The sequence below is a fragment of the Rhizobium sp. Leaf453 genome, from assembly GCF_001425605.1.
Classification (GTDB): Bacteria; Pseudomonadota; Alphaproteobacteria; order Rhizobiales; family Rhizobiaceae; genus Pararhizobium.
This window is the reverse complement of record NZ_LMRG01000001.1, coordinates 220,470-278,140: the sequence shown is the minus strand read 5'-3', so window position 1 is coordinate 278,140 and position 57,671 is coordinate 220,470. Positions and strand designations below refer to the sequence as shown.

Annotated in this window: 46 protein-coding genes, 1 pseudogene and 1 riboswitch (2 of these 48 cut by a window edge); of the genes and pseudogenes, 25 read left to right on the top strand and 22 right to left on the bottom strand. The window is 60.7% G+C overall.

Going from position 1 to position 57,671, the window contains the following annotated elements; translation table 11 throughout:
* The 7 genes from ASG68_RS01380 to ASG68_RS01350 form a co-directional block, all read left to right on the top strand.
* Positions 1 to 849, top strand: partial view of a 3-phosphoshikimate 1-carboxyvinyltransferase gene (locus ASG68_RS01380; protein WP_062575862.1) — the 3' portion only. 426 nt of this gene lie to the left of the window's left edge; only the last 849 of its 1,275 coding nucleotides appear in the window; its start codon lies off the left edge, out of view; the stop codon is at positions 847 to 849.
* 38 nt (positions 850 to 887) lie between these two features.
* Positions 888 to 2,828: a DUF2207 domain-containing protein gene (locus ASG68_RS01375; protein WP_062575863.1), complete on the top strand. Its 1,941-nt coding sequence runs from the start codon at positions 888 to 890 to the stop codon at positions 2,826 to 2,828.
* Positions 2,829 to 3,007: 179 nt separating this feature from the next.
* Positions 3,008 to 4,624 (top strand): EAL domain-containing protein, encoded by a 1,617-nt coding sequence (locus ASG68_RS01370; protein ID WP_062575864.1) that lies wholly within the window; start codon positions 3,008 to 3,010, stop codon positions 4,622 to 4,624.
* Positions 4,625 to 4,689: 65 nt separating this feature from the next.
* Positions 4,690 to 6,804: a glycine--tRNA ligase subunit beta gene (gene glyS / locus ASG68_RS01365; protein WP_062575865.1), complete on the top strand. Its 2,115-nt coding sequence runs from the start codon at positions 4,690 to 4,692 to the stop codon at positions 6,802 to 6,804.
* Positions 6,805 to 6,952: 148 nt separating this feature from the next.
* A complete protein-coding gene (locus tag ASG68_RS01360) occupies positions 6,953 to 7,279 on the top strand; it encodes a type II toxin-antitoxin system RelE/ParE family toxin (protein WP_062575866.1) in 327 nt (108 codons plus the stop codon).
* Positions 7,280 to 7,281: 2 nt separating this feature from the next.
* A complete protein-coding gene (locus ASG68_RS01355) occupies positions 7,282 to 7,608 on the top strand; it encodes a DNA-binding protein (RefSeq protein WP_062575867.1) in 327 nt (108 codons plus the stop codon).
* A complete protein-coding gene (locus ASG68_RS01350; RefSeq protein WP_062575868.1) occupies positions 7,605 to 8,099 on the top strand; it encodes a DUF523 domain-containing protein in 495 nt (164 codons plus the stop codon). Before ASG68_RS01355 ends, ASG68_RS01350 begins: the two co-directional genes overlap by 4 nt.
* Positions 8,100 to 8,245: 146 nt before the next feature.
* Here ASG68_RS01350 and ASG68_RS01345 read toward each other — a convergent pair whose 3' ends face one another.
* From ASG68_RS01345 to ASG68_RS01330, 4 genes are all read right to left on the bottom strand, one after another.
* Entirely contained in the window at positions 8,246 to 8,776 is a 531-nt protein-coding gene (locus ASG68_RS01345; RefSeq protein ID WP_062575869.1) for a plant virulence effector HPE1-like domain-containing protein, read from the bottom strand.
* Positions 8,777 to 8,889: 113 nt separating this feature from the next.
* Positions 8,890 to 10,164, bottom strand: a complete 1,275-nt coding sequence (gene purD / locus ASG68_RS01340; RefSeq protein ID WP_062575870.1) for a phosphoribosylamine--glycine ligase — start codon at positions 10,162 to 10,164, stop codon at positions 8,890 to 8,892.
* Positions 10,165 to 10,261: 97 nt separating this feature from the next.
* Complete coding sequence (locus ASG68_RS01335) at positions 10,262 to 12,655, bottom strand: putative bifunctional diguanylate cyclase/phosphodiesterase (RefSeq protein ID WP_062575871.1); 2,394 nt, start codon at positions 12,653 to 12,655, stop codon at positions 10,262 to 10,264.
* Positions 12,652 to 13,695 carry a spermidine/putrescine ABC transporter substrate-binding protein gene (locus ASG68_RS01330; RefSeq protein ID WP_062575872.1) on the bottom strand — a complete coding sequence of 348 codons (1,044 nt, stop codon included), beginning with the start codon at positions 13,693 to 13,695 and terminating at the stop codon, positions 12,652 to 12,654. The genes ASG68_RS01335 and ASG68_RS01330 overlap by 4 nt, the downstream gene beginning before the upstream one ends.
* A 292-nt stretch (positions 13,696 to 13,987) precedes the next feature.
* On the opposite strand from ASG68_RS01330, the gene ASG68_RS01325 reads away from it, so the two are divergent.
* Complete coding sequence (locus tag ASG68_RS01325; protein WP_062575873.1) at positions 13,988 to 14,986, top strand: hypothetical protein; 999 nt, start codon at positions 13,988 to 13,990, stop codon at positions 14,984 to 14,986.
* A gap of 126 nt (positions 14,987 to 15,112) precedes the next feature.
* On the opposite strand, the gene ASG68_RS01320 is transcribed toward ASG68_RS01325, so the two are convergent.
* Entirely contained in the window at positions 15,113 to 16,312 is a 1,200-nt protein-coding gene (locus tag ASG68_RS01320; RefSeq protein ID WP_062575874.1) for an MFS transporter, read from the bottom strand.
* A gap of 111 nt (positions 16,313 to 16,423) precedes the next feature.
* Here ASG68_RS01320 and ASG68_RS01315 point away from each other — a divergent pair, with 111 nt between their 5' ends.
* The 4 genes from ASG68_RS01315 to ASG68_RS31050 all read left to right on the top strand — a co-directional run bounded on the left by ASG68_RS01315 (position 16,424) and on the right by ASG68_RS31050 (position 19,625).
* Positions 16,424 to 17,239, top strand: a complete 816-nt coding sequence (locus tag ASG68_RS01315) for an AraC family transcriptional regulator (protein WP_062575875.1) — start codon at positions 16,424 to 16,426, stop codon at positions 17,237 to 17,239.
* A 215-nt stretch (positions 17,240 to 17,454) separates the two neighbouring features.
* Positions 17,455 to 18,264: a MipA/OmpV family protein gene (locus ASG68_RS01310; RefSeq protein ID WP_062575876.1), complete on the top strand. Its 810-nt coding sequence runs from the start codon at positions 17,455 to 17,457 to the stop codon at positions 18,262 to 18,264.
* A 67-nt stretch (positions 18,265 to 18,331) separates the two neighbouring features.
* Entirely contained in the window at positions 18,332 to 19,291 is a 960-nt protein-coding gene (gene ubiA / locus ASG68_RS01305; protein ID WP_062575877.1) for a 4-hydroxybenzoate octaprenyltransferase, read from the top strand.
* Between the two features lie 145 nt (positions 19,292 to 19,436).
* On the top strand, positions 19,437 to 19,625 hold the full coding sequence (locus ASG68_RS31050; protein WP_156373782.1) for a hypothetical protein: 189 nt from the start codon (positions 19,437 to 19,439) through the stop codon (positions 19,623 to 19,625).
* Here ASG68_RS31050 and ASG68_RS01300 read toward each other — a convergent pair.
* Positions 19,609 to 20,175 (bottom strand): DUF6101 family protein, encoded by a 567-nt coding sequence (locus ASG68_RS01300; protein WP_062575879.1) that lies wholly within the window; start codon positions 20,173 to 20,175, stop codon positions 19,609 to 19,611. The genes ASG68_RS31050 and ASG68_RS01300 overlap by 17 nt on opposite strands.
* Before the next feature lie 338 nt (positions 20,176 to 20,513).
* Here ASG68_RS01300 and ASG68_RS01295 point away from each other — a divergent pair, with 338 nt between their 5' ends.
* Positions 20,514 to 22,814 (top strand): DUF1217 domain-containing protein, encoded by a 2,301-nt coding sequence (locus ASG68_RS01295; protein ID WP_062575880.1) that lies wholly within the window; start codon positions 20,514 to 20,516, stop codon positions 22,812 to 22,814.
* Between the two features lie 7 nt (positions 22,815 to 22,821).
* Here the strand turns inward: ASG68_RS01295 and ASG68_RS01290 are convergent, their stop codons facing one another.
* Together ASG68_RS01290 and ASG68_RS01285 are read right to left on the bottom strand one after the other, a co-directional pair.
* Positions 22,822 to 24,258, bottom strand: a complete 1,437-nt coding sequence (locus tag ASG68_RS01290; protein ID WP_062575881.1) for an FAD-binding oxidoreductase — start codon at positions 24,256 to 24,258, stop codon at positions 22,822 to 22,824.
* Positions 24,259 to 24,260: 2 nt separating this feature from the next.
* Positions 24,261 to 25,235, bottom strand: coding sequence for an L-threonylcarbamoyladenylate synthase (locus tag ASG68_RS01285; protein WP_062575882.1), 975 nt, complete (start codon positions 25,233 to 25,235; stop codon positions 24,261 to 24,263).
* 221 nt (positions 25,236 to 25,456) lie between these two features.
* Between ASG68_RS01285 and ASG68_RS01280 the strand changes: the two genes are divergently transcribed.
* A complete protein-coding gene (locus tag ASG68_RS01280) occupies positions 25,457 to 26,518 on the top strand; it encodes a diguanylate cyclase domain-containing protein (protein WP_062575883.1) in 1,062 nt (353 codons plus the stop codon).
* A 3-nt stretch (positions 26,519 to 26,521) separates the two neighbouring features.
* Here the strand turns inward: ASG68_RS01280 and ASG68_RS01275 are convergent, their stop codons facing one another.
* Positions 26,522 to 27,127, bottom strand: a complete 606-nt coding sequence (locus ASG68_RS01275; RefSeq protein ID WP_062609106.1) for a DUF6656 family protein — start codon at positions 27,125 to 27,127, stop codon at positions 26,522 to 26,524.
* A 355-nt stretch (positions 27,128 to 27,482) separates the two neighbouring features.
* Positions 27,483 to 27,681, top strand: a riboswitch (cobalamin riboswitch).
* 119 nt (positions 27,682 to 27,800) lie between these two features.
* Between ASG68_RS01275 and ASG68_RS01270 the strand changes: the two genes are divergently transcribed.
* Both ASG68_RS01270 and ASG68_RS01265 read left to right on the top strand, forming a co-directional pair.
* Positions 27,801 to 29,045 (top strand): aromatic ring-hydroxylating oxygenase subunit alpha, encoded by a 1,245-nt coding sequence (locus ASG68_RS01270; protein ID WP_062575885.1) that lies wholly within the window; start codon positions 27,801 to 27,803, stop codon positions 29,043 to 29,045.
* A gap of 1 nt (position 29,046) precedes the next feature.
* Positions 29,047 to 30,141 (top strand): hybrid-cluster NAD(P)-dependent oxidoreductase, encoded by a 1,095-nt coding sequence (locus ASG68_RS01265; protein WP_062575886.1) that lies wholly within the window; start codon positions 29,047 to 29,049, stop codon positions 30,139 to 30,141.
* 55 nt (positions 30,142 to 30,196) lie between these two features.
* On the opposite strand, the gene ASG68_RS01260 is transcribed toward ASG68_RS01265, so the two are convergent.
* Both ASG68_RS01260 and ASG68_RS01255 read right to left on the bottom strand, forming a co-directional pair.
* Entirely contained in the window at positions 30,197 to 31,867 is a 1,671-nt protein-coding gene (locus ASG68_RS01260) for a hypothetical protein (protein WP_062575887.1), read from the bottom strand.
* A gap of 150 nt (positions 31,868 to 32,017) precedes the next feature.
* Positions 32,018 to 32,989, bottom strand: coding sequence for a glycoside hydrolase family 25 protein (locus ASG68_RS01255; RefSeq protein ID WP_062576556.1), 972 nt, complete (start codon positions 32,987 to 32,989; stop codon positions 32,018 to 32,020).
* Positions 32,990 to 33,136: 147 nt separating this feature from the next.
* Between ASG68_RS01255 and ASG68_RS01250 the strand changes: the two genes are divergently transcribed.
* Positions 33,137 to 33,604, top strand: coding sequence for a BA14K family protein (locus tag ASG68_RS01250; protein WP_062602706.1), 468 nt, complete (start codon positions 33,137 to 33,139; stop codon positions 33,602 to 33,604).
* A 53-nt stretch (positions 33,605 to 33,657) separates the two neighbouring features.
* On the opposite strand, the gene ASG68_RS01245 is transcribed toward ASG68_RS01250, so the two are convergent.
* A complete protein-coding gene (locus ASG68_RS01245; protein ID WP_062575888.1) occupies positions 33,658 to 34,650 on the bottom strand; it encodes a transporter in 993 nt (330 codons plus the stop codon).
* 200 nt (positions 34,651 to 34,850) lie between these two features.
* On the opposite strand from ASG68_RS01245, the gene ASG68_RS01240 reads away from it, so the two are divergent.
* From ASG68_RS01240 to mcpU, 4 genes are all read left to right on the top strand, one after another.
* Positions 34,851 to 36,632: an acyl-CoA dehydrogenase gene (locus ASG68_RS01240; protein WP_062575889.1), complete on the top strand. Its 1,782-nt coding sequence runs from the start codon at positions 34,851 to 34,853 to the stop codon at positions 36,630 to 36,632.
* A gap of 19 nt (positions 36,633 to 36,651) precedes the next feature.
* A complete protein-coding gene (locus ASG68_RS01235; protein WP_062575890.1) occupies positions 36,652 to 37,404 on the top strand; it encodes a crotonase/enoyl-CoA hydratase family protein in 753 nt (250 codons plus the stop codon).
* Positions 37,405 to 37,727: 323 nt separating this feature from the next.
* Positions 37,728 to 38,825, top strand: a complete 1,098-nt coding sequence (locus tag ASG68_RS01230) for an alpha/beta hydrolase family esterase (RefSeq protein WP_062575891.1) — start codon at positions 37,728 to 37,730, stop codon at positions 38,823 to 38,825.
* 302 nt (positions 38,826 to 39,127) lie between these two features.
* A complete protein-coding gene (mcpU, locus tag ASG68_RS01225; RefSeq protein WP_244484070.1) occupies positions 39,128 to 41,209 on the top strand; it encodes a methyl-accepting chemotaxis protein McpU in 2,082 nt (693 codons plus the stop codon).
* 87 nt (positions 41,210 to 41,296) lie between these two features.
* On the opposite strand, the gene ASG68_RS01220 is transcribed toward mcpU, so the two are convergent.
* A complete protein-coding gene (locus ASG68_RS01220) occupies positions 41,297 to 42,547 on the bottom strand; it encodes a class I SAM-dependent RNA methyltransferase (protein WP_062575893.1) in 1,251 nt (416 codons plus the stop codon).
* A complete protein-coding gene (locus tag ASG68_RS01215; RefSeq protein ID WP_062575894.1) occupies positions 42,544 to 43,347 on the bottom strand; it encodes a TlyA family RNA methyltransferase in 804 nt (267 codons plus the stop codon). The genes ASG68_RS01220 and ASG68_RS01215 overlap by 4 nt, the downstream gene beginning before the upstream one ends.
* A 217-nt stretch (positions 43,348 to 43,564) precedes the next feature.
* Here ASG68_RS01215 and ASG68_RS01210 point away from each other — a divergent pair, with 217 nt between their 5' ends.
* The 3 genes and pseudogenes from ASG68_RS01210 to ASG68_RS32920 all read left to right on the top strand — a co-directional run bounded on the left by ASG68_RS01210 (position 43,565) and on the right by ASG68_RS32920 (position 47,814).
* Positions 43,565 to 45,388, top strand: coding sequence for a methyl-accepting chemotaxis protein (locus ASG68_RS01210; RefSeq protein WP_062575895.1), 1,824 nt, complete (start codon positions 43,565 to 43,567; stop codon positions 45,386 to 45,388).
* Between the two features lie 144 nt (positions 45,389 to 45,532).
* Positions 45,533 to 46,534 (top strand): DUF4424 domain-containing protein, encoded by a 1,002-nt coding sequence (locus tag ASG68_RS01205; RefSeq protein WP_062575896.1) that lies wholly within the window; start codon positions 45,533 to 45,535, stop codon positions 46,532 to 46,534.
* 133 nt (positions 46,535 to 46,667) lie between these two features.
* A pseudogene (locus tag ASG68_RS32920) lies at positions 46,668 to 47,814 on the top strand (OpgC family protein).
* Positions 47,815 to 47,825: 11 nt separating this feature from the next.
* Here ASG68_RS32920 and dxs read toward each other — a convergent pair.
* The 8 genes from dxs to ASG68_RS01155 all read right to left on the bottom strand — a co-directional run bounded on the left by dxs (position 47,826) and on the right by ASG68_RS01155 (position 56,413).
* Positions 47,826 to 49,739: a 1-deoxy-D-xylulose-5-phosphate synthase gene (gene dxs, locus ASG68_RS01190; protein ID WP_062575898.1), complete on the bottom strand. Its 1,914-nt coding sequence runs from the start codon at positions 49,737 to 49,739 to the stop codon at positions 47,826 to 47,828.
* A gap of 166 nt (positions 49,740 to 49,905) precedes the next feature.
* On the bottom strand, positions 49,906 to 50,829 hold the full coding sequence (locus tag ASG68_RS01185) for a pirin family protein (RefSeq protein ID WP_062575899.1): 924 nt from the start codon (positions 50,827 to 50,829) through the stop codon (positions 49,906 to 49,908).
* Between the two features lie 34 nt (positions 50,830 to 50,863).
* A complete protein-coding gene (locus ASG68_RS32700) occupies positions 50,864 to 53,023 on the bottom strand; it encodes a calcium-binding protein (RefSeq protein ID WP_062575900.1) in 2,160 nt (719 codons plus the stop codon).
* Positions 53,024 to 53,176: 153 nt separating this feature from the next.
* Entirely contained in the window at positions 53,177 to 53,428 is a 252-nt protein-coding gene (locus tag ASG68_RS01175; RefSeq protein ID WP_062575901.1) for an exodeoxyribonuclease VII small subunit, read from the bottom strand.
* A gap of 2 nt (positions 53,429 to 53,430) precedes the next feature.
* Positions 53,431 to 54,357, bottom strand: a complete 927-nt coding sequence (locus tag ASG68_RS01170) for a histone deacetylase family protein (protein WP_062575902.1) — start codon at positions 54,355 to 54,357, stop codon at positions 53,431 to 53,433.
* A 138-nt stretch (positions 54,358 to 54,495) separates the two neighbouring features.
* Positions 54,496 to 55,059 carry a biotin transporter BioY gene (locus ASG68_RS01165; protein WP_062575903.1) on the bottom strand — a complete coding sequence of 188 codons (564 nt, stop codon included), beginning with the start codon at positions 55,057 to 55,059 and terminating at the stop codon, positions 54,496 to 54,498.
* A 74-nt stretch (positions 55,060 to 55,133) separates the two neighbouring features.
* Entirely contained in the window at positions 55,134 to 55,739 is a 606-nt protein-coding gene (locus ASG68_RS01160; RefSeq protein ID WP_082478274.1) for an energy-coupling factor transporter transmembrane component T family protein, read from the bottom strand.
* Complete coding sequence (locus tag ASG68_RS01155) at positions 55,733 to 56,413, bottom strand: energy-coupling factor ABC transporter ATP-binding protein (RefSeq protein ID WP_062575904.1); 681 nt, start codon at positions 56,411 to 56,413, stop codon at positions 55,733 to 55,735. Before ASG68_RS01155 ends, ASG68_RS01160 begins: the two co-directional genes overlap by 7 nt.
* A gap of 113 nt (positions 56,414 to 56,526) precedes the next feature.
* On the opposite strand from ASG68_RS01155, the gene ASG68_RS01150 reads away from it, so the two are divergent.
* Positions 56,527 to 57,671 carry the 5' portion of a winged helix-turn-helix domain-containing protein gene (locus ASG68_RS01150; RefSeq protein ID WP_062575905.1) on the top strand. Its footprint extends 46 nt past the window's final position, so 1,145 of the gene's 1,191 nt are visible here — the first part of the coding sequence; its start codon is at positions 56,527 to 56,529; its stop codon lies off the right edge, out of view.

Here is a 57,671-nt window from a genome sequence, read left to right as displayed (position 1 = left end):
TCGGTCGAGGCTGCGACGGGTTGCCCGCCGGTCACGGTTGCCGGCACCGGTGATTTCGCGAGCGACCACGTCACGATTGATGCCGGCCTTTCCAGCCAGTATGTCTCGGCCCTTTTGATGGCGGCGGCCGGCGGCTCGCTTCCGGTCAATATCGAACTGGCGGGCGAGGAAATCGGTGCACGCGGTTATATCGACCTGACGGTTGCCGCCATGCGCGCCTTCGGCGCCGAGGTCACACAGGCAAGCCCCTCGGTCTGGCAGGTCGCGCCGACCGGCTATACGGCGACAGACTATCTCATCGAGCCGGACGCATCTGCCGCCACCTATCTCTGGGCGGCCGAAATGCTGACCGGAGGCAAGATCGATCTCGGTGTCGCGGCGGAAGCGTTTTCGCAGCCGGACGCCAAGGCGCATGAAGTGATCGCCAGCTTCCCGCACATGCCTGCCGTCATCGACGGCTCGCAGATGCAGGATGCCATCCCGACGCTCGCGGTTCTCGCCGCCTTCAACGAAACGCCGGTGCGCTTCGTTGGCATCGAAAACCTGCGCGTCAAGGAATGCGACCGAATCCGCGCACTTTCGACGGGCCTCACGAATATCCGTCCGGGTCTCGCCGTTGAAGAAGGCGATGACCTGCTGGTTGCCTCCGATCCGGCGCTGGCGGGCCAGACGCTGCCGGCCGATATCGACACCTTCGCCGATCACCGCATTGCCATGAGCTTTGCGCTGGCGGGCCTGAAGATCAACGGCATTACCATTCTCGATCCCGGTTGCGTCGCCAAGACCTATCCGCGCTATTGGGATGAACTCGCCTCGCTCGGCGTCGCCTTCACAGGCGACCGGCCTTAAGCAACAGCATCACGGAAGACCGGGGAGGGGACCACCGCATGAAACGCCTGGCAACGATACTCGGTTTCCTCCATCTCTTCCTCCTGCTGGCGGTCACCGCGCGGGCAGAGGAGGTCATCAAGACCTATCAATCCGCGATCATGATGGCGAAAAACGGCCTGCTGACGGTCAGCGAAACCATCACGGCCAATGTTGAGGGCAACCAGATCAAGCGCGGCATCTACCGCGACTTTCCGATGACATTCGTCGATGACAGCGGCCGCACCGTCCGGGTCGATTTCAACCTCGTGTCCGTCGAGCGTGACGGCGTCTCGGAGCCCTATCATACCGAAAGCATCGACGGCGGCATCCGTATCTATACCGGCGACAAGGATGTCTTCCTGCCCGACGGCGAACATACGTTCCGGATCACCTACGAGACCGGCCGCCAGATCCGTTATTTCGACGATCATGACGAGCTTTACTGGAATGTCACCGGCAATGGCTGGGTGTTTCCGATCGAGCAGGCCTCGGCCACCGTCACGCTGCCGCCGGGCGTAAAAGCCGAGGAGATGGCTGTGTTTACCGGCGGGCAGGGCTCGAAGGAGAAGAACGCCCGCTTTACCGAAATGGGCTCGCAACTGGTCTTTCTCACCACAAGCCCGCTTGGTGCCTATGAGGGGCTGACCATCGCCGTCAAGATGCCGAAGGGCAGCATCGATCCGCCCTCTGTTTCCCAGCAACGCAGTTGGTGGCTGCAGGACAACCTGCCGCCTATCCTGGCGATCACCGGCTTCGCGGTCGCGGCGCTCTATTATTCGCGCATGTGGCTGAAGGTCGGCCGCGATCCGGCGCGCGGTGTCGTCGTGCCGCGCTGGGATGCGCCCGACGGCATTTCGCCGGCACTGGTGAACTATATTGATAACAAGGGCTTTTCCGGAGAGGGATGGACGGCCCTGTCGGCGGCGGCGCTCAACCTGGCGGTCCAGGGCTATGTGGTGCTGGAGGATTTGAAAAACTCCCTCGTCATTACCAGGACGGCGAAGACCCAGCCAACATCACTGCCAACAGGCGAGGCCGCGCTTTTGTCCGCAGTCCAGAGTCGCGGCGGGAAATTGACGATCAACCGGGAGAACGGGCCGACCGTACAGCGCGTCGGCATGGACTTCCGCGGCGCCATGGAAAAGGAACACCGCAACAAGTATTACCACGCCAATACGGCCTATGTGGTTGGCGGCATCGCCCTGTCGGCGCTGTTCGTCGTGGCAGTTTTCGTCGCCGGCATTCTCAACGAGAGCACGGTCCTGCTGGTCCTGTTGCCGGTGTTGGCTTCCGTCTTCATTTCGCTTCTGTCTGTCAGTCTGGCAAAGCTGCTGAGACGTCGCGGCAGCCTGTTTGCCCGGATCGGTGCGATCATTGTCGTCACCTTCTTCGGCTTCTTCCTGATCGCCGCCGCCCTCAGCGCGCTGGCGGCCGTCATCAGCACGGCCCTGTCCAGCCATCAGGTGCCGCTGCTTTTGGGTATTGGCGGTATCGTGCTGGTCAATATCCTGTTCTTCTACCTGATGGGTGCGCCGACACCGCTCGGCTCCAAGATGATGGATGGCATCGACGGGTTGCGCCAATATCTGACACTGGCCGAAAAGGAGCGGATGAACATGGCCGGAGCGCCGGAAATGTCGCCGCAGCATTTCGAAAAACTGCTGCCCTATGCCGTTGCGCTCGGCGTCGAAAAGCCCTGGGCGGACACCTTTGATCGCTGGCTGCTTGCAGCGGCGGCGGGCGCTGCCGCTGCGGCCGCATACCAGCCGTCCTGGTATTCGGGCCAAGCCTTCCATTCGGGCTCTTTCGGCGATCATATGGGCGGCTTTGCCGGCTCGATGGCCAATACCATGACATCCTCGCTGCCGCCACCGCCCAAGAGTTCATCCTCGGGGTTCTCGTCCGGTGGCGGCTTTTCCGGCGGCGGTGGTGGTGGTGGTGGCGGCGGAGGCTGGTAGGATCATATCCAGCCTGGAAACTCAGGGCGCGCGCTTTCGGTAGACAACGATTCTTGCTGCTCCTTGGTATTGTGATTTTTTTGACGATTCATCTCGTTTTGAGGGTATTTGTAATTTCCTGACAACTCGAAAGCGTGTAAATTTCGCCAATTGCACCACCCCTTTTCGAGGAAGCCTGCTTGCGGCGAAAAAACATTCTGGCAATTGCGTTTGGACTGGCGATTTGCGCCGGAGCGCTGCCTTTGTTGGCTGCATTTTACATTTCGCGGGAACGCGCATTCAATCTTGAGCGGCAACACCTCGCCGACTATGCCGAATGGACGCTACAGCGTGGCGACCTGAACGTTTCGCGCGCTCGCACGGCACTCAATCTTCTTGCTTCCGAACACCGTCAGGCCTGCTCTGCCGACGATGTCGTTCGCCTGCAGCAGGTCACCACCGATACGCTATCGGTGGAAGAAATCGCCATAACCCATAACGGGCGCCTGATCTGCAATAGCTGGGGGCTTGCACGCGGCGAGGCCGTATTGACCGGAGAGGCCACCCTCTTGTCGGGCGGTTATGCTTTGCGTCTGCACGGCGGGGGCTTGTCGGTTCCCTCGAGTGATATGATCGTGATCAGCAAAGGAGATTATCACGCGCTGTTGAAGCGTGAGCGCTTGGTCGATGTCCTTCGCGACACACCGATGCTGCTGGGCATCGCCACTTTGAGTGGCCGGCTGATTGTCGTGTCCGGTGAAGCCGATCCAGGCCTTGTCGCGCGACTGGTTCGGGAAGAAATCACTGGCATCAACGACGGCAACGTATTCGCGTCGCGCCGAGGTAAGGATTTCGTCGCGTTTGCAATTTCCAGCCGGAGCGTCGTCGATTGGCGCACCGGCAGTGAACTCTGGACACTGATCCCGATTGGTGTGGGAATATCGCTGGCCTTGATCGCGCTGATCGTCTGGCTGTCACGACAGCGCCTTTCGCTTGCGGGCGAGCTTGCGACGGGAATTCGTCGGCAGGAGTTTCTCGCCTATTATCAGCCGATCATCGAACTCTCGACGGGCCGCTGTATCGGCGCCGAAGCCCTGATACGCTGGCAAAAACCGGATGGTACGTGGATAAGCCCTGATCTCTTCATACCGTTCGCCGAACAGAACGGCATGATCGGTCAAGTTACGGCGATCATGATCCGGAAGGTCATTTCGAACATGACGCAAGCGCTGACTGAACATCGCGACATGCACGTTGCGATCAACATTTCGCCGCAGGACGTGGAAACCGGTGAGTTCCTGACGCACATCAACGATGCCATTGAGGGGGTGAATGTGCAGCCTGAGCAAATCTGGCTGGAGGTGACGGAGCGTGGATTCGTACACGGCGACGTTGCTCGCGCCACGCTGGAGAAAGCGGGTAATGCCGGCCATGTGATCGCGATCGATGATTTCGGGACCGGATATTCCAGTCTGTCACAGCTGGAAAGCTTGCCCGTCACGGTGCTGAAGATCGACAAGTCATTCGTCGACGCCATCGGCCAGGATGCCGTGACGAGCGTGGTGACACCCCACATTATCGAGATGGCCCATAGCCTGAAACTCAAGATGGTTGCCGAAGGGATTGAAACGGCAGAACAGGAAAGGATGTTGCGTCAGTCCGGCGTGCAGTACGGGCAGGGTTGGCTCTACGCGAAAGCGCTTCCGTTCGAGGAATTCATGGCGTTCTATGAAAAGCGCAATGCCGCTACCCAGGACAATGAACTCGGTAGTGCGGAGTCCGGGGCATCGTCTGACTTTTCGCCATTGAATGGATGACTTTTACTGCCGGGCTTGCTAAGTCCCCCCGCAGTCCATCGATCCCACAGAAAAGCATTCCGTCCATGCCCGATCTTCTGCTTGAACTCCGCTCCGAGGAAATCCCGGCCCGTTTGCAGCGCAAGGCTGCCGGCGACCTGAAGAAGCTTCTGACCGATGCGCTGGTCGAGGCCGGTTTGACCTATGAGGGCGCACGGGAATACTGGACGCCGCGCCGCCTGACGCTGGATATCCGGGGGCTTAACGCCCGTTCCGCCGATGTGCGCGAGGATATCAAGGGGCCGGCGACGTCCGCGCCCGAACAGGCGATCCAGGGCTTTCTGCGCAAGGCGGGCCTTGCGTCGATCTCGCAGGCGCATGTTCACTCCGATCCGAAGAAGGGTGATTTCTACGTCGCCCATACCGTCAAGCCGGGCCGTCCGACCGAAGAGATCGTCGCCGACGTGATGCCCGGTATCATCCGCAATTTCCCTTGGCCGAAGCCGATGCGCTCGGGTGCCGCTTCCGCCCGGCCCGGCTCGCTGCGCTGGGTGCGGCCGCTGCAGTCGATCGTCTGTACCTTCGGTCCGGAAAACGAGGAAACGCAGGTCATTGCGTTCGAGGTCGATGGCATCGTCGCTTCCAATATTACCTATGGCCACCGGTTCCATGCGCCGGAAGCCATCACCGTTCGCCGCTTCGGCGATTACATCGAGAAGCTGGAAAAGGCCAAGGTCGTGCTCGACGGCGAGCGCCGCAAGGATATCATCCTGCATGACGCCCGCGACATCGCCTTTGCCAACGGGCTGGAACTGGTCGAGGACGAAGGCCTGCTGGAAGAGGTTTCGGGCCTCGTCGAATGGCCGCAGGTGCTGATGGGCGCCTTCGAGGAGGATTATCTGGCGATCCCGGCCGAAATCATCCGTCTGACCATCAAGACCAATCAGAAATGCTTCGTCACCCGCAGCCAAGGCGAGGAAGGCCTGTCGAACAAGTTTATCCTCGTTTCCAATATCGAGGCGATCGACGGCGGCAAGGAAATCGTCCACGGCAACGGCAAGGTCGTGCGCGCCCGCCTGTCCGACGCCAAGCATTTCTGGACCCGCGACCAGGGCAACCTGCCGGACCTCGAAACGCTTCAAGCCTCCGCCGCGAAATTCGACCTCGACCTGAAAAAGCCGCTCGACCAGCGCATGGCAAAGCTCGACGCGTTGAACGTGACATTCCATGCCAAGCTCGGCACGCAGGGAGAGCGCGTCGCCCGCATTCGCACGCTGGCCGCCGAACTCGCCAAGGTGACGGGCGCGGACGCGGCACTGGTGGACCGGGCTGTGGTACTTGCCAAGGCCGACCTGCGCACGGAAGCCGTCGGCGAATTTCCGGAACTGCAGGGCGTCATGGGCCGCAAGTATGCCCTGCTTCAGGGCGAAGATGCATCGGTCGCGGCCGCGATCGAGGATCACTGGAAGCCGAACGGCCCCTCCGACCGCCTGCCGGCCGATGCCGTTGGTTTGACTGTGGCACTAGCGGACAAGCTGGATACGCTGGTTGGCTTCTGGGCGATCGACGAGAAGCCGACGGGGTCGAAGGATCCGTATGCGCTGCGGCGTGCGGCGCTCGGCGTGATCCGCATGATGCTTGAGCGGAAGGTTCGGTTGTCGCTCTCGACGGTGGCTTCCGATCTTGACCTTCTCTCCTTTTTCCATGACCGCCTCAAGGTCTATCTGCGTGACCTCGGCGCCCGTCATGACCTGATCGACGCCGTGCTGACGCCAGAAGCCGACGACTTGCTGATGGTCGCCCGCCGCGTGGAGGCGCTCACTGCCTTCATCACCTCGGAAGAGGGCCTGAACCTGCTGGCAGGCACCAAACGCGCAACGCAGCTCTTGGCAGCCGAGGAAAAGAAGGGCACGCAGGTCGCCGCGACTGTCGATCCGGCGCTCCTCAAGCTCGACGCCGAAAAGGCGCTTTACGCTGCGGTGGCGCAGGCTTCGTCAGACGCCAGCAAGGCCATTGCGGGTGAGGATTTCCGCTCCGCCATGGAAGCGCTCTCGACACTGCGCGGGCCGGTCGACCAGTTCTTCGCCGATGTGCTCGTCAATGACGAGGACCCGGCCATCCGCGCCAACCGTCTCGCGCTGCTCGGCCAGATCCGCGCGGCAACGGGAACGGTGGCGGATTTCTCGAAGATTGCGGGGTGAGCATGTCGCGCAAAAGTGTGCTGCGGTTTTGCGAAAACGACATGCTGCAGAAAGACGCGAAAGTGTGGGAGCGCGTCTGAAAGACCGCGACGCGCTTTAGCATCATTCCGAGTAAGCTTGCTAAAAGTACCATATAGGTTACCATGAGATGCCGGAGCTGAAAGAGTATCTTGATGTAGATGGCTCCAGTCCCTTCGCGGAGTGGTTCAACGATCTCGATGCTCAGGCTGCTGCCCGTGTCGTTGTCGCGCTGAATCGTCTGCAGCGCGGCAATACGTCCAATGTCAAAGGCGTTGGCGGCGGGCTGCAGGAATTGAAGATCGATTATGGCCCCGGTTACAGGATCTATTTCGGGATAGTGGGCAATGTGCTGGTTATCCTGCTGGGCGGTGGCACGAAGAAGCGCCAGCAGCGCGACATGGACGATGCCCATGCGCGATGGCTGATTTACAAACGACGGAAAGCGGAGAAGTGATCATGACGCTGACACGGGATTTTCGCGAAACGATCAAGGCGCGTGCTGATCGCGATGATGCTTTCCGCTCCGCCTTGCTTTCCGAAGCGCTCGATTTGCTTTTGTCCGGTAATCTGGATGACGGAAAGGCCGTGCTGCGCGATTATATCAATGCGACAATCGGCTTTGAAGCATTGGCCGAAAGCGTCGGCATTCCCCCCAAGAGCCTGATGCGCATGTTCAGCGCCAAGGGAAATCCTCGCGCAGATAACCTGTTCAATGTGATTATGCATTTGCAGCGTGCGGCGGGCATCCGCGTTTCCGTGGAAGTGATCGAAGAGGCGGCATGACCGCCAAAATCCTCGTCAGCGCCTGCCTCATGGGTCATGCCGTCCGTTATGACGGGCAGGCCAAGCAGCTTGTTCACCCGGCGCTCGATCGATGGCGTGCGGAGGGGCGGTTGGTGACGATCTGTCCGGAAATGTCGGCGGGCATGCCGGTGCCGCGACTGCCGGCCGAAATCGAGGCGGGTCAGGATGGGGCTAAGGTTCTGTCCGGCGATGCGCGCGTTCTGGAGAGCGGCGGACGGGATGTGACGGCGGAGTTTCGGCAGGCGGCCGAGAACGCGCTGGCATTGGCGATTGAAACCGGTTGCGTCTATGCCCTCTTGATCGATGGCAGCCCATCCTGCGGTTCCGGTTTCATCTATGATGGCAGTTTTTCAGGAAGCCGCCATTCGGGCGAGGGCGTTACCGCAGCCCTTCTTCGGGCCAATGGCATCGAGGTCTTTTCGGACAGGCAGATCGAGGAACTGTCGTTGAGGATCGACGGGGCGGGCTGATATTCGTCTTGATCGGAAACGGTCAGGTGCAGGCAAAAAAAATTGCGCCCCCGCTTCTCTCGAGGGCGCAATTTCTCGCCTGGAGGCGAATGCCCGATTCAGCCGTAAACCACGACTGGTTAGGGCAGGGACTGTTGAGGTCGATATTATTTTAGCCGAAGTTCGAATTTTTCGAGATCAACTTCTTGTGAACGGCTGTCTTGCGGCGTGAGCGAAGCCATGCTGGCCATGGATGCGGTATCGAGCGCGCCGGTTTTCGCAGCGGTATCGATGACCGGCGTGGTGGTCGCCGCAGCCTCGGATTTCACCGGTTTTTCGGCGGTGGCAGCAGCCTGCACCGGCTGTGTCTGAGGCGTCGTCTTGGCCTCGGCGGCCTTGATCACATCTTCAGGCGCCTTGCTGATGAACACGACGGGCGAGCCCCCAAGCCAGGCTTCGGTGCGCACCACCTTCATCTCGCCGTTGATTTCCTTCAGTTCCGTCCGCTCGGTACCTTCAGCGATTTCCGGAACGACGTAAAGGTTCTTCTTGGCGACGACCGGCGCGGTGCAATCGGGACAGGAGAAATGTGCGACGCTGCCTTTGTCGGTGGGGGCTGCGGTGACGTTTTCGATGGAGGAAGCGCTGGCGACACCGGCGGAAGCCAGGCTGACAAATGTGAACAACAGGGCGCGCATCGGCATTCTCCTCTGAAATCGTCAGACGAAAATATCCGTTCTCCGTTACGTTCCCGTCAGGAGAATTGGTAAAGATTGAATGAGTTTTTCGTTTTTCGGGTAAATTCGGTGCTTCAGGCGGTCTTCTCGCGCGCCACGGCCTGCCAGCCGATGTCGCGGCGGCAGAAACCGTTGTCCCACACCACCTTGTCCAAGGTGGCATAAGCGGTGTCCTTGGCCGTGCTGACGGTACCGCCCATTGCGGTCACGTTCAGCACGCGGCCGCCGGTCGCGACCAGCTTTCCGTCTTTCAGGGCGGTGCCGGCGTGGAACACCTTGGTCGCCTCACCTTCCGATGGCAGGCTGACGATGGGCGTGTTCTTCTCGTACGAGCCGGGATAACCCTTGGATGCCATCACGACCGTCAAGGCCACATCGTCGCGCCACTCGGCACTCACCGAAGCAAGCGTGCCGGTTGCGGCGGCATGCAGGAGCGGCAGCAGATCGCTTTTCAGCCGCATCATCAGCACCTGGCATTCCGGATCGCCGAAGCGGACATTGTATTCGATCAGTTCCGGTCCCTTGGCAGTGATCATCAGTCCGGCAAACAGAACGCCGGTAAAGGGATGACCGCTATCGGCCATGCCGGCGATTGTCGGCTCGATAATCTCGCGCATGGTGCGTTCGACCATATCGGACGTCATCACCGGTGCCGGCGAATAGGCGCCCATGCCGCCGGTATTCGGGCCGGTGTCGCCATCGCCGACGCGCTTGTGATCCTGCGCGGAGGCGAGAGCCAGCGCAGTCTTGCCGTCGCACAGACAGAAGAAGCTTGCTTCCTCGCCATCAAGGAAGGCCTCGACCACGACCTCGGCACCGGCATCGCCAAAGGCGCCGGAAAAACAGTTGTCGACGGCCTCGAGCGCCTCGTCGAGCGTCATGGCGACGGTTACGCCCTTGCCGGCTGCCAGACCGTCGGCTTTGATGACGATTGGCGCTCCCTGTGCGCGGATATAATCCTTGGCGGGCTCGGCTGATGTGAAACGCTGATAGGCGCCGGTCGGGATATTGTATTTTGCACAGATATCCTTGGTGAAGCCCTTCGAGCCTTCAAGCTGGGCTGCAGCCGCAGAGGGACCGAAAACGGCGATGCCGCCGGCGCGCAATGTATCGGCAAGACCGGCAACCAACGGTGCCTCCGGGCCAACGACGACGAAATCGATTGCTTCGGCCTTGCAGAAGGCGAGAACGGCGTCGTTGTCTTCAGTGTTCAGGCTGACGATCGTCGCTTCTTCGGCGATGCCGGGATTGCCGGGAGCGGCATAGAGCGCCGTCAGCAGCGGCGATTGGGCAAGTTTCCATGCCAGCGCATGTTCGCGTCCGCCCGACCCGATCAAAAGAACTCTCATCGCCAACTCCCGCGCCCGCCGTGTTGAAAAGGCGGTTAAGGCGAGGGGGGCGTCAGGTCAAGGAGAAATCCGGAGTTTACCCCGCATTCCCGGTGGTTCAGAGCAGGCTGGAGGTTCCAATGCGACGCTGGCGTTCCTGAACCAGAACGCGGTCGCCGTCACGGCCGCTGATTTCGGCGGTACGTTTCAAGGCCCAGATGGCGAGATCCGACAGGGTCTGCGGCTTGCTGATCAGGTAGCCCTGGAAATGATCGCAGCCCGCCGCCGTCAGCATGGCGAGCTTTTCATTGGTATCGACACCTTCGCCGATCACCGCCATGTCCTGCGCGTGGCAAAGCGCGATCATGGCCTTCAGCGCCGGCAGCGATTCCTCATTGGTCAGGTTCTCCACCAGCGCCCGGTCGAGCTTGATCGTGTCGGCGGTGTATTCGATGATCTGCTGGACGGAGGTGTAGCCGGCACCGAAATCGTCGATCGAGATGCGGAAACCCTTTTCACGCAGGCTCTCAATGTTGCGATGCAGCTGGTCGCCGAGCTTGACCGCATAGGTTTCCGTCAACTCGATCTCGATCGTGCGCGGGTCAATGCGGTGTTTCTCCGCGCAACTGACAAAATAATCGCTGATCGACTTGGAGTGCAGTTCGGCCGAGGAGATGTTGATGGCGAGCACCGTATCCGGTCCGAACAGCGTCTTGAGGCGATTGTGTTCGGACATGGCGCGGTTGATCACCCACCAGTCGATCTTCGTAAACAAGCCATTGCTTTCAGCAATCGGCACGAACTCGTCCGGCGTCACATTGCCGAGCACCGGCGAAACCCAGCGCAGCAGCGCCTCGCAGCCCGTTACCTTGCCACCGGCATCGACGATTGGCATGTAGACGAGGTGGAACTGCTCGTCAGGATCGACCAGGCGCAACTCTTCCTGAATGTGGCGGACGCGGTCGCGCTTGTCCTGCAATGCGCGGGAGAAGCGGGAGGACCGGTTCTTGCCGTTGGTCTTGGCCTGGTACATCGCTGCATCGGCATTGGAGACCAGCTCGGCCAGATTGTTCGCATCCGTCGGGCAGATGGCGACGCCGATGCTGGCCGTGACCGGATAATGCTTGCCGCGCACTTCGAAGCCATTCGAGAAAAGACCGAGGATGGCGTTGCACGTCTCCCTGACCGTCCCGTCACGCGGCGTCGATTGCAGGAGGATCGCGAATTCATCGCCGGAGAGCCGGGCGAAAACGATGGGCGGCAGGGCACGGCGGACGACGATCGTGGCGACGGACGCTTCTATTCTCGTGGCAAGCGTCTTCAGAAGTTCATCGCCAACTTCGTGCCCATACTTGTCGTTGACGAATTTGAAGTTGTCGATGTCAATGAAGAGCAGACTGCAATGCCGGCCTTCGGTCATCACATCGTGGACGATCTCGGCTGCGAGCGCGTTGAAATGGCCGCGATTGCTGATACCCGTCAGCGTGTCGGTCCAAGAGGCGTGCTGAACCAGCTTCAGCGCGCGTTGCGATTGATCGTGCAACTGCTTGATATTGCCTGTCAATCGGCCGATTTCGCCGGCCGCTCCGGTTTCCCGTATGCCGTCGTTCGTCCCGTTCATCACCGCCGTCACCTGCAGATCGAGCGCGGAGATGGGATTGGTGATGAAACGGCGGATCAGCAGGATCAGCAGCCCGACGGAGACAAGGCTCATCACCAGTGCACCGAAGCCCAGAAGCAGCTTCAGCTTTCCCATATTGCCGGACTGGCGGTTTTCTGGCGCCGTCAGGGTGGCAAACAGCGACGGGGCAAGGCGCACGGATGCGGAAAGGTCTTCGCGCGCAACCAGAAGCGGCGCGGTGTCGAACTCTACCAATGTGCCATATTCGCTTTGCAGCGAGCGTTGCATGTCGAGAAACTGGGTCGGTTCGATCGCGACCTGGACGAGGAGCGCGCTCTTCTTGGCGCTCGGCAGGGGGCGGCTGAAGGTGACGGGGTCGATGAATTCGGAATAGACGATCAGCGGCCGCGTCTGCGTGTCGTGAAGATAGGCCCAGTCGCGGAGCTGGCTGCCACCGGTCAGCCGGCGCGCCAGCGAAAACTGCGCCTCGCCGATTTCGGCAAAGGGGTCGTCGCTGTTTTCGAAGTAATAGCCGGTCGACATGTCCGGATTGAGGATGGCGAAGGAGATGAATTTCTTCGGATCGTCCGAAAGCGAACGGATGCTCTGTTGCAGCCGTAGCCCCAGCGCATTGTTGCGATAGGCTTCGTCGGCTTCCGACACGAACAGACGCACCGCATTGCCTTCGAGGATCGAATAGAGGAAGCCGCGGCTCTGGGCGACTTCGTTGCGGAACAGGGCAGCGAAATGATCGAGTTGCTGCGACAGGCGCGCCCGCTCAAGCGCCAGCACGGAATGCCCCTGCGCAAAATAGACCGAGAATGCGGCAAGCAGATAGCCTGCCAGCACGACGGGGAAGATCAGCAGAAAAGCGCGTTTACCAAGCGTCACTGGAAATTCGCCATCGAGCTGATGATGCGCCGGCGGGTCTGGATCGACTGGACGGTCAGTTCCTTCTGGTATTGGCTTTTCGCGAGAATGTCGGCCGGCGTGTAGATTTCCGGATTGTCACGCATCTCGGCGGGAATGAGTTTCAGGGCCGCTTCGCTGGCCGTCGGCATGGTCAGGCTCTCGGCATTGGCGGCAGCGCTTTCCGCCGAGCCGATGTGGTTCAGCAGATCCAGGGCGAGCGCCTTGCGCGGCGAGGCGGATGTGACGGCCATGCAGTCGAGCCAGGAGAGCGTGCCTTCCTTCGGCACGGCGTAACGCCAGACGCCGGGCGTGCCGGCCTTGTCGTTTAGCACATGCTGGTCGCCGCTATAGGCGAGCGCCATGTAGATATTCTTGCCAGATTCTGGGTTCTGGATCGAGGTGATCACGTAGTCATAGGTGAGAACGAACGGCGCCTGCTTCTTCATCAGCTCGAAGGCGGCCTTCAGCGTTTCGTTGTCGTTGGCGTTGATCGACTTGCCGAGCAGGACCAGCGGCGCGATGAAGGCCTCGTTGTGATCATCGTACATGGCGATGTGCTTCTTCAGCTCAGGCGCCGGCGACATCAGATCGTTCCAGGAGGCGGGCGCAGTCTTCACCATGTCCGATCGATAGACGATGCCCATGGTGCCCCAGAGATAGGGCATGGCATAACCGGCACAGCGATCATTCCATTCCGGCTTGTAGTCCTTGAGCGACGGCACATTCTTGTCCGACAGCGGCTCGAGGATGCCGCGCTTGCCGAACAGATCGGCACCGTTCTCACCAACGACGGCGAGGTCGATATTGCTGTTGGGGTCGGACAGCACCTCGTCGCGTGCATCGCCGCTGTCATAGTAGATCTGGTTGACGGTAACGCCGGTCTTCTCCGCCCAGCGATCGAGGATCTTCTGGTCGATATAGGATTCCCAGATCAGCAGATTCAACGTCTCGGCATGCCCGGGCGCGGCGGAAAACGAAGCGCAAAGCGTGGCTGAAACGGCAAGAAATGCTGTGCGCATGAAAGTCACCCCGATAGTCCCCAGACGAACCTTAGCGCGCAATGCTTGATGAATACTTACAAGGGGATGGCGTCGTCATGGAGTTGACAGGCGACGATTTTTATCTGGGTGAAAATTGCACATTGATACAAAATATGCGTGCATCGATCCTTCTGCTGTGAGGGCGATGTGGGCCGATTGATCTGTGGTACGCACCTTGTAGGAATCATTCTTTACAACCAAACCATTGTGAAGCGGGCGCAGGGACGTGTAAGGACAATAGAATATTTCCAATGGGAGCTATATTCCGGACATGATGCCTCAATTGCAGACCAACGGCGGAACATTTTGGGGGCGCTACTGGACCGAGACGACGGTACTGAGGCGATATTTCGAGCAGGACGACAACCTGGCCATTCTGTCGTTCGGTTGCTCTACCGGTGAAGAGCTTTCCACCCTGCGGGCGCTCTTTCCGAACGCCAGGCTGTTCGGTTGTGATATTGACTGGCTGAACCTGCGGATGGCACGCAGCCTCATGGGTGCTGACGCTGTCATCTTCGACTCGACGGCAGAGCAGATTAGGCGCCACGGCCCTTACGATATTATCGTCTGCAATTCCGTATTGTTGAGCCCGACAGTCAAGGCGGGTGCAAAGCGATCCGCGATTTCACCTTCTCTTTGGCTTGATACCGTCAGCATGCTGGACGAGGCCCTCGTTCAGGGTGGTGTCCTTCAGGTCATCAACACCAACATTCCGTTTCGCATGCATCCTGTTGCGCGCAACTATAAGGTGTTGGACAGCCCGCTCATTTTAGGCCCGCATTTCGTCGATATCTTCAGTCTGGACGGGAATATCCTGTGTTCAGGAGTCACCGGGACCGGGCTCTCTTCCATTCTTAATCGCCACCTCGGCGAGGAGGCGTGGAGCGAGTTGGAGCCGGGCGACCTCCGGCACGTGCATTTCCGAAAGGGTAATGGAGAGATCGCTCCGGTCCTGAACGAAATCGTCCCCAATCGCACTGCGCAGCGATCCTGGGCATCCGGTTCGAGCACTTACAGGACGGCTCTTCCGACAGATCCCCGTCCTGCTTCTTATCTTGAAGTCGACGTGCAATGGGACACTGCCGGGACGACAGCGGTACGCCTAAAACGCGAGGTTCGCCGTGTCTGGTTCGATGGCACGGTCGCGGAGGCGTTCAATACCGAGGTCGATCTCATTGGCGATGACGCGGTGACTTATATCGAATTGGTAACCGGGCGCAGGTCCAGCCGGGCCGATGTCATTTCCCTGCGCAATGACGGCCGGAGATAGCACGCGGTATCTGGGTACATCTTTCGAATTTTAGCACGACAGTTGCCCCTGCTGCATGAATTCTACCGGTCATGGCAATCGGCTGCAGGATGAATGAGGGGCGCTGCGGCCCCTCTTTTCTCCATCTCAGCGGTGGCTCGGCAGCTTCGGCAGGAAGATGGTCAGCAGGCCGAGCAGCGGCATGTAGGAGCAGACGGTGTAGACGAATTCGATGCCGTTGCGATCAGCGAAGATGCCCAGCACCGCGGCGCCAATGCCGCCGAAGCCGAAGGCAAAGCCGAAGAACATGCCGGCGATCAGGCCGACGCGGCCGGGCACAAGCTCCTGCGCGAACACCACGATGGCGGAGAACGCAGACGAGAAGATGAAGCCGATCAGGATGACCAGAGCCGCTGTCCAGAACAGGTTGGCGTAGGGCAGCAGCAACGCGAACGGGATAACGCCGAGGATCGAGAACCAGATGACGAAGCGCGCGCCGAAACGGTCACCGATCGGCCCGCCGAAGATCACGCCGGCAGCCGAAGCGCCGAGGAACAGGAACAGCAGCAACTGCGCATCCTGAACGCCGAGGCCGAATTTCTCGATCGTGAAGAAAGTGAAATAGCTCGACAGGCTGGAGAGATAGGCGTTCTTCGTCGCCGTCAGGATAACGAGAACGATGAGCGTCCAGATGACCTGGTTGCGGGGCAGGGGCAGGGTGCGGCTGACGACCTTGCGGCCGGCCGAGCTGCGGCGATGGCGGGTGTACCAGACGCTGACCCAGGAGAGGACGACAAAGCCGGTCAGCGCGATGATCGAAAACCAGCTCAGGCTGCCCTGTCCGCGCGGAACGACGATGAAGGCGGCCAGCAACGGCCCGATCGCCGTGCCCGTATTGCCGCCGACCTGGAACAGCGACTGCGCCAGACCATGGCGGCCGCCGGAGGCCAGCCGGGCGATGCGCGATGCTTCCGGATGGAAGATGGCCGAGCCGATGCCGATCAGGCAGGCGCCGATGACGAGAACATAGAATTCATGGGCATGGGCAAGCGTGATCAGGCCTGCGCAGGTCGACAGCATGGCCGAAGGCAGCGAAAACGGCATGGGCCAGCGGTCGGTGACGACGCCGACTGCCGGCTGCAGCAGTGAGGCCGTGACCTGGAAGGCGAAGGTCAGGAGACCGACCTGAACGAAATCGAGCGCGTAGTTCGCCTTGAGCAGCGGATAGAGCGAGGTCAGCAGCGACTGCATGATATCGTTCATCATGTGGCAGAAGCTGACGGCGAGAATGACGGAAACTGCCGTCTTTTCCGCGCTGATGGGTGCGTTCGATGTAATACTGGCCATGGCCGGTGTTCCTTGCCCGTCGTTCACGTATTTTGGATATGCACCGTCTCTACAATGCTTGAACGTGGCCTGCTTTCGTGCTCTGGTCGCATTCTTTCGTGAGTGGGCCAAATGCGAACAATCGATCTCACCGGAACAAAGGTTCAGGACCCGGACGACCATTTTGCCAGCCTGTCCTGGATCGAAATGGCCAACGAGCCGGTGGTGGCGCTTGGGCGCATCTATCCCGCCGGCTTTCGGGTCCCGGCCCACAATCACAGCAAGGCGCAGCTCTGGTGTGCACGCAGTGGCGTGGTGCTGGTCAGCACCACGCGCGGGCGCTGGATGATTCCGCCCGGCCATGCGCTGCTCATTCCTGCCGGTTTGGAACATGCAACCGAGATGATCAGCGAGGTGCGCATGCATTCGATCTATGTCGCTTCGTCCATCGTCGATGCATTGGATCCGCGCGTGCTGGAGGTCACGACCCTCGCCGCCAGCCTGATCGAGGAACTGGTGACTTCCGATGAACGGCCGCAATCCGAGCGGCGTCAACTGCTGATCATGGAACTGTTGCTGGACGAAATCGGTCGGCTGTCCGAGCGCCCGCTCGGTCTACCATTCCCGGGAGATGAGCGGCTTGCCCGCCTGTGCCGGCATTTTCTGAAAGTTCCCGCGGCCAATGCAGGCATTGATGATTGGGCGCGGGAACTCGGCATGAGCCGCCGTTCGTTCACCCGGTTTTTCCGGGCCGAGACCGGCGTCAGCTTCGTCACCTGGCGGCAGCAGGCCTGCCTTTTTGCATCGCTTCCGCGCCTTGCGGCCGGCGAGCCGGTCACCAATGTCGCACTCGATGCGGGGTACGAGAATATCGCCGCCTTCACCACCATGTTTCGCCGCATGCTCGGCAGTTCGCCCAGCACCTATCTGAAATCCCGCGCCGCATAGGCTCGGAAAATGATGTTCGACCGTGGTGCCTAACTCCATGATTCACTTGAATATAAGCAATGTTTCATGGAAAAGAATCGCTGAAGACTTCTGGTTAACGAGATGGTAGTGAGGCGGGGCCTATAACGCGCCGAAACGACCCATGTCAGTTTGCCCTTTCGTTGCCGGGATCGCTGGCATCGGGCGTTTGAGGGCTTGTATCCGGAGTTGCCGCCTTGTTTCGACCGTCTGCTTTCCTTCTTTCCGCCGGGCTGATTCTGGCCGCTTCCTCGTCCGCGTCGGCGCAGGAGGGGCAGCATTTCTGGTCGGGCGACTGGTATCTGAAAGTCGGCGCCACCGGCTTTATCGGGCCGAAATATGATGGCGGTTCGGATCGGCTGTTCCAGGCTGCCCCGCTGATCTCGCTGGGCCGCGCGGGCAGCACCGTCCGATTTTCCTCGCGCAACGATAACCCTGCCTTCGCCTTCGTCGATCAGGGTGCGTTCCGCGCCGGTGTCGCCGGCAAGCTGATCTTCGAGCGCGACGAAGACACGTCCAACGATCTGAAGGGGCTCGACCCCGTTCGCTTCGGTGGTGAACTCGGTGGCTTCGCCGAGGTGTATCCGACAGACTGGCTGCGCATCCGCGCCGAACTGCGTCAGGGCATCCGCAGCCATCACGGCCTGGTCGCCGATGTTGCCGCCGATGGTTTCGTCGATGTCAGCGACAATGTCCGTCTGTCGGCCGGCCCGCGCCTTTCGGCCGCGACCAGCGATTATTTCGATGCCTATTACGGCGTCAGTTCTTCGGAGGCTGCAAAATCAGGCTATTCCAAATATACGCCGTCCGGCGGCATCGGCTCGGTCGGGGCAGGGGCTGCGATCACCTGGCAGGCGACCGAGAAGCTCGATACGAGCGCTTTCGTCGAATACAAGCGCCTGATGGGGCCGGCAGCGGATTCGAGCATCGTCAAGGAAGGCGGCAGCCGCAACCAGTTGCTGTTCGGTCTTGCCGCGACCTACCGCTTCGATTTCACGCTGGATTGATATCTTGCCGCAGGTGTGCTGCGCCTGATCGCTTGACCGCGCCTGCCGGCCGCTGCAAACAGGCGGCATGAGCAATAATCCAGCCGATTCCGGTCGCGTCTACGATGCGCCATCCAACAATTGGGTCTATCGCGTCCTGCCAAGGGCGCTCTGGCCCTATGCGCAACTGGCACGCTGGGACAGGCCGATCGGCTGGCAATTGTTGCTGCTGCCATGCCTCTGGTCGGCTGCGCTCGCGGCCAATGCAGCGGCGGCACTCGGAACCTTTTCCGCCAGCCGCTTCGTTCTGCACCTCGTCCTTTTCTTCATCGGCTCCGTCGCGATGCGCGGCGCGGGTTGCACCTACAATGACATTGTCGACCATGACATCGACATGGAAGTGGCGCGCACCCGCTCGCGGCCGCTACCCTCCGGCCGCGTGACCCGGTTTCAGGCCAAGGTCTTTATGGTGCTACAGGCGCTTGCCGGACTGATCGTGCTGCTGCAGTTCAACGGCTTCTCCATCGCGCTCGGCATCTTCTCGCTGGTTTTCGTGGCGATCTATCCGTTTGCCAAGCGCTTTACCGACTGGCCGCAATTCTTCCTCGGGCTCGCCTTTTCATGGGGCGCGCTGATGGGCTGGTCGGCGGAGTTCGGCAGTATTGGTGCGGCGGCGATCGTCCTCTACATGGCGGCGATCGCCTGGACGGTTGGTTACGACACCATCTATGCCTATCAGGACAAGGAAGATGACGAATTGATCGGCGTGCGTTCTACCGCGCGACGCTTCGGCGATCGCCCGAGGCCCTGGTTGTTTGGCCTGTATGGCCTGACGGTCTTTCTGCTCTTCGTCGCCTTTGCCTTCGCGGGCGCCGGTTTCCTAGCCTATGTCGGACTGCTGGTCGCAGCAGTCCTCTTGTTCTACCAGATCCTCGTGCTCGACATTCACGATGCCAAACAGTGCCTGGCACTGTTCAAGTTCAATGGCGTCGTCGGGCTGATCGTGTTTATCGGGCTGTGTGCCGCGCTTGCTGTAAGGCTGATATAAAAAACCCTCCGGCCGGGCCGGAGGGCAAGGGTCCACCGCAGCAAACCATCATGTTCAAGCCCAGCTCAAGTCCGTGTCGCGGCTCTTCTTCGTCCTAGTGAAGCGGGCGGAAATGGCGGCAAAAGCCGCGCGGATGAATGTGCGCATGGGTGTCTCCTTCTCGTTGCTGCACTGTGCCGAGCGCATATGGCATCAAGAAGGCGTCGCCGGTGTTTCCTGGGGAACGATGCAACCGGTTGAAAACAGAAACAAAAAACCGGCCGCAGGGGACGACCGGTCTTTTGCACTGGAGGAACTTTCGAAAAATGTGTCGAAAATCAGTTCCGGGCGATGATTTCCCGGCCATTGATTTTCATCACCACGCCGAGGCTGCCGGTGGAGCGGCGCATCAGGAAACGCGGACGGCGATCGTTGAAAAGCGAGTGGCGGCGGCGCGGCTTGATTTCGCGGGTGCGCACTTCGCCCAGATGGTCTTCCAGCGGCCGGGCGACGCCATCGGCTTCGACCATCAGCATCGGAATCCGGTAGGCTTCCGACCAGCTGCGCCAGTCGGCGGCGATATCGGCGAGATCATGAGCGACCAGCAGCGGGATGCACAGGTCCGGGTCATCATGGTGCAGTTCGAGGGTCACGGTCACTTCTCCATCTCCGTGGTCGATGGCGCGGGCCGCAACACCCTTGAAGGCGCGGGCGGGCAGGGCGATCGACAAGGGCAGGCCACTGGACGGCAGAACCTTGCGCATCACGGCGCCGCGCTCGTCCAGACTGATGGTGACATTGCTCGACTGTCCGCGCAAGGCGTAGCTAGCCTGCTGGGGGAAGCGTTTCGGATCCAGTCGCAGTGTGGTTTCGACCCAAGCCGGTTGAGAATTTGTCTTCAGCATTACAATCGCCCTTGTTTTCCTTGAGAGCCGGTTTCCGGTCTTCTCCTTGGGACTTTTCGTCCTCTGTGAGCTCAAGATAGGCGGGTCCCGTTTGAGACGACTTAAAAATCGCAGTTAAAAAACTTTGCATTTCCTGATGGTTAGCAAAAGCCAACGCGTCAGGGTTTCCCAAATGTGAAAAAAATAAGCGGCATTTCGCACATCCCCCATCCGTCTTCGGGAAAAGCCACGCACAAGGCAGGCCGTCCATCTTGGCCACGGTTATGACCGCAGGGTGCGGGATTGCGTCCGTTCGGATGGCGTTCCGTCAACAGTTTCAGGCGATCGGCAGAGCGGCGATGGTATCCACATATATCGACTATAATCTCATCACCCGCGACATGAAGACGAGCCTGCAGCGCACCTCCGAACAGGTGCTCGTTGCCCGAGAAAGCCAGTATTACAAGGAAAATATCGGCAAGGTCACGTCGATCGACGACTTCCTCGGCGACTACCGTCTCTACTCCTACGCCATGAAAGCGCATGGCCTGGAAGACATGACCTATGCCAAGGCTTTCATGCGCAAGGTGCTGGAAAGCGACCTGAGCGACGAGAGCAGCTACGCCAACATGCTGACGGACGAACGCTACCGCAATTTCGCGATGGCGTTCAGTTTCTCGCAGTCGACCGAAGTGGTTCAAAGCAACGCACAGGAAGACGACCTGATCGGTCTCTACAATCAGTCCATCGCCAATCAGGGTGATGCTGTCAGGGAAGATACGGTCTATTTTAACGCAGTGATGGACACGGTTACCACTGTCGACCAGCTCTGGCAGAACGAGCGGCTTAAGAATTACGTCCTCACCGCCTTCGGCTTCGATCCGAAATATATGGACTACACCCATTTCAAGGGTGTGGTGACCAGCGATGTCAGCGATTCCAGCAGCTATGTGAATGTAAAGGCGGCGGCCTACACCCAGGGCCTGCAGGACAAGATCACCGCTGTCCAGAACAGCGCCACCCCGGCGGAACTTGCCGACAGCACCAGCGCGGCCAGCAAGCTGATCGCGCAGTACCAGAGCCAGATCAACAACGCACCGGACTACACGCCGCTTGCGGCCGCCTTCAATTTCCAGAACGACGGAACGCTGGCGAGCGGCGACAAGGCCATGTCGGATGCGCAGAAGGCCGCGACGAACGAAGCCTATGTCTTCCAGCAGCCGCGTCTGTCGTCCTCGGCTGCGCAATTGAACCAACTCTATTACGATTCGACCATCGCGACGGTCGACAATGTCAGCGACATCACCGGCAACAGCCGGCTGTTCTCTTATCTGCGCGTCGCCTATGGCTTGCCGTCCGGCTTCCTGACGTCGACATTCGAAAACATCGTCACCAGTGATCTCAGCGACCCTGCAAGCTATGCCAATACGCAGGGCGGCGAATACAACGCCATCTACAAGGAACTGGCGGCCGCCTTCAATTTCGCGACGGACGGAACGGTGACTGCGGGCAATGCGCAGACGGCAGCCCAGATGGCGAAAACCGACGGCTTGTGGACCGCCCGCTATGACGACGCTGACGAGGCGGCCGATGAAGCGCTCATCAAATCCTACAAGACACTGATCAGCCTCGTGTCGGATGTCGATGGTCTGCTGGCCGATACGAAGATCATGAAGCTCGCTTTGACCGCTGTCGGTCTGGAGAACGAAGGTGATTCAGCCCGCAAGCTGAAGAAAGTCCTGACGAGCGACCTCACGGATCCGAAGAGCTACGTCTATACGCTGAAGGACGATCGCTACGTCGAACTGGCCAAGGCGTTCAACTTCAAAGCGGATGGAACGCTCGGAATACCGATGCTGGCCCAGTCGGAATCGGAAATCCTCAACACCGCCAAATCCTATGTCATCGAGAAAAGCCGCTTCGGGACGGAGGACGACAAGACCAAGGCGACGGAGGAATCGAAGTATTACAGTGCCGAGATCGAGAAGATCGAAACGCTGGATGACCTCCTGTCCAACCGGCGTCTCGTCGATTTCATCGTCGTTGCCGCAGGGCTCGATCCGGAAGAGGTGACGACCGACTATCTGCGCCAGATGTTCGAGTCGGACTTCAGCGACCCCAAGAGTTTCATCAATACCGAGCCGAACTCCGAGATCTACAAGCAGATCGTCTCATCCTACAATTTCGACGCTGAGGGAAACCTCGCCAAGCCGACACAGGGCATCCAGACGCGGCGCGGCCTGCTTGAGACGGAAGACCTCTATCTCAACCAGACACTGGAAGAGCAGAAGGGCGAGGACAATGCCGGCGTGCGTCTGGCGCTCTATTTCCGGCGCATGGCAGAGGACGTCAGCACCGCCTATGACATTCTGGCCGATACTGCGCTTCTGCAGGTCATCCAGACGACGTTCAGCATTCCCGAGGAAATGGCGAGCGCCGACGTCGATATCCAGTATGCCTATATCAACCGCGTTCTCGATATGGAGGACCTGCACGATCCGGAAAAGCTGGAGAAACTGCTGCAGCGGTTCACGGCTCTGTACGACATCGAAAACAATGTCGATGTTTCACCCGCCGAACTCGTCCTGTCGAACAACGGCCGCGGCGGCATCAGCGCCGATACGCTGATGAGCCTTTCGCAACTGAGGCTTGGCGGTTAATCGATGATTATCCGCGTGCCTTGAGCACCTTGTCGGGATTCATGATCCCGGCGGGGTCGAAGGCATGTTTGATCCGCTGCATCAGGTCGATCTCGATCGGCGCGCGCACCTCGGCCAGTTCGTCGCGCTTCAACTGGCCGATGCCATGTTCGGCCGAAATCGAGCCGTTGTAACGCAGCACGATGCCGTGAACGATGGCGTTCATTTCGCGCCAGCGGGCGATGAAAGCGTCCTTGTCGGCGCCGATCGGCTGCGAAATATTGTAGTGAATGTTGCCGTCGCCCATATGGCCGAACGAGCAGATGCGGGCGCCGGGAATGGCTTTGAGGACCGCCGCGTCGGCTTCCGCCATGAAGGCCGGAATGCTGGAGACCGGCACCGAGACATCGTGCTTGATAGAACCGCCTTCCGGCTTCTGCGCCGGCGACATGCTTTCGCGCATGTGCCAGAGACTTTTGCGCTGGGCTTCGTTGGCCGCGACAACCGCGTTTTCGATCAGTCCGCTTTCGAGTTCCGTTTCCAGGAGGGCCTGCATCATCCGCTCGGCGCTTTCTGCCGAGTCAGATGTTGAAACGTCGATCAGCGCATACCAGGCGTGAACCGTATCCATCGGATCGCGGACGCCGGGAATGTGCCGGGCTGTGAACTCGACGCCAAGACGCGGCATCAGTTCGAAGCCGGTCAGTGCCGGGCCGCAGAGGCTCGAGGCCTTGTCGATCAGGGTGAGCGCATCGGCAACGCTTTTCAGGCCGGCAAAGGCTACTTGATGACCGAGAGGCCGGGGAAACAGCTTGAGCACCGCGCCGGTGATGATGCCGAGCGTGCCTTCGGCGCCGATGAACAGGTCGCGCAGGTCGTAGCCGGTATTGTCCTTCTTCAGCCGCCGCAACCCATCCCAGACCTCGCCGGTTGGCAGCACGACCTCCAGACCGAGGCACAATTGCCGCATGTTGCCATAGGCAAGCACCGCCGTCCCGCCGGCATTGGTCGACAGGTTGCCGCCGATCCGGCAAGAGCCTTCCGAGCCCAGCGATAGCGGAAACAGCCGGTTATGCGCCTCCGCCGCCTTCTGGATATCCGCGAGGATGCAGCCGGCATCGGCAACGATGACATTGCCGACAGGGTCGATATCGCGAATGCGGTTCAGCCGCTCCAGCGACAGAACCACGTCGTTTTCACCGGTACGGGGAATCCCTCCGGCCACATGCCCGGTATTGCCACCCTGCGGCACGATCGGTGTGCTGGTGGCGGTCGCCATTTTCAGGATTGCGGAGACCTCCTCGACACTGCCGGGCCGCAGCACCAGCGGGCTCGTACCCTTGTAGAGCCCACGCGATTCCACGAGGTAAGGGGCGATGTCGCGTGTGTCCGTCAGCGCGTTGTTTTCGCCAACGATTGCGGCAAAACGCGCCATGAGATCGGAGGAGAGGGCGGTATTCGTCATCGCTATTCCCTTGGCGCAGCGGCCCGTTCGAGCCGGTCGAGGATCGCCTCGCCCAACCCCTCGTTCGGGATCGGTCCGAAGGCGATGGTCGCGGCATCCGAGGCGTCGGCCTGCTTCATATAGGCAAAGAGATTGGCGGCGGCTTCCCGCAGGTCGCCTGTCGGGCTGAGGTCGAGTACGAGGGTCGCCGTGTCCTCGCCCGGCAATGGTCGGCCGCCGAATTTTATCAACGCTTCGCCGGGCTGGACATCGGCAGCATCGAGCCGGACCGCGGCGCCCGGTGCGTAATGCGAGGCCAGCATGCCGGGCGCTTCGATCGCAGCGCCTGCTGTCTCCGGACGCAGCACAGTCTTGCCGGTCAGCTTCTCGATATCAGCGACATCGAGACCACCGGGCCGCAGCAGGCGAATCTCGTCGCCTTCCACCTTCACGATCGTCGATTCCAGCCCGATCTCGGCTGAGCCCGCGTCGAGGATCAGGCTGAGCCTGTCGCCGAGATCCGCCTCGACATGGGCTGCACTGGTCGGGCTGATCTTGCCGGACGTATTGGCGCTCGGCGCAGCCAGTGGTTTGCCGAAGCGTGCAATCACCGCGCGTGAAAAACCGTCGGGCATGCGCACGCCCAGCGTATCGAGACCGGCTGAGGCCAGCGAATGCACTTGGCTGTCGGCCTTCAGCGGCAGGATCAGCGTGAGGGGGCCTGGCCAGAAGGCCTCCGCGAGTTGGCGCGACACGGGATCAAAGGTGACATGCTGCTCGGCCATCTCGAAATCCGCGACATGGCAGATCAAAGGATTGAAACGGGGGCGACCCTTCATTTCGTAAATGCGGCTGATCGCATCCGGATTGGTTGCATCCGCCGCCAGTCCATAGACCGTCTCTGTGGGTATTGCGACAGGCTGACCAACTTCCAGCGTTTCGCAGGCCTGCGTCAATGCGCGATCCGGTTCCATGCGTGTATCGATGATCAGGGCCATATGCATTCCAAGGATCGGGGCCCACGGAAAAGGACAGGCGGGCGCAGGCGTTTCCTTTACAGGGCTTGGCCGGATATTGCCAAGTGCATTCGGAAATCGCTGTGTTCTGTCCCTGATCGCGACAGTGCCGATTAAGATTTCTTAAAATGCGACACCTTCGGTTAGCGCGACGGAAAGCTGTGCCTGATAGTTGTGCAAATCACCACATTACCGGAGCCATAATGGTCAACAAGAAATCCACGCCGAACGATCTCGCCCTTCGTATCGCAACGGCCATGCACCAGATGGGCATCGATGCCGCCCCCCGGAATTACGAGCTGGTCTACGAGGCCTATGCCGGCGCCAATCCGGATCTGGTGCGGGATTTCATTGCGCTCGGAAAATACAAGTCGCAGGCTGCACTGGATGAGTTGGGCCGCAAATATCTGCCGCATCATCACGAGGCGAGCGTACTGGCGCGTTCGACGACGATCGTGCGCGACGAGATGAGCAATTTCATGAACCTGCTCACCCGCGAGAAGACGGCGCTCGACGCTTATGGCCAGCTGATCGGCGAAGCGTCGAAGGCGCTTGTCGTATCCGACGAGGCAAGCCAGGCGGCGCTTGCCAATTCCATCCAGGCGCTGAAGCGGGCAACGGAGCACCAGGTGTCGCAGAATGCCGAGATGGAGCAGAGTGTCACCGCACAATCGACCGTGATTGCCGGCGTCCAGAAGGAACTTGCCGATTTCGAGGCAACGAAATTCTCGGATGCGGCGACCGGGCTGTCCAACCGGCGCGCGTTCAACAAGGCGCTTGCCAAGGTTTACGCCGATCCCGACATGCCGCTCGCCTGCGGCATCGCCCTTGCCGAACCCGATACCAGCCAGCGCCTCTCCGGCGAACAGGCCGCTGCCCTTGCCGATACACTGGCCCGGCACATCGGTAGCGTCATTCGCCAAGCCTTCCCGGCATCGGAGTTTGCGGCGCGTTTCGATGGCGCGCGTTTCGGTTTCCTGATCAATGCGAGCGAGGAGCGCGAAGTGGTGCGGATGATGGCGCTGCTGCGCTCGGGCCTGCGCGGCGTTCATTTCAAGCATCCGAAGACCGGCCGCAATCTTGGCAGCGTGACATTGTCCGTCGGCGTCTGCATGTCCGGTGATGCCGGCAATGCGTTCGACCTGGTCAACGCGGCTGAAAAGGCATTGGCCAGGGCGCAGGCCAAGGGCGGCGATCATACCGTCGTCCATGGCAATGGGCCGGAGGCGCCGGCTGGTCGCGATTGGCTGATCTACAAGCAGTAGGCTCTAAAGGCTGTTGATGATCCGGCGCAACTGCTCGTTGCGGGCGCCGAGCATCAGCACGTTCTTCAGGGCTTCCTTCGGATCGCGCGTGCGGAACAACAGGCCGTTCTGGTGGATGGCGCGGTTGATGCTGAGCTTGCGCGCCTCGGCATCCATCTCGGTCGCCACCGCGAAATACATCCGCGAATAGCCCATGTTGATCTTGTCGAAGAAGCGTTCGTCATCGCCGATTTCCGAGAAGAAGTTGGCGATATAGAAGGACCAGCGCACATCGTCGAACTTGGCGAATTTCGTGCGTGCCGCCGTCACGTGGCAATAGCCGAGATGCGGGCTGCCAGCGAGCGTGCGATGGAACAGTAGCTTTGGAAACTGAATCGACTGGTGAAAGCCGTTGATCCGTTCATGGGTGACATGACCAGCCGCTTCGAGCTTCTTGCCCGTGCGAGCGGCGACTTCATCATGGGTCAGGTAACGCTTTTCGCTCGCGTCCCAGCCAGCCTTGTTCCGGTTGATCCGCCCTGTTCGAAGAAATTCGGTGTAGATCGCAGCCTTTGGGGACTGGATCGGTTTCTTGACGGCTGCGGCGTCGAAATATCTCAGGTTTGACATTGGCCAGCACCAGAATCGCGGCGGCTTGCAGTGTGCATGCCGGGGTGGAAACTCTCCATGAGGGAAAACTACAGTGTGGAGGTTAACGTAATCTTTCCCGTTGTTAACCTTGTCCGATGGCGCGAGGCTTGCGTCGCAAGGCCGTAGAAGTTTCCCGGATGTCGCAAAGAGGCAGTCATTCGACGGCGCAGGCAAGCGTATGGTGGAAAACGCGCCATTTGCCGAAATTTCAGGCTATTTGTTTGTTTTTACTTATATAATAGGCAGTTTTGCAATTTACCAAAACAACTTTCACTGTGTCGTCATTCTGGAATTCGATGTCGCTAATCGACAGCTGTCCGGATATTTCATGGGGCTAGATAAAGACACTCAAGGTGCCGCCTTTATAGGGAGGGCGGAGAATTGGGAAGCCGGTCAGAATCCGGCGCTGCCCCCGCAACGGTGGTGGAGCGAAACCTCGGCAAAAGGCCACTGGAGAAATCCGGGAAGGCGCCGGGATAGTCCGAAAGGACGGCTCCAGAGCCCGGAAACCAGCCTTGTGACGAAATTGATGTTTTGGTTGCGGCGGGCAGCCGGAAGATGAACCATTGAAGTCACGCGCTCTCCAGGCGCGGGGGATGGTTCCTTCCTATTCGCCGTAACTCCTGAAAGAAGTGGCGAGAAGGAAAAGACCATGGATCTCCGCAGCGAAGTTCTCCGCAAATTGAAGACCCGGCGCGCCGGTCATAGCCTGGAGCAGGCCTTCTATACCGATCCCGATCTCTTCAAGCTCGATATGGCAGAGATCTGGTACAAGGACTGGCTGTTCATCGGCCATGATTGCGAAATCCCCAAGGCCGGCAATTATTTCACCGTACAGGTCGGCGAATATCCCGTTGTCATCGTTCGCGACCGCACCGGCACCGTCCGCGCGCTCCACAATTCCTGCCGTCACCGCGGTTCGCGCGTCTGCGCCGGCGCCAAGGGATCCTCCGCAAAGCTTGTCTGTCCGTATCATCAGTGGACCTATGAACTGGACGGCAAGCTTCTTTTCGCCCGCCAGATGGGCGAGGATTTCGACAAGAACCAGCATGGCCTGAAGCCCATCCATTGCGAGACCATCGGCGGCTACATCTTCATCTGCCTGGCTGACGAGGCGATGGACTTCCAGCCGGTTCGCGACATGGTTTCTTCCTATGTCACGCCGCATAACCTGAAGGACACCAAGGTCGCCTTCGAAAGCACGATTATCGAGAAGGGCAACTGGAAGCTCGTCTGGGAAAACAACCGCGAGTGCTATCACTGCGCTGCCAACCACCCGGAACTTTGCCGCACCTATCCGGAAGCCCCGACGGCTACCGGCGTGCAGGGTGCCAAGGATGATCCGGTCATTGCCGAGCACTGGGCAAAGTGCGAGGCCACCGGCCTGCCGAGTGAATTCCGTATGGACACTAGCGGACAGTTCCGCGTTGCCCGCATGCCGTTGATCCAGGATGCCGAAAGCTACACCATGTCGGGCAAGCGCGCCGTCAAGCGCCAGCTGTCTGATGATGTCAGCCAGAGCCAGATCGGCACGCTGCTGCTATTCCACTATCCCTCGACCTGGAACCATGTTCTGGGCGATCACGCCATCACCTTCCGTGTCCTGCCGCTCGGGCCGGAATTGACCCAGGTCACCACCAAGTGGCTGGTCCACAAGGATGCGGTCGAAGGCGTCGATTACAATCTCGAGGAACTGACGCATGTCTGGACCGAGACCAACGACCAGGATCGCCAGATCGTCGAGGAAAATGCCTTCGGCATCCGCTCGCCCGCCTATCAGCCCGGCCCCTATTCGCCGGAACATGAAGGCGGCGTGATGCAGTTCGTCGAATGGTACACCAACTTCATGCAGGACCGCCTGCACGGAGCGTCCACCCCTCTGGTTCGGGTCGCCTGACATGACGATTGTTTCATCCTTCCGTCACTTCGACGAACTACAGCCCTTCAACGACCGGCAGCAGCTTCTGGAATGCATTTCCGTGACCCACGAGGCGCCGGACGTGATGACCTTCGGCTTCAAGGCCGACAGGGATAGCTGGTTCCGGTATCTGCCGGGCCAGTTCGTCACGCTCGAACTGCCGGTGACGCCGGACGATCCGGTGATGCGGACCTATACGCTGTCCTCGACGCCTTCGCGGCCGTTCTCGATTGCCGTCACCGTCAAGGCGCAGGCGACGAGCATCGGCACGCGCTGGATGTTCGATCATCTGAAGCCGGGTATGAAGCTGAAGGCCTTCGGGCCGCTCGGCGACTTCTCCTTCGTTCGGCACACCGGGGAAAAGTACCTGTTTATCTCGGCCGGTTCCGGCATCACGCCGATGATGTCGATGACCCGCTGGATGGCCGATTGCGCCCCGCAATCGGACGTCACCTTCCTGTCCTGCGCCCGCCAGCCGGACGACCTCCTGTTTCGCGAGGAGCTGGAAAACATCGCGCGTAACATGCCCAAGCTCAATCTCGGCTTCATCGTGGAGACCCATGCGCCGCGCCACGGCTGGCACGGGCTGCGCGGCCGCATCGAAACCTCGAAACTGGCGCTGCTTTCGCCCGACTTCCGCGACCGCACGGTTTTCTGTTGCGGCCCGGAGCCGTTCATGAAGGGCGTGAAGTCGATGCTCGAAAGCGTCGGTTTCGACATGAACCGTTACCACGAGGAAAGCTTCCAGCCGGCGGCGGCACCCGCGGCAGAGGAACTGGCGATCCGCGACGGCGCTGGTCATGACGGCGCGACCGTCGCCACCATTACCTTCACCATGGCCGGCAAGGAAGCCAAGTGTCAGCCCGGCCAGACCATCCTGCAGACCGCGAGGGCAGCCGGCGTGCGCATCGGCGCCGCCTGCGAAGGCGGCCTCTGCGGCACCTGCCGTGTCATGAAGGTGGCCGGTGAGGTCGACATGCACCACAACGGCGGCATTCTCGACGACGAGATCGAGGAAGGCTACATCCTCGCCTGCTGTTCCCGCCCGATCGGCGACGTGCAGATCGAGGCGTAGCGGGTCGATTTTATATTGCCGCTAATGGAGGGCGGAGTTCCGAATTTAGCCTTCCTCAAAAAAAGAAGTCACCGGCGTCGAGAGCGGCGAGCTTGACGTTCTTCAAAAGAATACTGTCGCCGTTCAGCCCATCGATCAGCACGTCGCTGCCGACCTGCGTCATGTGGTTCTGGGCCAGGTCCTTGTAGTCGCTGATGCTGGCGAGGCCTGTCAGGTCGAGAATGTCGTGGCTGGAGCCTGTCGCGGCGAAATCGGTGATGGTGTCCTTGCCGTCCTTGGTGGCAAAGACGAACTGGTCGGCGCCGGTGCCACCCGTCAGGATATCGGCTCCACCATGGCCCCAGATTGTGTCGTTTCCGGCCTTGCCGTCGATCGTGTTTGCACCTGCGTTGCCGTGCAGCAGGTTCGCCTGCGCGTTGCCGATGGCGTTGATGTTCGCCGATCCGTTCAGCGTCAGGTTTTCGATATTGGTGGCAAGCGTGTAGGACACGCTGGATTTGACAAGATCGGTGCCGCCGCCGGTGGCTTCCGACAGCTTGATCGTGGCATCGGTGATCACATAGACATCATTGCCCGCTCCGCCGGAGACGGTGCCGTTGACCTTGCCGCCGGTGCCGTCGAAATAGTCGTTGCCGCCGCCAAGCCGGATCGTGCCGTTGATCGTGCCGCTGTTGAAGACGGAATCCACCGCATTGCTGCCGAGAAACGCCGTGCCGGCGGACTTGATCAGGCCGTTGTTATGGAGGCTCGACTTGGTGGCGTCGGAGAAGTCGATGGCCGCAAGTGTCGATAGCGTGCCGGTGATGGTGCCGTAATTGGTGACGGTTTCGCCGCTACCGGCCGCCTTGATGCCGCCACCCGCCGTGATCGTCTTGTTGTTGGTAACGATGGCGTCGTCGGCCGAGACCGAGATCGCATAGGCCGAGGATTTGATCAGGCCGTTATTGGTCACCTTGCCGTCATCGCCGGAAAGCACGATGGCGTCCTTGACGGCGGTGATCGTGCCGCTGTTGGTGATGATCGCGCTGGCGCCTTTCGCCTGGATGGCGATGCCTTTGCTGGAGGTGACCGCGCCGTCATTGGTGATCTTGACGGAGCTCCCCGAGGATACGATGGCAGTGCCGTAACCGATGGCCGTGCCGTGGTTGGTGAGCGTCGCGGCGGCACCAGTCGAGTATATTGCCGAAGATTTATCCGAACGTAGTTCGCCATTGTTGGTCAGGATGACTGACGCCCCGGAAATCTGGACGGCATTGGTCGCCGCATGGGTGGTGCCATGATTGGTGATGACGCTGCCAGCGCCGGAGACTGACATCCCGGCCGAGGCGGTCGATTCAATCAGGCCGCTGTTGACGATATGGGTCGCCTTGCCGGCGATACTGACCGCCGTGAGGCGGGCGTCGATCGTGCCCTGGTTTGTCAGTTCGAGGCTGCCGCTGCTGATCTTCAGGCCGTATTCCTGGCCGGAGATCCTGCCGGTGCTGCTGACGACGAATTCGCTCTTGCTATCAGCAACAGAGGTCGTGCCGAACTGGAACGCGTAGCTCGAGGCGGAGATGACTGTGCCGTTGATGTAGAAATCGCGCCCCGTGGCGATTCCGGTCGCGACGATCGCGGTCGTGGCCGTGCTCAGCGTCACGCCCTTGTTGATCACGAAAACGGTGTCTGCGGAAAGCACCGAGACGGGCGTCGTGCGGTTGCTGCTGATTACGATCTTGCTTGCCATCTGCTCATCATGTGCAGGAACTGATCTGTCGTCCCTAGACTCTTTTCCAGTCGAAAGAATGAATCCGGCCCAAGCCGCCCCGCAATTTCGAACGCCGTGGTAAATGCACGGTAACTCGGCAAAACTGTGGTGCCCACCTGATGCCGGTCCTTAGCGCAAACCCAGCGGAATTGAAACCTTGCCGATCGATCCCGTTACCGTCATGTCCACGCCAAGGCCGGCGGCAGCCTTCGCGTCTGCGGTGGCGATGAGCAGGGGTTTGTCCATCGGCTTTTCCGGAAGCAGTTCGCCCTTCGCCCATATGGCTTTGAGGGTCTTTGCGTCCACCGGTGCGACATTGACATCGATATCGTCAAGCGTGCCGGTGACCCGATAGGGACATCGCCGCTTGCCGCAATTGACTGCCGAGGAAAATTGCCAGAGCGCATAGTTGTCCCAGTTTCCCATCGGGAAGACGTTGCGGATGCCCGGCTTGTAACGCGCGTACCACAGGGGCAGGCGCGAGAGGATCGGGAAGCGGTCGCGATTGGCGGCGATGTATCGGGCCGTGGAATGGTTGGTGTAAAGCATTGGATAACGGCCGGTTCGCGTCTTGATATGCCCGGCGAAGATGGCGGCGTCCTCCAGCGACATGTATTTTTCCGCGTCGATGCCTTCGATGTCGAGCACCATCAGTTCGTCGTCGCGCGGCTCGGCATAGTCGAGGAAATGGTTGGCCTGATCGACGGGGTTGCCGGGGCGGGCGAGATGATAGGCGCCCCAGAGCAGCCCATTGGCACGGGCGATCATCCGTCGTGTCTGGTAGAGTTCGCGGCTGACCGCATATTTGCGCCACATCGTCTTGCAGTGGGCGACCGTATCGCCGCCATGATCGCCGGTGCAGGCAAAGCTTTCGGGCAGGCCGTCGGAGGCCTTGGAGATGAAGGCGGCGATCCGCCGGTCCGTCAGCATGGCCTCCCAGTCGATAATGTTCAGTTCATAGGCATCAATGACAAGGGCGTGGTTCGCCGCCTTCCACGGCATGAGATCACGGGCAATAGCCGCACTCGACACCAGCGCGGCGCCGAGAAGAACGGCGAAGCGGAAGAACCTGCGCAGACGTGGTTTGCGGCCCTTTTCCATGGGAAGAGGGTGGGCAAACATGGTTAACACATCGTTACCCTGCCGCTCGCTAGTTCTGATGACACTATCGTGAATGGAACAAACCAAACCAATCTGCGTTTTTTCGACATGACAATCATGTCGAATACGATGGAATGGAGGAACACCATGGGTGTTTTTGGATTTAAAGCAGCCACCTTGGCTCTGTCGGCAGCGCTGCTGGCGACGTCTTTCACGCCTTCGATGGCGTTCACGCAGATTCCCGTGCCGACCAAGGCCGAACGTCCGGTCGATGTTGTTGACGTGCAGTTTCGCCACCGCCGTGATGGTGACTGGGGCCGTCATGATAATAACTGGCGACGCGGTTATCATCGCCGCGACGGCTACTCCTACTATAATGGCCATCGCGGCTATAATTACCGCCGTTCGGGCTACCGGGAATATAACGGAATGTGGTTCCCGCTGGCGGCCTTTGCGACCGGTGCAATCATTGCCGGTTCCGTTGCCCAGCCCTCCGTGCGCTACGGCGGCAGCCATGTCGAATGGTGCTACAATCGCTATCGCAGCTATCGTGCCTACGACAATTCGTATCAGCCGAATTATGGCCCGCGTCGCGCCTGCAATTCCCCGTATTGATCTTCTCGATCAGCATCCTTCCAAGGCCGGAGATTTCTCCGGCCTTTTGCCGTTCAGAGAATGCCGATCCGCTTCAGGATCATCCAGGCGGCCCACATCGAAAGCACGATGAACAGGCCGGCAACCAGCGTTCCATGGACGCCATCGGCAAAGGGCAGGCTGGATGTGTTCATGCCGAAAAAGCCGGTGACCAGCGTCGGCGGAAGAAGAAATGCCGTCATCAGCGACAGGATGTAGAGGTGGCGATTGGTTTCGGAGGTCAGCTTGCTGTCGATTTCCTCGTGCAGAAGCCGGGCGCGTTCCTGCAGGGCAAAGACATCCCGATCGACAGCCTCGAGCCGGTCCGACAGGCGTTCGGCAACATCGATAAAGCCGGCAGGTACCTCGTCTTCTTCCGATGTTCCGGCACGGCGCAGCAGTGCCAGCAGCGTGCGCAGGTGGCGATGCAGGCGCACGGCGGTTCGCCGGAGTGGCGCAAGCCGCGGCTGGCTGTTATGGCCCGCCTCGCCATAGACGTCGTCCTCGATGACGTTCAGTTCTTCCGTCAGTTCCAGCACCAGGCTGATCAGGGTGCGCTGGAACTCTACCACCATCATTTCGAACAGGTCGATCGGCCGGGCGCAGCGGGCATTCTTTTCGACGGCCGATTTTACCCGGTCGATGCTGCGCAGCGGGTGCAAGCGGGTGGTGATGATCAGCTTTTCGGTGACGGCGAAATGCAGCCAGCCGATCGTTTTCGTCTCCGCATCGAACGTCCGTTCGAAATCGACCAGCGTGCCGTAGACCATGTCGTCGGAGATCGTCACGGCTGCCTGGGTGTCATGGCTGGTGAGCGTCGAGAGGGCGCTTGGCGGCAGTGTGGTGATGCGCTCGATCAGGGCCGGGGTACGGGCGTCGCTAAGCGCCAGATGCACCCAGAGCCAACCATCGCCTTCGAGAAGCGCGTCGATCGAGGAATCTGTAGCGATGCGCGTGCAGCGGTTTTCACCGGGCAGGAAACGATAGGCCCAGACGATTCCGGGTATTTCAGTGGAGATCAAGTTCATGCGGCATGGTCCTGGGAGGAAGCCAATCCTCGCTTTATTCGGCTTTCATGACAGTTTTGTTACGGCTTGGGGTTTGCGGTCAAGAAGGTGCAATCGAATATTGACGTTTACGTAAAAATCAATAATTTCTCCGCAAACGGGAAAGCCGCCGCTGGACGATGAAAGCCGAAAGGTGTCTTGTGGGGCGGGGAGGAGACACGATGTACAAGGCACCGGTGGACGAGATTCTGTTCACGCTCAAGCATGTGGCAGGTCTGGGCGAGGATCTCGCAGATGGTATCTACGGCGATCTCGACGCGGATCTCGTCGATGCGATCGTCGGCGAAGCCGGCCGTTTTGCCACCGAGGAAATTGCGCCGCTTGCCGATATCGGCGACCGCCAGGGCTCGAAACTCGTCGATGGCAAGGTCGTGACACCCGATGGTTGGCGCGATCTCTATCGCAATTGGGCCGCCGGCGGCTGGAACAGCCTGACCGCGCCGGAAGAGTTCGGTGGCCAGGCGCTGCCGCACATGCTGCACATCGCCGCGATGGAGCTTTGGAATGCCGGCTCGATGGCGTTTGCGCTGGCGCCGATGCTGACCATGGGCGCCGTCGATGCCCTGGAGAAGCACGGTTCCGATGCGCTGAAAGCCGTGTTCCTTGCAAAGATGATTTCCGGCGAATGGACCGGAACGATGAACCTGACGGAGCCGCATGCGGGCTCCGATCTCGGTGTGCTGAAGACACGTGCCGAACGCCGCGATGATGGCACATACCGGATTTTCGGCCAGAAGATCTTCATCACCTTCGGCGAACACGACATGACCGACAATATCGTTCATCTGGTGCTTGCCCGGCTGTCCGGCGCGCCGGAGGGAACGCGCGGCATCTCGCTGTTCCTCGTGCCGAAATTCCTCGTCAACGAAGACGGCTCGCTCGGCGCCCGTAACGATCTGTTCTGCCATTCTATCGAGCACAAGCTCGGGATCCATGCCTCGCCGACCTGCACGATGGTCTATGGCGACGGCCGCTTCGGCGATGAAAAGGGGGCGGTCGGTTATCTCGTCGGCGAGGAAAACCGCGGCCTCAACTGCATGTTCACGATGATGAACAACGCCCGGCTTGCCGTCGGCACGCAGGGTGTCGCGATGGCGGAAGCCGCGACCCAGCACGCGCTGAACTATGCCCGCGAACGCACCCAGGGCAAGGCACCGGGCTGGAAGGGCACGGGCATGAGCCCGATCATCGAGCATCCCGATATCGCCCGCTCGCTTCTGACCATGAAGGCGGTAACGCAGGGTGCCCGCGCCATCACCTTCGCCTGCGCCCGCGCCGTTGATCGTGCCCATGTCTCGGAGGGAGACGATGCGCGCCACTGGCAGGAACGCTCCAGCCTGCTGACCCCGATCGCAAAATCCTTCGGCACCGATGTAGGCGTCGATGTGGCGTCGCTCGGCATCCAAATCCATGGCGGCATGGGTTTCATCGAGGAGACGGGTGCTGCCCGCTATCTCCGCGACGCCCGCATCGCGCCGATCTACGAGGGTACCAACGGCATTCAGGCGATCGACCTGGTGACCCGCAAGCTGCCTCTCTCCGACGGCGCCCATGTGCGCGGCTTTATCGACGAGTTGAAGGCTGTGGCGGCCGAGGTCGCCGCTTCGAACCTCGCCGATTTCGGCGAGACCGGAGCACGGCTGGACGACTCACTCGCCGACCTCTCGGCCGCGACCGACTGGCTTTTGGCGCGCCTTGCGGAAGGAAAATCGGCCGAGGCACTGGCCGGCGCAACGGCCTATCAGCGGCTGTTCGGTCTGGCGCTCACCGGCGTCTATCTCGCCAAGGGCGGGCTGGCAGAGGCGGGAGATGGCGGACGCGATGCCCGCATTGCGCTGTGCCGCTTTGCCGCCGAGAATCTCTTGTCCGAAACCGCGACGCTAAAAGACCGCATCGTCAACGGCGCGGCAAGCCTTGCCGCAGCCCGCATCGCTCTTGCCTGACCTGCCCAAGGAGAAAACCATGACCGACGACGTTCTGATCGAGCGGCCGCAAGCCCATCCCGGCGTTCAGGTGATCCGCTTCAATCGCCCCGCCAAGAAGAATGCCATCACCCGGGCGATGTACGCCAAGATGGCCAATGCGATAAATGTCGCCGCGACCGATGATGCCGTCCGCGTCACGGCGTTTCTCGGCACGGACGGCTGCTTTTCTGCCGGCAACGACATGGCTGATTTCATGGCCTTTGCCATGGGCGGCACTATGGGGCAGGAGGTCATCGACTTCCTGCGGGCGCTGGCCGGCGCCGCCAAGCCCGTCGTCTCCGGCGTTGACGGCCTGGCGATCGGCATCGGCACCACCATCCATCTCCACTGCGACCTGACGATCGCTTCGGCTCGCTCCGTCTTCAAGACGCCGTTCGTCGATCTGGCACTGGTGCCGGAGGCGGCCTCCAGCCTGCTCGTGCCGCGTCTCGCCGGCCACCAGCGCGCCTTCGCTCTTCTGGCAGCAGGGGAACCCTTCACCGCCGAGGAAGCGCGGGATGCCGGCCTGATCTGGAAGATCGCGGATGCCGCTGTTATCGAGCAAGATGTGTTGGCAGTTGCCGCCAGCCTCGCGAAGAAGCCACCGGAAGCCCTGCGGATTGCCCGCAACCTAATCCGCGGCGACCGCTCAGACGTTTTGGGGCGCATCGACGAGGAGGCCAACCACTTTGCGGCTCGGCTGAAGAGCGCCGAGGCGCGGGCAGCGTTTGAGGCGTTCATGCGGCGGTAGCCGGATGCTGAGTTTGCCGCAACACCCCCCTCTGTCGGCGACGCCGACATCTCTCCCTCAAGGGGGAGATGAGCCGCAGACCCTGTGCCTTCCTCACGCGGACGAAGTAAGGGAAACGGATGATCTCCCCCCTTGAGGGGGAGATGTGACGAAGTGACAGAGGGGGTGAGCTGCGTACTCCGAAGGAGCCGCCACGTACTTATTTACCTGACCCACTGAAACCCCTTTTAACCTTGCCGCCCGCCCAACGCGCCCCATATTGAACCCTATGCGTGGAGGACTGCCGGCTTCGGGGAGGAAGCCGGGAAAGCGAAGGGGCCTTCATGCGGTCGCGGTTCAAATTCTCGTTTTCCGACATGCTCAAGCGGCAGAGGCGCTGGGAGAAGACCCTGACGAAAGCCGTCAAAGTGACGCGCAAGGCGGTGGCTGCGGCATCCGCGATATCCCCGTCTCCAACCGCGACCAGGGCAAAAGTCACCCACAAGGCAAAGACAACCGGCCGGTTGGAAGAGGTGCCGAAATTCGGCACCAATCCCGGGCGCTTGCGCATGCTGCGCTATGTGCCGCCAGACCTGCCGAAGAAGGCGCCACTGGTCGTCGTGTTGCATGGCTGCCAGCAGACGGCGGAGGGTTATGATCACGGCAGCGGCTGGTCGACGCTGGCGCGTGAGCGCGGCTTTGCCGTCGTCTATGCCGAGCAGACCCGGTCCAACAATGCCAGCCTCTGCTTCAACTGGTTCCGACCCAGCAATGTCACACGCGATCGGGGCGAGGTCATGTCGATCCGCCAGATGGTCGCGAAGATGGTGTCTGCCCACCGGATCGACCGCAAGCGGGTGTTTGTCACTGGCCTGTCGGCCGGCGGCGCCATGACGGCGGCGATGCTGGCGACCTATCCCGATGTCTTCCGTGGCGGCGGCATCATTGCCGGTCTGCCCTATGGCGCCGCGCGGGATGCCCATCGAGCGCTTGCCGCGATGAAGAGCGCGCCGGATCATTCGGCGAAAGAGTGGGGAGACCTGGTCCGTCGCGCGTCCACCGTCGAGCGCGATTTCCCGGCCGTCTCGATCTGGCACGGAACGCGGGACCACACGGTCTCGCTCACCAATGCCAATGCCCTGCTGCAGCAATGGCTGGATGTGCACGGGCTGGACAGCGCCGCCTTTACCCAGAGTGAGGTCGATGGACACATCCGCAGAGTCTGGAAGGATACGTCGGGGAAGGTGCGGGTGGAATTCTACCTGATCGAGGGCATGGGGCATGGCACGCCGCTGAAGCCGAGGCCGGCATCGCGGCCGCGGGCCGACACGCCCGGCCCCTTCATGCTCGATGCCGGCATCTCCTCGTCGATGCATCTGGCGACGGCTTGGGGCCTGAAGAAGCCGAGACTACTCTCGGCGTTGAAAGCGGCTGCGGAATAGACCGGAATCGTTCCTAAAAGCCTGAAAGACCGGTCTTTTCAGGCCATGCAATTTTAACCCGGCCTTAAGTACGCGCCGATATGGTTTGGCCATTCGCAGGCTGGAATATCTGCCTTCCTGCAACGCCGCATGATGCGGGCTGTTTCCGCCCGCAGTGGCATGTCCCCCATTCCCGCATTGAGAAAACAGGTCCGCACTGATCGTGTCGGCCGTCAGTTTTGCATGCGGATCAGATCGACTTTCGCCCGGTGGAGGAGCCGGGTCCAATAGGGAAGCCTGACTTGTCCAAAAGATCGAATCTCATGACGCGCATCCTTGCCGCCGCGTCTCTTGTCGTCGTTGCCGCTTTCGCCGGCTTCTCCGTCTATATCGATACGCTGCAGCATGACGTGACAACCAAGGCCGTCGAGGAGAACATCTCGTCCTCCGGCAAGCAGGCCGCCCAGAGCGTTGCCAACTGGCTGAACGGCCGCGTCACCCTGACCGCCATGGCTGCCAACGCCGCCGGCAATGCCGCCGATCAGGCCGGTCTCGAAGGTGCGTTGAAGAACGACATTCTGGTCAAGGAATTCATGACCACCTATGTCGGCGATGAGACCGGCAAGTTTACCATGTGGCCGGCCTCGCCGATGCCAGATGGTTACGATCCGCGCCAGCGCCCGTGGTACCAGGATGCCGTCAAGGCCGACGGCAACGTGCTGACCGAGCCCTATATCGACGCCTCCACCAACGACCTGATCATCAGTGCCGCCGTACCGGTGAAGAAGGACGGCAAGCTGTTCGGCGTCGCCGGTAGCGACTTTTCGCTGAAGACGCTGGTCGAGATGATCAAGGCCGTTGATGTCGGCGGCGAAGGTTTCGCCTTCCTCGTCAACAAGTCCGGCCAGATCCTCGTTCATCCCGATGCCAAGCTGGTGACCAAGACGCTCGCTGACGCTTTCCCGGCCGCAACGCCGACGATCGGCTCGTCGATCATGGAAACCGAACTGGACGGCAAGCCGATGCTCGTCAGCTTCGTGCCCGTTGCCGGCCTTCCGTCGGTCGAATGGTATGTCGGTTTCGCTGTCGATGCCGATGTCGCCTACGCTGCCATCGGCCAGTTCCGGATCGCCGCCACCATCGCCACGCTTCTCGGCGTCGGCCTGATGATCGTCTTTCTGGCGACCCTGCTCAGCCGCCTTGTGGTTCGTCCGGTGACCGATATGACGGCGGCGATGGAAAAGCTTGCCGCCGGCGACCTGAAGGCTGAAATCCCCGGCCAGGAACGCCGCGACCAGATCGGATCGATGGCCGCCGCCGTCGCCGTGTTCCGTACCAACGCGATCGAACGCGTTCGTCTGGAAGGCGAGGCCGAGTCCGGCCGTTCGCTGTCGGAGCAGGAGCGCCGCGAGCGCGAAGCCCTGAAGGCACGCGAAACTGCCGATATCCAGCAGGCCGTCGAGGCACTGGCAACCGGTCTTGGCCGTCTGGCCGATGGCGATCTCGGCTACCGGATCAACATTCCCTTCGTTGCGCATCTCGACCGTCTGCGCGCCGACTTCAACAACTCCGTCACCAAGCTGCACCATGCACTTCAAGCCGTCGGCACCAATGCCCGCGCCATCGATGCCGGCGCCAGCGAAATCCGCCATGCGGCCGACGATCTCGCTCGCCGCACCGAACAGCAGGCGGCGTCCGTTGAGGAAACCGCAGCGGCGCTCGAGGAAATCACCACCACGGTCAAGGACAGCGCCCGCCGTGCCGAGGAAGTCGGCCAGCTGGTCGCCCGCACCCGCGCCGGTGCCGAGAAGTCCGGTGAAGTGGTTCGCAACGCCGTCAACGCCATGCAGGGCATCGAGAAGTCGTCGGATGAAATCTCGAACATCATCGGCGTCATTGACGACATCGCCTTCCAGACCAACCTCTTGGCGCTGAATGCCGGTGTCGAGGCCGCGCGTGCCGGTGACGCCGGCAAGGGTTTTGCCGTCGTCGCCCAGGAAGTGCGCGAACTCGCCCAGCGCTCGGCAAACGCCGCCAAGGAGATCAAGGCGCTGATCTCGAAGTCCTCGGGCCAGGTCAAGACCGGCGTCGATCTGGTCGGTGAAACCGGCCAGTCGCTGCAGGTCATCGTTTCGGAAGTGCAGGAGATCAACAAGCATATCAGCGCGATCGTCACCGCCACCCGCGAACAGTCGACCGGCCTGCAGGAGATCAACACCGCCGTCAATACAATGGATCAGGGCACCCAGCAGAACGCCGCCATGGTCGAGGAACAGACGGCGGCCAGCCATGGTCTCGCTTCGGAAGCGGCAGCGCTGAACGACCTGCTCTCGCAGTTCAATCTTGGTGACAGCCAGGCTGCTTCGGCATCGAGACAGCCGTCCTACGGCCGCCGCGCCGCCTGATCGATGGCATCAAAAAACAGCAAAGGCCCGGATGAAAATCCGGGCCTTTCGTTTTCAATAGGTTGGTATTTCGGACCGAGCGCGACGCTACTTCTCCAGCGTCGCCACGACTTCCACATGGCTGGACCACAAGAACTGGTCGATCGGCGTCACCGAGGTGATGCGGTAGCCGGCGTCGACAAGGATACGCAGGTCACGCACAAGCGTCACCGGATTGCAGGAGACCGCGACGATCTTCTTCACGCCGGAGCGTGCCATTTCCTTGGTCTGGGCTTCTGCGCCGGCGCGTGGCGGATCGAAGACGATGGCGTCATAGGCCTTGAGTTCGGATGTCATCATCGGCCGACGGAACAGGTCGCGTTTCTCCACCGTCACCGGCTTCAGCCCTTGCGTGTTGCGGGCGGCAAGATCGAGCGCCTTCAGCGCCTTGTCCTCGCCCTCGACCGCATGCACCTTCGCCTTGCGGGCGATGCGCAGGGAAAAGGTGCCCGAACCGGCAAACAGGTCGATGACGCGCTTGGCCTTGCCCAGATGGGCGAGCACCAGTTCCGCCATCGCCTCTTCGGCCGGTTTCGTCGCCTGGGTGAAACTGCCAGGCGGTGGCGAGACGGGAACACCGCCGAAGTCGATGACTGGCTTCACCGGTTCGACCAGGATTTCACCGTTCAGGCTGAGGCGAGTGATGCCCTTGAGACCCAGCACGGTATCGATTGCCGTGCGCCGCTGCTTGTCTTCCATCGCCTTGATGCCTTCGAAGGAAAGATCGAGGCCTGACAGGGTTTCCAGCACCGTGATGCGGAAGGGTTCGGCACTGACGGCTATTGCCTTGGCCATGGTCCGGATGACTGCAAGCCGCGACACGATGCCGGGGCTTGCGATGGGACATTCGGAGATGGAAACAATGTGATGGCTCTCCGCCTGATTATAGCCGAGCAGAATGTCCTTTTCGGTGCGGCGTGCGGTAAAGACGGTGCGGCGGCGTTCGCCGGGATGGGCTAGCACTAGAGGCGCGACATCGGCTTGCAGGGCCTTGGATTTCAGCGCATCCAGCACCAGCTGACGCTTGAAATCCTGATAAAGGCTGTCGCTGGCATGCTGCAATGTGCAGCCACCGCAGGTGCCGTTTTCACCGTCCGGCCCGAAGTGGCGACACTTCGGTTCCACGCGCTCGGGCGAAAGCTCCGACATCGACATGACGGTGCCCTTGTCGCGATTGACCGCGAGTGCCGCCGTTTCGCCGGGCAGCGTGAAGGAGACGTAGACAGGACCGAACGGTCCGCGCGCGATCCCGTCGCCGGACTGGCCAAGTCGCTCGATGGTGAGCGTTTCCATGCTCATTCTTCGTCGTCCCCGGTCTCGTCCTCGTTCGCCTCGTCGTCATCGATCGGCTTGCGGCCGGCGAGCAGATATTCCTCGTTGCCGTCGCCGCCGGAAATCGGCGAGGGGATGAGGCCGAGGCTTTCCCAACCCATGTCCTCGACAAGCCAGCGCTCAAGCTCCGCAGCCACTGCCGGCGCCGTCTCCGGCTCCTTCAGCAGACCCGCCTTGCTGATCGCCTCGCGGCCGGCCTCGAACTGCGGTTTGACGAGCAGGATGCAATGGGCGCCGGGCTCAGCCAGATCCAGTGCCGGCGGCAAAGCCAGCTTCAGCGAGATGAACGAGACATCGGAGACGACGAAGCCGATCTCCCGGCCGTCGAGATGGTCTTCGTCCAGCACGCGAGCATTGAGGCCCTCGATATTGGTGACGCGCGGATCCGCCTCGAGGCGGGGGTGGAACTGGCCATGGCCGACGTCGATCGAGATAACATGTGCCGCATCGTTGTGCAGCAGCACCTCGGTGAAGCCGCCGGTCGATGCACCGATATCGAGACAGTCCAAGCCCGCAGGCGACAGCCCGAAATGCTCAAGCCCCGCTTTCAGCTTCAGCGCCGCGCGCGACACATAAGGCTGGACAGGATCGTCGATCTCGATGGTGACATCCTCGGGAAAGGTCGAGCTCGCCTTGGTGACGACGCGGCCATTGACGGTGACGGTGCCGCGCTGGATCGCGTCGCGCGCGCGTGAACGGCTGGCGACAAGCCCCATGTTCAGCAGCAGCTGATCGAGGCGGACGGTGGTTTTCGGTTCGTTTGACATGGGTTCTCATGGCGCGTCGGCCTCGGTATGGCAAGGGTTTTGCCGATTTTCCGCCAAATAAAGCGACGGACCGTGCGTTCTTTTCCGGGCATGAGGCACAAGGCCCGGGTCGTGTCTATCAGTTCTCACTCATGTGTTTTAGCGACGTCTTTATTAATAGAGTGGTAAGTATGTTCAGCAATTGTGGAGGACGTTGTTTCTCAGGGGTAGGGTGCACATGACGACAATTCGCAACAAGATGGTTCTTGCCAGTATCGCCATGTTCGTTCTGGCAGGTGGCGCGGCAGGCGCCGGCCTTTGGGGAACGGGAGCGCTGACCAAGAATGTCGCCGATGTGACCGTGGCATCCGACATCCTGCGAAACCACATGCAGGCCGACATGATGCACGACGCGCTGCGGGCCGATGTTCTGTCCGCCCTGATGGCGCAGAACCCGGCGTCGAACATTGCCATCGCCGATGTCAAGAACGACGTGGCTGAACATATCGCCAATTTCAGGGAATCGGTCGCGGCGAACAAGGCATTGGCGACGGAACCTGTCGTTCGAGATGTCCTTGGGGCGCTCGATGCGCCATTGGCGAGCTATATCGACAGCGCCAATACACTTGTCGAGCAGTCGTCGGCGGATCCTGCGAAGGCAATTGCCGCATTCTCCGCTTTTCAGACACAGTTTTCGACGCTTGAAACCGCAATGGAAAAAGCCGGAGACAGTATTCAGACCTGGTCCAACGACGTGACGCATCGGAGCGATGGCCTGTCCGCCTTCATCGACATCATGATGGAATGCATTCTCGCCGCCACGACGCTGTTCGCGTTGCTGCAATTCCATATCAGCCGAAAGACGATTATCAAGCCGATCAAGAGCCTGTCGAGCGACATGCAGCAGCTCGCGGCCGGGCAAACCGACATCGCGCTGCAGGGCAGGGAGCGGAAGGACGAGATCGGCGAAATGGTCGGCTCCGTCGAGGTGTTCCGCCAGTCCGCCATCGCCCGGATGCAACTCGAAGCCGATGCCATCACCGAGCGGGAGCGGGCCGAAGCCAATCGCGGCCGCATCACCCGGGAAGCGGAAGAGGCGGCGCGGGCGACATTGCAGCAGGCGACCTCCAGCCTCGCCGGCGGTTTGCGCCGGCTGGCTGCGGGCGATCTCAGCTTCCAGCTTTCGGAGCCCTTCGCGCCGGATTTCGAAGCGCTGCGCCATGACCTGAACTCTGCGGTCCAGCAGTTGGAGCGAACGCTGTCTTCCGTTTCCAATGCGGCCGGCTCGATCGACACGGGCACGCGTGAGATCAGCCATAGCGCCGATGACCTTTCCAAACGCACCGAACAGCAGGCCGCTTCACTCGAGGAAACCGCAGCGGCGCTCGACGAGATCACTGCCAACGTCTCCAATGCGTCCAAGCGGGCCGACGAGGCACGAAGCGTCGCTATCCGCGCCAATACGAGTGCGGCCCAATCCGGTTCGGTCGTCGCCAACGCTGTCGATGCCATGCAGCGGATCGAGGAATCCTCCGGCCAGATTTCCAGCATCATCGGCGTGATCGACGAGATCGCCTTCCAGACCAACCTTCTGGCGCTGAACGCTGGCGTCGAGGCTGCCCGCGCCGGTGAAGCCGGCAAAGGCTTTGCGGTCGTTGCACAGGAGGTTCGCGAACTGGCCCAGCGCTCGGCCCAAGCTGCCAAGGAGATCAAGGAACTGATCCGAAATTCCAGCGTCGAGGTTGAAAACGGCGTCAAGCTGGTGCGTGAAACCGGCGATGCGTTGAAGACGATCGAGCAGTATGTCGTGACGATCAATCACCACATGGATGCGATCGCGACCTCCTCGCGCGAACAGTCCGTCGGCCTTGCAGAAGTGAATACTGCAGTCAACCAGATGGATCAGGTGACACAGCGCAATGCCGCGATGGTCGAGGAAACCAATGCCGCCAGCGCGACCCTGGTCAACGAGGCCAGCCGCCTGCGCGATCTCATTTCCCAGTTCGTGCTCGATGGCGCCGCCGGATCGGCAAACGCACGCTCCACTCGCCGCGCGGCTTGAAACGTCTCGCCGGACTTGGCAAGCCCGCGGCTCCACCCGCGGGCTTTCCCATAGACGGTCCATTTTCGGTTTAATCCCGGCTTGTGCCTTGGCGGCAGCCTCCTTGTCGTGCCAGATGCGCATGATGTTCCGGAGGAGAACCCGATGCGCCTGCGATCCTGCCTTCTTGCCATCGCCCTGCTGCCGGGGACGGCCCTTTCCAATGACACGATGGCGGACCTGAAAACCGGCGGCCTGACCTATGTGCAGACGCTGGACATCGAGATGGTCAAGGAAGACCTGTTCATTTCGCGTGACGAGGTTCGCGTCGACTACATCTTCCGCAATTCGACCGACAAGCCTGTCTCCGGGATCGTCGCCTTTCCGATGCCAGATATCACCGGCGGCATGAATGCGAACATCGCCGCGAACGACTTGCAGGCCGATAATTTTCTGGATTTCTCTGTCACCCAGGACGGCAAGCCGATTGAGGTTCAGCTGCAGCAAAGGGCGATCGCCAATGCTCTCGACGTGACGGATGATCTGGAGGAACAGGAGGTACCGCTTCTGCCCTTCGCCGACACCGCGATTGAAGCGCTCGGTGAACTGGATCAGGAGGTTGCCGAGGACTTTCGTCAGCGCGGCGTTCTTTCCATCGACAGCTATGACGATGGCCAGGGCATGCAGGAGCACCGCACGCCGCTCTGGACCCTGCGCTCGGCCTACTGGTGGAAGGCGACGTTTCCGCCGGGGCAGGATATTCATGTCTCGCACCGCTACAAGCCGAGCGTGGGCGGAACGGTGGCCGTGACCATGCTGGATGAAGGAAAGCCGCAGGGCGAGCGTTTCGAGGAATACAAGGCACGCTATTGCATCGACGATGCCTTCGTGAAAGCCGCGCAGAAGCTGCCGCCGCCGGGCGATGACGGCCTCTCGCTCTACACCGAGGCCTGGATCTCCTACATCCTGACGACCGGCAACAATTGGGGCGGCCCGATCCGGTCCTTCACTCTGACCGTCGACAAGGGCGACCCGCGCAACCTCATCAGTTTCTGCGGCACCGGCGTGAAGAAGATCGGCCCGACGACCTTCCAGATGAAGGCGGAGGACTTCTCGCCGCAGAAGGATCTGGAAATCCTCATCCTGCAGCATCGGACGGACGAATGATCGCGTAACCCGTTCTGTCGCATAAAATGACGGATCGCTCAAATTGCGCCGATCATTTCAGCCGGCGGGTAACGATTTTCCCTTACGCGGGTTGTTGCTGTCGCGGATTGCGCGATCTTGGCGGACCGAGGGAATGGCAATGAGCGGGCAACGCGAAAACCGGATCGACCTTCTCAGGGGCCTGTCGCTTCTCCTGATCTTCATCGGCCATGCCGAGTTCACCTTTTCGCGGACGTTCCAGCAATCGCGCGGCTTCTCGGATGCATCCGAAATCTTCGTGCTGCTGGCCGGTATGTCGTCGGCGCTCGCCTATTATCGACCGGATATGGGGCTGCAGCTTGAGCGGCCATGGCGGCGGGCGCTCAGGCTCTATTTCACGCATTTGATGCTGTTTGCCATCATGGCCGTGGTCTCGTCTTTGGTGCTTGTGGTCTTCCAAACCACAGTATGGAACGGCGCGATGAGCGAGTTCTGGCAGCATCCACTGTTGCGGGGCATGCAGGCCATCTCCCTGTTCTTCATGCCCGGCAATCTCGACATCCTGCCGATGTATGTCGTGCTTCTGCTGTTCGCGCCCTTCGCCTTCGTTGTTCATGACCGGTCGAAGATCCTGCTTCTGACGATCTGCTGTGTAGTCTGGTTACTGGCGGGGCTTGGCCGGATCAATCTTCCAAATGCAGCACTTGCGGACAGGGCCTGGTATTTCGATCCGCTGTCCTGGCAGTTGATATTCGTGATCGGCATATGCCTCGGCATTCGTGAAGCGCGGAGAGAGTGTCTTGCCCTACAGCCGGCCGCTCTTCATCGCCGCCGCCGTGTTCGCAATCGTCGCCATCCCGGCCAATCTGGCGATCCATTTCGCGCCGATGGAAGGACGGATCGGCAACATACTGCACCAGATGGTGTCCAAGACAAACGAAGGTCCCTTGCGCATCATCAACGTGCTGGCGAACCTTTATCTCGCCTGGAATATCGGTTGGGTGAAGAGGGCCGCCGATCATCCGTCCATGCGGCTGCTTTGCACTGCCGGGCGCCACAGCCTGCCGGTCTTTGCGACGGGGCTGGTCCTGTCCTTCTGCGTGATGGTGTCGATGACGCTGCTGCCGGGCATGTCGCTTGCTATGCAACTCCTCCTGCTCGTCGGCTGCTGCGCCCTCCAGCTCGCGCTCGGTCAATGGTTGGACGTTCGCAAGCAGGTGGCGTCATCCCGGCGGCCATCGGCAACCCGCATCAAGGGTGCGATATCCGCACCTGCAGCGATGAGTGCAAAAGGCGGCTGAAAGAGGTGGGCTTAACCGGCCACGCTCGATCCGATCTGCTGCTTCTGGCCGAGTGTGCGGAACACCGTGGAGACAATGCCGGCGCGGTCGAGACCGGCCTTGGCATACATGACCTCGGGTTTCGCCTGTTCCATCCAGATATCCGGCAGGACCAGCGAGCGGATTTTCAGGCCGTTGTCGAGCAGACCTTCCTGGGCGAGGAACTGCAGCACATGGCTGCCGAAGCCGCCGACGGCGCCTTCCTCGATGGTAATGAGCACTTCATGATGCCGCGCCAGTTGGCGGATCAGATCATGGTCCAGCGGCTTGGCGAAACGCGCATCCACGACGGTGGTCGAGAGGCCGGCCGCATCGAGGTCTTCGGCCGCCAGCAGGCAGTCTGCGAGCCGCGTGCCGAACGACAGGAGCGCCACCTTGGAGCCCTGCTTCATCGTCCGGCCCTTGCCGATTTCGAGAATCTGGCCGCGCTCCGGCATTTCGACGCCGACGCCTTCGCCGCGCGGATAGCGGAACGAGATCGGCCCCTGGTCATAGGCCGCCGCGGTGCGCACCATATGCTTGAGCTCCGCCTCGTCTGCCGCTGCCATGACGACGAAGCCGGGCAGGGTGGCGAGGTAGGTCGTGTCGAACGAGCCGGCATGCGTCGGCCCGTCGGCGCCGACAAAGCCGGCACGGTCGATGGGGAAGCGCACCGGCAGGCCCTGGATCGCCACGTCATGCACGACCTGGTCATAGCCGCGCTGCAGGAAGGTCGAGTAGAGCGCGCAGAACGGCCTGTAGCCCTCCGAGGCGAGGCCGGCCGCGAAGGTGACGGCATGCTGTTCGGCTATGCCGACATCGAAGCAGCGCGACGGGTGCGCCAGCGCAAACTTGTCGAGGCCAGTGCCGGACGGCATGGCGGCGGTGACGGCAACGATCTTGTCGTCATAGCCTGCTTCCTGCGTCAGCGCCTCGGCAAAGACGGATGTATAGGCGGGCGCATTCGGCTTGGCCTTGGCCTGCGCGCCGGTGATGACATCGAACGTGTTGACGCCGTGATACTTGTCGGCGGCGGCTTCCGCTGGCGGATAGCCCTTGCCCTTCTGCGTCACGATATGGATCAGCACTGGCCCCTTGGAATTGTCGCGCACATTGCGCAGCACCGGCAGCAGATGCTCGAACGAATGTCCGTCGATCGGGCCGATATGGTAGAAGCCCATTTCCTCGAACAGCGTGCCGCCCGTGACATAACCGCGGGCATGCTCCACGGCACGGGTAATGGCCCGGTCGACCTTCTTGCCGAGATAGGCCGTCAGCTTCTTGCCGAGATCGCGAAAGCCCATATAGGTGCGGCCCGAGGCGAGGCGTGCCAGATAGGCGCTCATCGCGCCGGTCGGGGGAGCGATCGACATATCGTTGTCGTTGAGGATGACGATCAGCCGCGCATCGAGCGCACCGGCATTGTTCAGCGCCTCATAGGCCATGCCCGCGGACATCGCGCCGTCACCGATCACCGCGATCACATTGCGATGCTCGCCCGAGAGATCAGCGGCAACAGCCATGCCGAGACCGGCAGAAATCGAGGTGGAGGAATGGGCGGCACCGAAGGGGTCGTATTCGCTTTCTGCCCGGCGGGTGAAGCCGGAGAGGCCGTTTTCCTGGCGCAGCGTGCGGATGCGATCGCGCCGGCCGGTCAGGATCTTGTGCGGGTAACACTGGTGGCCGACATCGAAAATCAGCCGGTCATGCGGCGTGTTGAAGACCTTGTGGATGGCGATCGTCAGCTCGACCACGCCGAGGCCAGCGCCCAGATGGCCACCCGTCCGCGACACGGCATCGACCATTTCGGCGCGCAGTTCCGTGGCCAGCTGCGGCAGGTCCTTGTCGTCGATCTTCTTCAGGTCGTCGGGATATACAACCTGATCGAGAAGAGGGGTCGCCGGCATGGGATTGACTGGCAGTTGTGTCACGCTGAAAGGCCTTCGTTCTCACGCCCCGGGAGAGGGCGCGATTTTCAATTGGATAGCTCGTCAAGAAGCCGCGTCTTAACAGAATCGATATGGATTGCAAAAGCAGGTTTTCTTGCGGCGCAAAGCGGGAGTTTAACGAATATTACCGGTCCGGCAAAGGGATAAACTCTTGGGCGTCTCCCGGGACGATGTCGAAACGGCCGGTCCGCCATTCTTCCTTCGCCTGTTCGATCCGTTCCTTGGAGGAGGAAACGAAATTCCACCAGATGTAGCGGGACGAGCCAAGGGCCGCGCCGCCGAACAGCATGATATGACAGCCTGCCGGTCCGGCCGTGATGGTGATGGGATCGCCGGCACGGAATACCAGCAGCTGATTGCTGGCAAACCGGTCGCCGGCAATGATCGCTTCGCCCTCAAGGATATAGAGCGCGCGCTCCTCCCAGGCTGCCGCGAAGGGCGCGCTCTTGCCGGGCTCGATCTTCAGATCGACATAGATGGTGTCGGAGAAGACGGAGACAGGCGAGGTCATGCCTTCGAACGAGCCGATGACGACGCGACCTTCCATGCCATCATCGCGGAATGCCGGCAGGTTGTGCTTTTCCGTATGGGTAAAGACCGGGTCGATTTCCTCGTACCGGTCGGGCAGGGCGAGCCAGGTCTGCAATCCGGAAATCGACTGCGGTTTACCGCGCAAATTCTCGGGTGAGCGCTCCGAATGCACGATGCCGCGACCCGCTGTCATCAGATTGATGTCACCGGGAGCAATCACCATTTCGGTGCCGAGACTGTCGCGATGCTTGATCTCGCCGTCGAACAGATAGGTCACGGTTGAAAGCCCGATATGCGGATGCGGCCGCACGTCGAGCGCCTGTCCTGCCTTGAGCAGCGCCGGTCCCATCCGGTCGAAGAAGATGAACGGCCCGACCAGCCGCCGCTTGGCGGTCGGCAGCGCTCGGCGAACCTGCAGATTGCCGATATCGCTGGTGCGCGGAATGATCAGATGCTCGATCGCATCACAGGCCGGCGCATCGCCGGCTTCGGGGTCGTTTCCGGGGAAGAAGGACATGAGCGGGTCTCCTGCAGGGTCTCTTTACCGGAGACTATAGAAGGAAATCCGCCGATGTCAGCGTTATCTTGCCAATGAGTGTGATGCCGAGATCGGTGGCGCCATCACCGTCGACATCCACCTGGACATAGGTGTTGTTGCCGGAGAGGAAGCTGCGGACTTCACCGGCCTTGCCATGAAACGCGCTGCCCCCGATGAAGGAATAGGGCGCGGCCGTGTCATGAAGGAACTGCATCTTGTCACCTTCGCTGCGATGGAAGTCGGCGATGACGTCGCGATCCTTCGCTGGCCATAGCGAGTCCCCGGCATTGTTGAATACGAAATGATCCGCGCCCTTGCCGCCGGTCAACCGGTCCAGGCCCTTGTTGCCGGTCAGGACATCGTTGCCGTCGCCGCCATTGAGCCGATCATCCGCGAGACCACCTGTGAGGATGTCGTTCCCCTTTCCGCCGATGATGGAGAGGGCGCCTTTGGCTTCGTAGACTTTTCCTGTCTTGATATATTTGTAGCTTCCCTGAACGACCAGGGTGTCGTTGGCAGCAAGCGCGCTGCCGTCGATCACCATGGCGTCGGAATTTCCGATCATGATTTCGGTCTTGGTGGCTGTGTCGGTTTTAGCAAGGACTTTCAGTCTTTCGACACCCTCGATAACGGTGCCGAGGAGGTTGTTGAGCCCCTCGCCGACATAGATGGTATCCGTACCGCCACCGCCAACAATAAGATCCCGTGGGTCTACACCGGTATTCTTGGCGTGTTTGGTGACGGACGAATAATCGAAAATGTCATTCCCCATGCCGCCGGTCAGAACCTCTTTGCCCGCCGTGCGGATATCGAAGCGAACCGAGAACTTCGCATTCGTCAGGTCGGAGGCGTCTGCGATGAGACTGCCGCCGAAACCTCCATCCCCGTTTTTGATCAATAGTCGATTGTTCGCGTCGTGATTTCTCTCAACGAAGCTCTGGGTAACGGTCAAATCAATAATTCCGCTCCTGAGTTCAATGATTTCAATGCTTGTCGCATCCAGCCCATCCAGCATGTCCTTCGGGACAGCGGTGCCATTGTCGAAAAATATCCTGTCGGTTCCTTCTCCGCCCGAGACGACCTCGCCATGCGAGCCGGCAGTCCAGTTATACTGGGACAATACGAAGGTGTCGTTGCCCTCTTCGCCATACATGGTGTCTTTGCCGGCTCGGCCGGACGTGATTCCATCCAGCCTGTCGTCGCCGGTGAGGACGTCATTTCCAGCGCCGCCTGAAAGAACATCGTCCCCGCCACCACCAATCAGTACATCATCGCCCCGGCCGCCGGAGAGGTGGTCGCCGGCCGCGCCGCCCCTCAGTTCATCACCGCCATTGCCGCCAGTGACTTTGAGACTGCCATGCCGCTGAAGCAGTTCCGATCCGTCTACAATCAGCTTTCCAGTAATGGCTGCCGGCGCGTCTCCAGTGCCATAGTTGCGATCCGTCGTGATATTGATGGTGTTGCGACCGAGATAATATGCGTGGTAGCCGAAATCGATTGTTCGCGACTGACCTGCCACAAGATCGGTGACAACTATGTTTTCGACATTCTTGACAGAGACAAGCGTGGTGAAACCGTTGGGGTCAGTTTTCTCGCGACCATTGGTGGTGGTCTTAAGGCCTGCCCCGCTGAGTACGATCGTATCGTTCCCCGCCCCGCCGTCGATCCTGTCACCGATCAGCGAACTGGCGTAGTAGACGAACCTGTCGTCTTTGCTGCCTGTCCGCAGATCGTCATAGCTCGCATCGTCTCCCACGCCCGAAAGGTAGCCTGATGACCCGAAGATATCGAATGAAGTGGTGGTCACTGCGGATGCATTGAGCCGCAAGTTCGATTGATCGAGGCCGACCTCGGTCGCATCTATTATGAAATGTGAGTTCTTCCCCGCCTTGAAGACCGTATTGTCGAATGTGAGGTTGAAGCTGCCTGCATTCGATCCATCAATGGAATTCGACAGGAGTGCGATGCCCACGACCCTGGAAAAGATCGGCCAATCAGCGCTCGCAACTGTCCAGGTAGAGCTGATGTCGTTGACGAGGACCAGCGCATTCCTGCCGCCGCCGCCATCGACCTTATCGGTCTTGGTCATATAGCCGGACCAGAAAAAGAACCAATCGTCTGCTTTGCCGCCGACAAAGTTATCGACGCCAGCTGTGCTGTAAAAATCGGCCATGCAACCCCACCATGCCGTCACGATTTCCCATGGCCGGCACGGAGGCAGGTATCCATTGAAGCGAACCGAAGACCGTCAAAAATATAATTTAATCAACGGTACGTAAGAGCAGTAGGCGATCGCTGTCAATATGGAGGCGCAACTATCGCGCGATCACTCGCCGTCGAGAGGCTCCACGCCCTGCGGCTTGCCGGCCCGATCCAGCCTGATCTTTTCGATGCGGTTTTCGGCGGCACCCAGCAGGGCTTCGCAGTGCTTCTTCAGCGCTTCGCCGCGTTCGTAGATCTCGATCGACTTGTCGAGCGCGACATCGCCGCGCTCCAGTGCCGAAACGATGGCTTCCAGTTCTTCGACGGCCTTTTCGAAGGAGAGGGAGGAGACGTCGGTTTGTGGGGTGGTGGTCATGGTCATCCTCTCATCAGGCGGTAGATGTGGGTTCCGGCCGATTCGGCCAGGCCCTGGAGATCGTAGCCGCCTTCGAGCAGGCTGACGATGCGGTTGTTGGCGGTCTTGCCGGCGATGTCGAGAAGCCGGCCGGTCGCCCAGTCGAAATCGTCGGCAACGAGATTGATCTGCGCCAGCGGATCGCGGTGATGGGCGTCGAAACCGGCGGAAATCAGGATGAAATCGGGGCGGAATTCCTCAAGCGCCGGCAGCACACGCGACTTGAAGGCCTCGCGGAAATGATCGCTGCCGGTATCTGGCGAAAGCGGCGCGTTGACGATGTTGCCGGCGCCTGTCTCGGTCTTGGCGCCGCTGCCGGGATAGAGCGGCATCTGGTGCGTCGAGCAGAACAGCACGGACGGATCATCCCAGAAGATATCCTGCGTGCCGTTGCCGTGATGCACGTCCCAATCGATGATGGCGACGCGCTCGGCGCCGTGGCGCTGCTGCGCATGGCGGGCGGCAATGGCGATATTGTTGAAGAAGCAAAAGCCCATCGCCTTGTTTTTCTCGGCATGATGGCCGGGCGGACGTGACGCGACGAAGGCGTTGTCGGCCTTGCCGGCAAACACCGCATCGACGGCTGCGACCGCGCCGCCAATGCCGGTCAGCGCCGCCTGCAGGCTTGCGGGGCTTGCATGGGTATCGGCTTCGAACGAGTTGATGCCTTCCTCGGGGATTACCGACATGACCGTGCGCAGATGCTCTTCCGGATGGGCAAGCAGCACGAAGTCCTCATTACCCTGCGGCGCCTTCTGCCGTTTCAGCGGCGAAAAACGCTCATGCTCGAGCGCTTGCGTCAGCGCCGTTAGCCGGTCCGGCCGCTCGGGGTGACCTTCCGGAACCTTGTGTTCGAGGAAGATCGGGTTTTCGAAGAGGATGGTGGTCATGGGAGGGAAACCTATGGGGTCGGGGTTTCAAGGTCCATGCCATAGGTAGGACAATCCGGCCGTTTTCAACAGGCGTGAAAAACGAGAAAACCCTCCCACGTTTCCGCGGGAGGGTTGCAAGGCTCGGATGAGCGGTAATCAGGCACGCTGCGGCAGGAGCGGGTAGCCGGCAAGCACGGCGCGGGCGGCGAGCGTCGCGATGACGGCCTTCAGGATATCGCCGGGGATGAAGGCGAGCGAGCCGGTGACGACTGCGAGCAGCGGCGAACCGGTGACGACGGACACCCAGGGCATGCCGATCAGGTAGAGAACGACGATGCCGCCGAGGACGGAGGCGAGGAAGAAACCGGTAAACTGGCGCAGTTCGCTCTGGCCGTCACGCACCAGGCGTTCGGCGATCAGGCCGGTGACATAGGTGGCGATCACCCAGCCGAAGATGAAGCCGCCGGTCGGGCCGACCAGAACCGATATGCCGCCGCGACCGCCGGCCAGCACCGGCAGGCCGATCGCGACCATCAGGATGACCAGGAGATAGGCAAGCGCGCCGCGCTTGGCGCCGATGATGCAGCCGGCCAGCATCACGCCCATGGACTGGGCGGTAATCGGAACCGGGATGAAGCCGAGCGTGACCGGCGGGATGAGGCCAAGGACCACGATAATGGCGGCGAAGAGCGCTGTTAGCACGATGTCTCTGGTTGTCATGTGTCTTCTCATGTTGGCGGGGCCATTTTGACAGGCCATGTTGGCAGATGACGCATTTATTAGAATGCGCGCATTCAATGGCGGCGAAAGCCACGGGCGTCAATGGCTGTGGCGATCGTATCCGCATCCTTGAGGGTCAGGATGATCAGCGGGCCAAGGATGGTCAAGACCCGCACGGGCAGGCCGCGCGCCTTGTGTGCATCGCGGATTGCCTGATAGCGGCTGAAAATATCAGGCACGAATCGCAGGACGAGCCCCAGCGCCAGGCTGACATCGGCCGCCCGCACCAGACCCATCCGCTCAAGAGGGCCAAGTAATAACGTGATCTCGTCCATGAAGGCATCGATCGTTGTCGTCGCGGTGATGGCCGCGGCCAGCAGCACCAGGGTCACCAGCCGTACGACCATGACAGCCACATCCATGGGCGGAATCAGCAGGAGGTTGACGAGCGCCAGGAAGAGAATGGTGAAGAACACGAAGCCGACACGCGACCAGGCTTCGCGCAGCGTCATGCCGAGCGTCAGATAGAGCGCGGTCGTCAGCAGAAGTGCCGGTAGAAGAACCCACCAAGACGAAACGGCAAAGAGCACCACGCTGGCGACCAGAAGCAGGATCAGCTTCGGCCGTACAGCAAGCCGGTGAAACCAGGTTTCGCCTTCGACATAAAGACTGGTCAGCACAGCGCCACCTCATGATAGCGGCGAATGGTTTCAGTGGGTTCGCCATCCGCAATCAGACGGCCTTCGTGGAACAGCAGCACGCGCTCGAAATCGGCGATCAGCGGCAGGTCGTGGCTGATCACCACTGCGTTCTGTTCCAGCCCGGCAATGGTGGCGGCGACCATCTGGCGGTTCTTCAGGTCGAGTTGGTTGGTCGGTTCGTCGAGAATGAGGATTTGCGGACCGGTGACGACGACGCTTGCCATCGCCGCCAGTTGCGTTTCGCCGCCGGACAGCTCGTGTACCCGGCGGCGCGCCAGATGGCTGATTCCGAAACGTACGAGGACGTTCTCCGTACGCGCCTCGATCTCGGCTTTCGAAAGGCCGCGGTTCTTCAGCCCGAAGGCGATGTCGTCGGCGACCACGGGCATGATCAGCTGGTTCTGCGGGTTCTGGAAGATGTAGCCGGCCTGGCCGAGCACAGCCTTGTCGTCCTTCACCGTATCCAGCCGGTTGACGGTGACGGAGCCGGACGTCGGTTTGACGAGGCCGTTGATCAGCCGGGCGAAGGTCGTCTTGCCGGAGCCGTTGAGGCCGATAATGCCGATGCGTCTCTGTGTGAGCGAGAGGGTCAGCGGATAAAGCGCGACACGGTCGCCGAAGCGGACCGAGCAATCGGCAAAACGAATGTCCAAACACTGTCCCCCGCATCTGATGCCGGCGCTCTATAGGACAGATTTCACATGGATGGAAAGAGGCCTGCAGTTTGGGGCTTGAACAAAGTGAGAACATTTGGTGTGATCGGCCCATGGCGATTCTCGTTTCCAACCGCGATGCGCGGCGCATCTTCCTCAACAAGCAGGGTCTGGCCGGCGCTCCCCACAAGGCGCTCGGCAAGCAGGGCCTGCTCGATCTCATCCATGATATCGGCTTCGTTCAGGTCGACAGCATCGCGACGGTTGAGCGCGCCCATCACCAGATCTTGTTTTCGCGCAACCAGACCTACAGGCGCGAGCACCTGACCGAACTTCTGGAAAAGGACGGTGCGCTGTTCGAGCACTGGACGCACGACGCCTCGATCCTGCCATCGGCCTTCTTCCGTTACTGGAAGCATCGCTTCGCCCGGCGTGAACCGATTCTCAAGGAGCGCTGGCTGAAATGGCAGGGAGAGGGGTTCGACAGCACGTTCGAGGAGACCTATCAGCGCATTGCCGAAGGCGGGGCCGTGATGTCGCGCGACCTGAAGGTCGCCGAACACAAGTCGGGCGGCTGGTGGAACTGGCATCCGAACAAGACGGCGCTCGAATATTACTGGCACACCGGCAAGCTGGCGATCGCTGGCCGGCAGAATTTCCAGAAGATCTACGATCTCGCCGAGCGTGTCCTGCCTACCCATCACTACGAGCCGGAAGTGAGCGAAGCGGAATTCGTCGACTGGGCTTGCCGCAGTGCGCTTCAACGCCTGGGTTTTGCCACCCACGGTGAAATCGCCGCCTTCTTCGCCCTGATCGGACCGGAGGAAGCCAAGGCCTGGGTGATGGCGCATCGCGATGAACTGACCGAGGTGCTGATCGAACCCGCCGATGGCGAGAAACCGCGCCTGTCCTATGCGTTCAACGGCTTTCCCGACAATCTCGGCGACCTTGCCGAGCCGCCCGCCCGCCTGCGTGTTCTCAGCCCCTTCGATCCGCTGATCCGCGACCGCAACCGCACCGAACGGCTGTTCGGCTTCTATTACCGCATCGAGATTTTCGTGCCCGAGCCGAAGCGCGAATACGGTTATTATGTCTTCCCGCTTCTGGAAGGCGATCGCATGGTCGGCCGTATCGACATGAAAGCCGACCGCAAGTCCGGCACGCTCGACGTCAAGCGCCTCTGGTGGGAAAAGGGCGTGCGAGCGTCCTCTGGCCGGATGGAAAAGCTGGAGGCGGAACTGGTGCGATTGGCGAAGTT

What these genes read in the sequence shown, in the direction of transcription:
- ASG68_RS01360 (WP_062575866.1), top strand. Translation starts at nt 6,953, where the DNA reads ATGCCGGAGCTGAAAGAGTATCTTGATGTAGATGGCTCCAGTCCCTTC.
- ASG68_RS01350 (WP_062575868.1), top strand. Translation starts at nt 7,605, where the DNA reads ATGACCGCCAAAATCCTCGTCAGCGCCTGCCTCATGGGTCATGCCGTC.
- ASG68_RS01220 (WP_062575893.1), bottom strand. Translation starts at nt 42,547, where the DNA reads ATGAGCATGGAAACGCTCACCATCGAGCGACTTGGCCAGTCCGGCGAC.
- ASG68_RS01295 (WP_062575880.1), top strand. Translation starts at nt 20,514, where the DNA reads ATGGTATCCACATATATCGACTATAATCTCATCACCCGCGACATGAAG.
- ASG68_RS01280 (WP_062575883.1), top strand. Translation starts at nt 25,457, where the DNA reads ATGGTCAACAAGAAATCCACGCCGAACGATCTCGCCCTTCGTATCGCA.
- ASG68_RS01330 (WP_062575872.1), bottom strand. Translation starts at nt 13,695, where the DNA reads ATGCGCACAGCATTTCTTGCCGTTTCAGCCACGCTTTGCGCTTCGTTT.
- ASG68_RS01230 (WP_062575891.1), top strand. Translation starts at nt 37,728, where the DNA reads ATGCGGTCGCGGTTCAAATTCTCGTTTTCCGACATGCTCAAGCGGCAG.
- ASG68_RS01245 (WP_062575888.1), bottom strand. Translation starts at nt 34,650, where the DNA reads ATGAACTTGATCTCCACTGAAATACCCGGAATCGTCTGGGCCTATCGT.
- ASG68_RS01205 (WP_062575896.1), top strand. Translation starts at nt 45,533, where the DNA reads ATGCGCCTGCGATCCTGCCTTCTTGCCATCGCCCTGCTGCCGGGGACG.
- glyS (WP_062575865.1), top strand. Translation starts at nt 4,690, where the DNA reads ATGCCCGATCTTCTGCTTGAACTCCGCTCCGAGGAAATCCCGGCCCGT.
- ASG68_RS01290 (WP_062575881.1), bottom strand. Translation starts at nt 24,258, where the DNA reads ATGACGAATACCGCCCTCTCCTCCGATCTCATGGCGCGTTTTGCCGCA.
- ASG68_RS01355 (WP_062575867.1), top strand. Translation starts at nt 7,282, where the DNA reads ATGACGCTGACACGGGATTTTCGCGAAACGATCAAGGCGCGTGCTGAT.
- ASG68_RS01165 (WP_062575903.1), bottom strand. Translation starts at nt 55,059, where the DNA reads ATGACAACCAGAGACATCGTGCTAACAGCGCTCTTCGCCGCCATTATC.
- ASG68_RS01235 (WP_062575890.1), top strand. Translation starts at nt 36,652, where the DNA reads ATGACCGACGACGTTCTGATCGAGCGGCCGCAAGCCCATCCCGGCGTT.
- ASG68_RS31050 (WP_156373782.1), top strand. Translation starts at nt 19,437, where the DNA reads ATGGGTGTCTCCTTCTCGTTGCTGCACTGTGCCGAGCGCATATGGCAT.
- ASG68_RS01315 (WP_062575875.1), top strand. Translation starts at nt 16,424, where the DNA reads ATGCGAACAATCGATCTCACCGGAACAAAGGTTCAGGACCCGGACGAC.
- ASG68_RS01345 (WP_062575869.1), bottom strand. Translation starts at nt 8,776, where the DNA reads ATGCGCGCCCTGTTGTTCACATTTGTCAGCCTGGCTTCCGCCGGTGTC.
- ASG68_RS01240 (WP_062575889.1), top strand. Translation starts at nt 34,851, where the DNA reads ATGTACAAGGCACCGGTGGACGAGATTCTGTTCACGCTCAAGCATGTG.
- ASG68_RS01260 (WP_062575887.1), bottom strand. Translation starts at nt 31,867, where the DNA reads ATGGCAAGCAAGATCGTAATCAGCAGCAACCGCACGACGCCCGTCTCG.
- ASG68_RS01255 (WP_062576556.1), bottom strand. Translation starts at nt 32,989, where the DNA reads ATGGAAAAGGGCCGCAAACCACGTCTGCGCAGGTTCTTCCGCTTCGCC.
- ASG68_RS01320 (WP_062575874.1), bottom strand. Translation starts at nt 16,312, where the DNA reads ATGGCCAGTATTACATCGAACGCACCCATCAGCGCGGAAAAGACGGCA.
- ASG68_RS01170 (WP_062575902.1), bottom strand. Translation starts at nt 54,357, where the DNA reads ATGACCACCATCCTCTTCGAAAACCCGATCTTCCTCGAACACAAGGTT.
- ASG68_RS01250 (WP_062602706.1), top strand. Translation starts at nt 33,137, where the DNA reads ATGGGTGTTTTTGGATTTAAAGCAGCCACCTTGGCTCTGTCGGCAGCG.
- dxs (WP_062575898.1), bottom strand. Translation starts at nt 49,739, where the DNA reads ATGCCGGCGACCCCTCTTCTCGATCAGGTTGTATATCCCGACGACCTG.
- purD (WP_062575870.1), bottom strand. Translation starts at nt 10,164, where the DNA reads ATGAGAGTTCTTTTGATCGGGTCGGGCGGACGCGAACATGCGCTGGCA.
- ASG68_RS01325 (WP_062575873.1), top strand. Translation starts at nt 13,988, where the DNA reads ATGATGCCTCAATTGCAGACCAACGGCGGAACATTTTGGGGGCGCTAC.
- mcpU (WP_244484070.1), top strand. Translation starts at nt 39,128, where the DNA reads ATGACGCGCATCCTTGCCGCCGCGTCTCTTGTCGTCGTTGCCGCTTTC.
- ASG68_RS01210 (WP_062575895.1), top strand. Translation starts at nt 43,565, where the DNA reads ATGACGACAATTCGCAACAAGATGGTTCTTGCCAGTATCGCCATGTTC.
- ASG68_RS01175 (WP_062575901.1), bottom strand. Translation starts at nt 53,428, where the DNA reads ATGACCACCACCCCACAAACCGACGTCTCCTCCCTCTCCTTCGAAAAG.
- ubiA (WP_062575877.1), top strand. Translation starts at nt 18,332, where the DNA reads ATGAGCAATAATCCAGCCGATTCCGGTCGCGTCTACGATGCGCCATCC.
- ASG68_RS01375 (WP_062575863.1), top strand. Translation starts at nt 888, where the DNA reads ATGAAACGCCTGGCAACGATACTCGGTTTCCTCCATCTCTTCCTCCTG.
- ASG68_RS01270 (WP_062575885.1), top strand. Translation starts at nt 27,801, where the DNA reads ATGGATCTCCGCAGCGAAGTTCTCCGCAAATTGAAGACCCGGCGCGCC.
- ASG68_RS01285 (WP_062575882.1), bottom strand. Translation starts at nt 25,235, where the DNA reads ATGGCCCTGATCATCGATACACGCATGGAACCGGATCGCGCATTGACG.
- ASG68_RS01185 (WP_062575899.1), bottom strand. Translation starts at nt 50,829, where the DNA reads ATGTCCTTCTTCCCCGGAAACGACCCCGAAGCCGGCGATGCGCCGGCC.
- ASG68_RS01300 (WP_062575879.1), bottom strand. Translation starts at nt 20,175, where the DNA reads ATGCTGAAGACAAATTCTCAACCGGCTTGGGTCGAAACCACACTGCGA.
- ASG68_RS01275 (WP_062609106.1), bottom strand. Translation starts at nt 27,127, where the DNA reads ATGTCAAACCTGAGATATTTCGACGCCGCAGCCGTCAAGAAACCGATC.
- ASG68_RS01265 (WP_062575886.1), top strand. Translation starts at nt 29,047, where the DNA reads ATGACGATTGTTTCATCCTTCCGTCACTTCGACGAACTACAGCCCTTC.
- ASG68_RS32700 (WP_062575900.1), bottom strand. Translation starts at nt 53,023, where the DNA reads ATGGCCGATTTTTACAGCACAGCTGGCGTCGATAACTTTGTCGGCGGC.
- ASG68_RS01215 (WP_062575894.1), bottom strand. Translation starts at nt 43,347, where the DNA reads ATGTCAAACGAACCGAAAACCACCGTCCGCCTCGATCAGCTGCTGCTG.